The organism is Streptomyces sp. NPDC001889, assembly GCF_053594535.1.
On record NZ_JBSFER010000008.1, the window covers coordinates 1 to 57,671 of the forward strand.

Consider the following 57,671-nt stretch of genomic DNA (forward strand, 5'->3'; position numbering starts at 1 on the left):
AGCCGATTCACCCGCGCATTCACCACCCCATAAGACACACCAACCCCAGCACACTCCACAGCCACAGCCCCCGGCACCAACCCCACCACGGACTCGAACATGATCGGAAGAACTGCCGGTTCGGCCACCGGAATCGTCGAATGCATGAGCGCGCTGCTTCCTTTCGGACGGGCCTGCGTTCCACAAAGTCCAGGCAGCCGTGCCTGGAGTCCTCGGCGTGTATCGCCGTCCAGCCGGTCGGTATGTGCACGGCCTGATGACAGAACGATCGCTCTTCGCCGCCATTCACCGGAAGCGGGCACCAGCGGGCACGACGGAAGCGTCGGAGACGGCGAAGAGGGTCGCCATTCAATTAATCCTTCAATCGACCCGACCGATACATATGAGCCATGCACGCAGGGCGGTCACTCCCGCTTCCCGAATGCGGGCCGGGCGATGAAGGGGGGCGGTCAGCCCCAGGCCGAGTCGTACCGCGCGCCGGTGTGACCGGCCGGCGCGGCGCATGACCCGGCTGAGGCTCTGAAGACGGCCATGACCTGCTGGTACGCGGTCGATGCGGAGAGGGGAAGAAGGGCATAGGCGGGGTAGACGATCCGAGACATTTTCGACACCTCATCGATGTGACTGGTTTCGCGTTTAGCAGTCCCACTTCCACACATGGCAATGCCCGGTCCCGACTTCAACATCGATCACGACCGAGAAAGTATTGCAAGTAATCGTCCCGTCGCCTGCCTAGCGACTCGTCAATCCTGCGCGGATCACGACAGTGATACGAGTCCACCTGGCATCATGATTACGAAACGCGAAAACATGAAAGGGGCGCAAATGTGCCAAGAGACCGACATAGCTTCATATTTCGGGGTACACCTGTGCAATCAGGGACTAGAGCAGTACCATGAGGCGCTCAGAGCGGGCGCAATATCCGGCGAGGTCCTCGATTGCCTGCTCATCTGCGGGCTTCTCCGCCCCCTTCCGGGAACAGCGAATTCCTATGTACCCATCCCGCCGGAAATTGCCCAGTCAGAACTCGCCCGCCCGGTGGAACGCAACATAGAGCGCCACCAGAACACACTCGCGGCGCTGCGTTCCTCCTTTCTGGCTGCGGAGGGTGTCTATCGGAAAGTCCGGCAGCAGGTGGAACTGCCGATCGAGTCCTTAATGGGCGTGGACGTGATCAGCGAGGCGCTACGACTGGCCGTCGGGGCGTGCAAGGAGGAATTACTCACGGCCCAGCCCGGGGGTGGCCGCTCCCCCGATCTGCTGGCCGAGGCCCTGCCTCGGGATCTCGCCCTGGTGCGCAGGGGCGTCCAGCAGCGCACTCTCTACCAGCACAGCGTGCGCTCGCACAGCCCGACACTGGCGTACATCGAACGGGTCCTGGCCGAGGGCGCTCAGGTCAGCACCCTGGACGAGGTGTTCGAGCGGGTCATCATCTGTGACCGCTCCATCGCCTTCATCCCCGGCATCCCGGAACGGAAGACCACGGCCCTCGCCATCCGCCACCCCGGCGCCATCGCCTTTCTCTCCAAGGCCTTCGACCACATGTGGGAGCGGGCGATACCCGTCTCCATCGCCATCGGCCAGCACCGGCCCGATCTGCTCACCAACGCGGTGCGCCGGACCATGCTCCGGATGGTGGTCACCGGCCACACGGACGAGTCCATCGCGGCCCGGCTGGGGGTGAGTTCCCGCACCGTCTCCACCCATATCAAGAAGGTCTCGGAGGCCCTGGGCAGCCGCAGCCGGGCGGAGCTCGGCTATCTCATCTCCCAGCAGCGGCTCCTCGAACCGAAGGAGACCCTCTCCAACTGAGACCATCCCCACCAGCACGGCCCCCACCCCGCCCGCACCACACCGCCAACGCCCGGGACACCCGGCCTCCCCGACCGCACTCCCCGCACGGAGAACCCCGCCGGCCGGCCCCCTCTCACCACCCTGGACATGGAGAGACCCCCTGACCTCGGTGAACCGAGGTCAGGGGGTCTCTCGCGCGTGGAGCCTAGGGGAGTCGAACCCCTGACATCTGCCATGCAAAGACAGCGCTCTACCAACTGAGCTAAGGCCCCATACGGGTGACAGAGTCGAGTACACCGAGCGCCTCGTCCCCGCCGCAGACCAGAGTACCGGGTGCACCCGGTGATCCTGCAAAACGATGGGGGCTGACGATACGCAACCACTCTCCGTAAGATGCTCGTCGTGGTTCGCAGCAGCGAAGCCCGCTTGGGGAAGCGATGGGGAGACGCGCATGGACGCCGCTCAGCAGGAGACAACCGCCAGAGCCAGGGAGCTCCAGCGGAGCTGGTACGGGGAGCCCCTGGGGGCGCTCTTCCGGCGGCTGATAGATGACCTCGGGCTGAACCAGGCGCGGCTCGCCGCTGTGCTCGGTCTGTCGGCCCCCATGCTCTCCCAGCTCATGAGCGGCCAGCGCGCGAAGATCGGCAACCCCGCCGTGGTCCAGCGGGTCCAGGCGCTCCAGGAGCTGGCCGGGCTGGTCTCCGACGGCAGTGTCAGCGCCGCCGAGGCGACCGACCGGATGGAAGAGATCAAGAAGTCCCAGGGGGGCTCCGTGCTGACCGCCGCCAGCCAGACCACCAACAGCTCGGGCGCGCCGACGGTACGCCGGGTGGTGCGGGAGATCCAGTCGCTGCTGCGCTCCGTGGCCGCCGCGGGCGACATCATCGACGCCGCCGACTCGCTCGCCCCCACCCATCCCGAACTGGCAGAGTTCCTCCGGGTGTACGGGGCCGGGCGCACCGCGGACGCCGTCGCGCACTACGAGTCCCACCAGAGCTGACCACCGAGGCCGGGCGGGAACGGATCACGGCCTCACGAGGGAACGGGGAGCGGACGCAGCGCCATGGGTGAGGTCTTCGCCGGCCGGTATGAGCTCGTCGACCCGATCGGGCGCGGCGGGGTGGGCGCCGTCTGGCGCGCCTGGGACCATCGGCGCCGCCGCTATGTGGCGGCGAAGGTGCTCCAGCAGAGCGACGCGCACACCCTGCTCAGATTCGTGCGGGAACAGGCGCTGCGGATCGATCACCCCCATGTCCTCGCCCCGGCCAGCTGGGCCGCGGACGACGACCAGGTGCTCTTCACGATGGACCTGGTGAGCGGCGGCTCCCTCGCCCATGTGATCGGCGACTACGGCCCGTTGCCGGCCCGCTATGTGTGCACCCTGCTCGATCAGCTGCTCTCCGGGCTGGCCGCGGTGCACGCGGAGGGAGTCGTGCACCGGGACATCAAACCGGCCAACGTCCTGCTGGAGGCCACCGGCACCGGCCGCCCCCATCTGCGGCTGTCCGACTTCGGGATCTCCATGCGCAAGGGCGAACCGAGGCTGACCGAGACCAACTACGTCGTGGGGACACCCGGCTACTTCGCGCCCGAGCAAATGGAGGGCGCCGAGCCGGACTTCACGGCCGATCTCTTCGCGGCCGGCCTGGTCGCGCTCTATCTGCTCGAAGGCCAGAAACCCGACTCCAGGGCCCTGGTGGAGTACTTCACCAGCCAGGGGACCCCGGGCGCGCCCCAGGGCGTCCCGGAGCCGCTGTGGCAGGTACTGGCCGGTCTGCTCCAGCCCGACCCGGAGTCCCGCTTCCGCTCGGCCACCGGGGCGCGCAAGGCGCTCGCCGCGGCCGTGGAGGTCCTTCCGGAGGCCGGCCCCGACGACGAACCGGTGGAGATCTTCGACCAACTGGGTCCGCTGCCACCGGGGTTCGGACCCGAGGGCCCGGAGAGCCCGCGCGACCCCGAGCGCCCGGGGCCTCCGCCCGCGGACGCCCCCGGCCGCGCCACCGGACCCACCGGACCCACCGACGCCGCCACCGGCTCCCCGACGCCCGCCACCGCGCCCGCGCCCTCTCCCGTCCCCGTGCCGGGCAGCCCCGGCGCCGTGCGCACCTCCGCCGGACCCTTCGCACCGCCGCCGCACCCGCCGGCACCGACGGGCCGCTTCGCGGTCCCCGTCCCGCCGCCACCGCGGCAGCCGCCCACCCCGCCGCCGCATCCGGCCCAGCCGGCCACCCCGCCGCCGCTGCCCCCGGGCCCGGCGGCCGGGCCCCGGCCGGCCGTCACCGCCGCGTACACCGCCCGGAGCCCCGCCGCGAGCCCCGCCGGGACGCCGGCCCGGCCCGCGCGGCGGTCGCACCGGCGGCGGGGTCCCGGCCCGAAGATCGTGGTCCCGGTGCTGGTGCTGGCGCTGATCTGCTTCACGGTCGGCTTCTGGGCCCTCTCCCAGAACTGACGGGGCCGCCCGCACCGAGCCGGGGCACCGGATTCGCAGACGCGATCATCCGATTCGCAGAAGAGAAGAGCCGGGGAGAAGCCCCGGCGGAGGCGGACAGCACGAAGCCCCGGCCGCTCAGACGGCCGGGGCTTCGCTCAAGACTGCTGCGTCTCACACACCCGAACCTGCGGGCACGGAGTCGGTCGCCTCCGTCCACAGATCCTGCTCGGCGCGATCCGCCTGGATCTGGCGGTACACGAGGAGCCCGCCGATGGCAGCCAGTGCGACCAGGAGAAGCTTCTTCACCGCGCGACCTCGTCTTTCCTTGACGTATGAGGACTTCTGCCGCCCGACTATACACACCGACCGATACCGATCGGTGACCTGAGCCCCCCTCCGCCACGGCCGGCCCGGACGAGTGCGCACCCGAATGCGAACGGCCCGTACGAAGAACTCCGTACGGGCCGATTCACTGCTGTGGGGCTAACAGGATTTGAACCTGTGGCCTCATCCTTATCAGGGATGCGCTCTAACCAACTGAGCTATAGCCCCGCCGCGCTCTGCGCTGACCTCTGAAGATTAGCGCACCTCTGGCGCAGCTCCCAAATCCGTTCCCCGGCGGAGCCGGGAGACGGCTATTCGTCCTCGGCCAGCGTGAGCTCGACACCGCCCACGAAACCGGCGGACAGGTTGTAGATGAACGCCCCGAGCGTCGCCAGCGCGGTGGCGAGCACCACATCGATGACGGCCACGACCGAGGTGAAGATCAGCACGCGCGGCAGCGACAGGAACGACTGGAGGTCGAACCCATTGCTCTCCGTCGAGCCGGTGGCCTCGCTGATCGTCCCGCCGACCGTGGAGAAGACGCCCATGGCGTCCATGACCATCCACAGCACCGCGGCGGCGATCACCGTGCAGATGCCCAGCGCGATCGAGAGCAGGAAACTGACCTTCATGACCGACCACGGGTCGGCCTTCGCGACCCGCAGCCGGGCCTTGCGGGTGCGCGGGGTCGTCCGCGCCCCGGTGCGGGGCAGGCGCATGCCCGACTCGGTCCCATCGGCGCCCTGGGGCGTCTGATAGGCCTGGGGCGGGCGGTAGGGCTGAGCGGCCTTCTTACGGGCCGGCTGCTCGCCGCCGAACATCTCGTACGGGGGGTTGGACCCCCGGCTCTCCGTCACCGTATCCCCCTGGGAGTCCGCGGCAGAGCCACGGGCACCGCTCGATTTGGCAGTATCAGCCGCTCCAGCGGCCGAACCGGCGCCCGTGGCTCCACTCACGCTCTACTCCTCGTGCTCCCCGGCCGAGGGCTCCGTGCCCTCGACTGCCGTCTCGGCCACACCGGTGTCGGCCTCGTCGGTCCCTGCGGCCTCGTCGGTCCCTTCGACCTCTTCGGCCTCACGCCCTGCCTCGGCATTGCGGGCGATGCCGACCACGGCATCCCGCTTGCCCAGGTTGATCAGTTGAACGCCCATGGTGTCACGGCCCGTCTCCCTGACTTCATTGACTCGCGTACGAATCACACCGCCGCCGAGGGTGATGGCGAGAATCTCGTCCGTCTCCTCGACCACCAGGGCACCCACGAGCGTTCCGCGGTCCTCCACGATCTTGGCAGCCTTGATGCCGAGGCCGCCACGACCCTGGACCCGGTACTCGTCCACACCGGTGCGCTTGGCGTACCCACCGTCGGTAGCAGTGAACACGAACGTACCGGGCCGGACGACATTCATCGACAGGAGCTCGTCCCCTTCGCGGAAACTCATCCCCTTGACCCCGGATGTCGCACGCCCCATCGGGCGCAGCGCGTCGTCCGTAGCGGTGAATCGGATCGATTGGGCCTTCTTGCTGATGAGCAGCAGATCGTCCTCGGCCGACACCAGCTCGGCGCCGATCAGCTCGTCGTCGCGGCCGTCCTCGGTCTCCCGGAGATTGATCGCGATGACACCGCCCGACCGCGGCGAGTCGTAGTCCTTCAGCGAGGTCTTCTTGACCAGACCGCCCTTGGTGGCGAGCACCAGATACGGCGCGGCCTCGTAGTCGCGGATGGCGAGGATCTCGGCGATCTGCTCATCCGGCTGGAAGGCCAGCAGATTGGCCACATGCTGTCCGCGCGCGTCCCGCCCGGCGTCCGGCAGCTCGTACGCCTTGGCCCGGTAGACCCGGCCCTTGTTGGTGAAGAAGAGCAGCCAGTGGTGGGTGGTGGAGACGAAGAAGTGGTCGACGATGTCGTCTTCCTTGAGCTTGGTGCCCCGGACGCCCTTGCCGCCGCGCTTCTGCGAGCGGTAGTCGTCCGTCTTCGTGCGCTTCACATAGCCGCCGCGCGAGATGGTGACGACGATGTCCTCCTCGGCGATCAGGTCCTCGATGGACATGTCACCGTCGAAGGGCACCAGCATGGAGCGCCGGTCGTCGCCGAACTTCTCCACGATCACGGCCAGCTCTTCGCTGACGATCGCGCGCTGCTTCTCCGGGGAGGCGAGGATCGCGTTGTACTCGTTGATCTTCGCCTGGAGCTCGTCGTGCTCCGCGACGATCTTCTGCCGCTCCAGGGCGGCCAGCCGGCGGAGCTGCATCTCCAGGATGGCGTTGGCCTGGATCTCGTCGATGGAGAGCAGCTCCATCAGGCCGCCGCGGGCGATCTCGACGGTGTCGCTGCGCCGGATCAGCGCGATGACGTCGTCGATGGAGTCCAGCGCCTTGAGGAGACCGCGCAGGATGTGCGCCCGCTCCTCCGCCTTGCGCAGCCGGAACTTGGTGCGCCGGACGATGACCTCGATCTGGTGGTGCACCCAGTGGCGGATGAAGGCGTCCAGCGACAGGGTGCGCGGCACTCCGTCGACCAGCGCCAGCATGTTCGCGCCGAAGTTCGTCTGGAGGTCGGTGTGCTTGTAGAGGTTGTTCAGCACCACCTTCGCGACCGCGTCCCGCTTGAGGACGATGACCAGGCGCTGGCCGGTCCGCGACGAGGTCTCGTCGCGGACGTCGGCGATCCCGCCGATCTTGCCGTCCTTCACCAGGTCGGCGATCTTCTGCGCGAGGTTGTCGGGGTTGACCTGGTACGGAAGCTCCGTGACCACCAGGCACTGGCGGTTCTGGATCTCCTCGACCTCGACGACGGCGCGCATGGTGATGGAGCCGCGGCCGGTGCGGTACGCCTCCTCGATGCCCTTGCGGCCCACGACCAGCGCGCCGGTCGGGAAGTCGGGGCCCTTGATGCGCTCGATCAGCGCGTCGAGCAGCTCCTCGTGGCTCGCCTCGGGGTGCTCCAGCGCCCACTGGGCGCCGGCCGCGACCTCGCGCAGATTGTGCGGCGGGATATTGGTCGCCATGCCGACCGCGATTCCCGCCGAGCCGTTCACCAGCAGGTTCGGGATACGGGCCGGGAGGACCGTCGGCTCCTGGTTGCGGCCGTCGTAGTTGTCCTGGAAGTCGACGGTCTCCTCGTCGATGTCCCGGAGCATCTCCATCGACAGCGGCTTGAGCTTGCACTCGGTGTACCGCATCGCGGCGGCCGGGTCATTGCCCGGGGAGCCGAAGTTTCCGTTGGAGTCCACCAGCGGCAGACGCATCGACCACGGCTGGGCGAGCCGCACCAGGGCGTCGTAGATCGAGGAGTCGCCGTGCGGGTGGTACGTACCCATGACGTCACCGACGACGCGGGCGCACTTGTAGAAGCCCTTCTCGGGCCGGTAGCCGCCGTCGTACATCGCGTAGAGCACCCGGCGGTGGACGGGCTTGAGACCGTCCCGCACGTCGGGGAGCGCGCGCGAGACGATCACGGACATCGCGTAGTCGAGGTACGAGCGCTGCATCTCGGTTTCGAGCCCGACGGGCTCGATCCGCATCGCGAACGCGGCTTCGGCGGAGGCAGGGGTGGGTGTCTCGTCGGCCATTGCTGGTCTTCAGTCCTTTCGTGCGGTCAGCTGAGACCGACTCAGATGTCGAGGAAGCGGACGTCCTTGGCATTGCGCTGGATGAAGGAACGCCGGGCCTCGACGTCCTCACCCATCAGCACCGAGAACAGGTCGTCGGCCTGGGCCGCGTCGTCCAGGGTGACCTGGCCGAGGACGCGGTGCTCCTGGTCCATGGTGGTGATGCGCAGCTCCTCGGCGTTCATCTCGCCCAGACCCTTGAAGCGCTGGATCGAGTCCTCGCGGGTGCGCTTGCCCGACTGCTTGCCCAGCTCCACCAGGGCGTCGCGCTCACGGTCCGAGTACGCGTACTCGAAGTCGTCCCGACCCCACTTGATCTTGTACAGCGGCGGGCGGGAGAGGAAGACATGGCCGGCCTCGACCAGGGGCCGCATGAAGCGGAAGAGGAAGGTCAGCAGCAGGGTGTTGATGTGCTGGCCGTCGACATCGGCGTCCGCCATCAGGATGATCTTGTGATAGCGGAGCTTCTCGATGTCGAAGTCCTCGTGGACCCCGGTGCCGAAGGCCGAGATCAGCGCCTGGACCTCGGTGTTCTGGAGGATCTTGTCGATCCGGGCCTTCTCGACGTTCAGGATCTTGCCGCGGATGGGCAGGATGGCCTGGTACATCGGGTTGCGGCCGGACTTCGCCGAACCGCCGGCGGAGTCACCCTCGACGATGAAGATCTCGCACTTGGTGGGGTCGTTCGACTGGCAGTCGCTGAGCTTGCCGGGCAGGGAGGCCGACTCCAGCAGCCCCTTGCGGCGGGTCAGATCACGGGCCTTGCGGGCGGCGACACGCGCCGTCTGCGCCTGGATCGACTTGCGGATGATGTCCGCCGCCTCGTTGGGGTTGCGGTCGAACCAGTCGGTGAGGTGCTCGTGCACGACCTTCTGGACGAAGGTCTTCGCCTCCGTGTTGCCCAGCTTGGTCTTGGTCTGGCCCTCGAACTGCGGCTCGCCCAGCTTGACGGAGATGATCGCCGTCAGACCCTCGCGGATATCCTCGCCGGAGAGGTTGTCGTCCTTCTCGCGGAGGAGCTTCTTGTCGCGGGCGTAGCGGTTGACGAGGCCGGTGAGCGCGGCGCGGAACCCTTCCTCATGCGTACCCCCCTCATGCGTGTGGATGGTGTTCGCAAAGGAGTAAACGCCCTCGGTGTACTGAGAGTTCCACTGCATCGCGATCTCGACGGAGAGCTGCCGCTCCCGGTCCTCCGCCTCGATGTCGATCACCGTGGGGTGGATCAGCTCGCCCTTGCGCGAGTTGAGGTACTTCACGAAGTCGACGATGCCGCCCTCGTAGTGGTACGTGACCGTGCGGACCTGCTCCCGCTCCGCCTCCTCGGCGATGTCGGCGCCCGCGGTGGCCTTGGCCGACTCGCGCTCGTCGGTCAGCTTCAGGGTGAGGCCCTTGTTGAGGAAGGCCATCTCCTGGAAGCGGCGCGACAGCGTCTCGAAGGAGTACTCCGTCGTCTCGAAGACGTCGCCGTCGGCCCAGAAGGTGACGGTGGTGCCGCTCTCGTCGGTCTCCTCGTTCCGCGCGAGGGGCGCGGTCGGGACACCGAGCTTGTAGTCCTGGGTCCAGCGGTAGCCGTCCCGCTTGACCTCGACGGAGACCTTGGAGGAGAGGGCGTTCACCACGGAGACGCCGACGCCGTGCAGACCGCCGGAGACGGAGTAGCCGCCGCCGCCGAACTTGCCGCCGGCGTGCAGCACCGTGAGGACGACCTCGACGGCGGGCTTGTTCTCGGACGGGACGATGCCCACCGGGATGCCGCGGCCGTTGTCGACGACGCGCACGCCGCCGTCGGCCAGGATCGTCACGTCGATGGAGTCCGCGTGCCCGGCCATGGCCTCGTCGACGGAGTTGTCGACGACCTCTTGGACCAGGTGATGAAGCCCACGCTCACCGGTCGAGCCGATGTACATGCCGGGGCGCTTGCGGACCGCGTCCAGCCCTTCGAGGACGGTGATCGCGCTGGCGTCGTACGAGGCGGTGACCTCGCCGTGCCCGCCGGCGGGGGTGGACGGGATGTTCTCGTTGGGGTTGCCGGAATCGGCCACGAAGCGCCCTTTCTGGCACAGCACAAGCCGTTCTCCGGGCAAGCGGGAGCGGCTGCGTCGTTCGACATGTTCCGCGAGGTGGCGGGATTGTTGTTCAGTCTACCGGTACGGCCGACGGTCATGGGGGTTTGGCGGTAGCTGAGTCCGCATGTGCCGCCCTGAACACGGTCGGTCCGACTCCCCATATGCGGGAAGGGGCTCCAAGAGGCTCACACCGGCATTGAGCGCTTCGGCCTGTCAATGGCCGGATACGGTGAGGGAGGGGGTCGGCCGAGGGGTCCGGCACCCCGCCGGGACCAACCGGAAACCACCATTCCGCAGGGCGAAAGCCAATAAAACGGACCAGGCCCCCGGGGGCTCAGCCGTAGGTGTCCCCGGGGCCCACGCTCCCGGGCGCCCGCAGGGGTCCGTACCCCTTGCGCGGACCGCCCGGCCCCAGCACCTTGATCACTCTGACGGTGCCGTGCCCGAGGTCCTCGTTCAGCCGGGCCACCAGCCTCGGCGCCAGCAGCCGGAGCTGTGTCGCCCAGGCCGTCGAGTCGCACTGCACGGTGAGCACTCGCTCGCCGGGGTCCTCGTCGTACCGCAGCGGGACGCAGTGGTTCGCCAGGTCGTCGCCCACGATCTGCGGCCAGCGGCCCATCACCCCGCCCACCGCGGCCGGGGTCTCCCAGCCGCGCTCGGTGATCAGACGGTTGATCGCGGCCCCCAGCGCCAGCGGGTCACGGCCATCCGCACGCGCCCCGGAGCGCAGTCCTCCGCCCCGCCTGGCCTGCCGCTTCTCCTGTGCGGCGGCGCCCCGGGCGCGGGCCTGCTCCTTGGCCGCGCGCAGGGCGACCCGGGCGAGGTCCACCCCCGAGGGCTCGGGCACCGCGGGCGGCACCGGCACGGAGGGCGTGCCCGCGCCCGGCGCTCCGGCGGAGGGCGTGGGCCGCGGCGCGCCACCGGCGGCTCCCGCCGCACCCGCGCCGAACAGATCGTTCATACCCGTGCCACCTCTCCACCGGCCACGGCGTACCTCGCCCCGGCCAGCACCCCCGGAACGTCGTCGTCCACGGCGGCGGTCACCAGCACCTGCTCGCCCGGGGCCACCAGCTCCGCGAGCCGTTCGCGGCGCCGGGCGTCCAGCTCGGCGAAGACGTCGTCCAGGACGAGAACGGGCTCGGCCCCCTCCGCCCGCAGCAGGTCGTACGAGGCGAGCCGCAGCGCGAGCGCGTACGACCAGGACTCGCCATGGCTCGCGTACCCCTTCGCGGGCAGCCGGCCCAGCCGCAGCACCAGGTCGTCGCGGTGCGGTCCCACCAGGGTCACACCCCGCTCGATCTCCTGTTTGCGCACTCCGCCGAGCGCGGCCATCATCCGGGCGTACAGCTCCTCGCGGCCGTGCCCGCCCGGCTCGGCGCCGGTCTCCGGGCCGGTCTCCGCACCGGGCCCGCTCGTTCCACCCGCCCCGGCCGCCTCGGCAGCCGATGAGCGGTACTCCAGGACAACCGGTCCGCCGCCGGGGGCCAGCGACTCGTACGCCTTGTCGGCCAGCGGCTGAAGCGCCCCGATCAGCTCCATCCGCCGCGCCAGCAGCTCCGCGCCCGCGCGCGCCAGATGCTGGTCCCACACATCCAGGGTGGACAGATCCGCCCCCGACCTCGACCCGCCGTGGCGCCGGGCCAGCGCGGCCGACTTCAGCAGGGTGTTCCGCTGCTTGAGCACCCGCTCGTAGTCGGAGCGCACCCCGGCCATGCGCGGCGAGCGCGCGGTGACCAGCTCGTCCAGAAAGCGCCGCCGGTCGCCCGGGTCGCCCTTCACCAGCGCCAGATCCTCCGGCGCGAACAGCACGGTACGGACGATCCCCAGCACATCACGCGGTCTGACCTGCGACGATCGATTGATACGGGCCCGGTTCGCCTTCCCCGGGTTGAGTTCGAGCTCGACCAGTTGGGAGCGGTCGCCCTGGGTGACGGCGGCCCGTATCACCGCGCGCTCGGCGCCGGCCCGGACCAGCGGGGCGTCCGAGGAGACCCGGTGGCTGGCGAGGGTGGCCAGATAGCCGACCGCCTCGACGAGGTTGGTCTTCCCCTGGCCGTTCGGCCCCACGAAAGCGGTGATGCCCGGGTCGAGCGGGACCTCGACCCGGGCGTACGAGCGGAAGTCGGCCAACGACAGATGCGTGACGTGCATGGATATGGGCCGACCTCCCCCGGCTCAGGGACTACTTCTTGTTCTCCACCGCGTGGCCGCCGAACTGGTTGCGCAGTGCGGCGATCATCTTCATCTGCGGGGAGTCGTCCTGGCGGGAGGCGAAGCGCGCGAAGAGCGAGGCGGTGATCGCCGGCAGCGGCACGGCGTTGTCGATGGCGGCCTCGACCGTCCACCGGCCCTCGCCGCTGTCCTGTGCGAAGCCGCGCAGCCGGTCCAGGTGCTCGTCCTCGTCCAGGGCGTTGACGGCCAGGTCGAGCAGCCAGGAGCGGATCACGGTCCCCTCCTGCCAGGAGCGGAAGACCTCACGGACATCGGTGACCGAGTCGACCTTCTCCAGCAGCTCCCAGCCCTCGGCGTAGGCCTGCATCATGGCGTACTCGATGCCGTTGTGGACCATCTTGGCGAAGTGGCCGGCGCCGACCTTGCCCGCGTGGACCGAACCGAACTCGCCCGCGGGCTTGAGCGCGTCGAAGATGGGCTGCACCCGGGCGACGTGGTCGGCGTGGCCGCCGTACATCAGCGCGTAGCCGTTCTCCAGGCCCCAGACGCCGCCGGAGACTCCGCAGTCGACGAAGCCGATGCCCTTGATGCCCAGCTCGACGGCGTGGCGCTCGTCGTCGGTCCAGCGGGAGTTGCCGCCGTCGACGACGACATCGCCGGGGGAGAGCAGCTCCGCCAGCTCGTCGATGGTGGACTGGGTCGCGGCGCCGGCCGGGACCATCACCCACACCACGCGCGGGCCCTCCAGCCCGTCCACAAGCTCCTTGAGGCTGTGGACATCGGCGAGGTCCGGGTTGCGGTCGTAACCGATGACGGTGTGGCCCGCGCGGCGGATGCGCTCGCGCATGTTGCCGCCCATTTTGCCGAGGCCGACGAGGCCGAGCTGCATCTCAGTGTCCTTAAGCGTCGAAAGTGCCGGTGCGGAAACCGCGTAATCCGGTTCCGAGCCTACGCCGGAGCGCGGCGCACAGCCCGACGGGCCTGCCCGGGCGGCGAGCAGGCCCGTCGTGAGCCGGGCGGCCGGGCTCAGCCCGAGAGCCGTACGGGCATGATCAGGTACTTGTAGGCCTCGTCCGCCTCGGCGTCCAGGGCGGGCTTGCCACTGAGCAGCGCGGGCTTGGTGGAGGTGGTGAACGAGAGCTGGGCGACCGGGGAGTCGATCGCGCTCAGCCCGTCGAGCAGGAAGGTCGGGTTGAAGGCGATCGAGATGTCGTCGCCCTCCAGCTGGGCGTCGACGCGCTCCACAGCCTGTGCGTCGTCGCTGGAGCCGGCCTCCAGGATCAGCACGCCCTGCTCGAAGCTCAGCCGGACCGGAGTGTTCCGCTCGGCGACGAGGGCGACGCGCTTGACGGCCTCGACGAACGGCGCGGTCTCGATCACGGCCACCGAGTTGAACTCGGTCGGGAAGAGCGTCCGGTACTTCGGCAGATCGCCTTCGAGCAGCCGGGTGGTGGTCCGGCGCCCGGCACCCTCGAAGCCGATCAGGCCCTCGCCCTTGCCGGAGCCGGAGAGCGCGAGAGTGACCGTGTCACCGCTGGTCAGCGCCTTGGCGGTGTCCAGGAGCGTCTTGGCGGGCACCAGCGCGACGGCGGAGGCGTCGGCGTTCTCCGGCTTCCACAGGAACTCGCGGACCGCGAAGCGGTAGCGGTCGGTGGAGGCCAGGGTGACCGTCTCGCCCTCGATCTCGATGCGCACACCGGTGAGGACGGGGAGGGTGTCGTCGCGGCCCGCGGCGATGGCGACCTGGGCGGCGGCGGAGGCGAAGATCTCGCCGGGCACCGTGCCGGTCGCGGTCGGCATCTCGGGCAGCGCGGGGTACTCCTCCACCGGAAGGGTGTGGAGGGTGAAGCGGGAGGAGCCGCAGACCACGGTCGCCCGTACACCGTCTGTGGAGATCTCCACGGGGCGGTTGGGGAGGGCCCGGCAGATGTCGGCGAGGAGCCGGCCGGAGACGAGAACCGTGCCGTCCTCGTCGACCTCGGCCTCGACGGAGACCTTCGCCGAGACCTCGTAGTCGAAGCTGGAGAAGCTGAGCGCCCCGTCCTCGGCCTTCAGCAGGAGGCCAGCGAGCACGGGCGCCGGCGGACGGGCCGGGAGGCTCCGGGCCACCCACGCCACCGCCTCCGCGAGTACATCGCGCTCAACCCGGATCTTCACCGGAACCGCCTCCTGCTGTTGCTGGCTCGCCTTGCTGGCCTTCGTCGTCGGCTGTGTCGCCGGGGACCAGTCTGACGCACCGCACTGACAGTCGGCGCTGCTCGGGGTCAAGTCGTGATCGGGGGTGTCGCGGCCGACCGGGCCGAGTTGTGCACAGCCCCCGCTTCCAAGCGATTTCCCCGGTAACTCTAGGTGGGAGTAGTAGTAGGGCCTGTGGAAACGGTGGATAACCCCGTTTTCGCAGGTCAGGCCCTGTTTTTTATCCACCGCGCCTGTGGGTGGCGCCGGTGGATAACCGGGTGCTTCTGTGGACACCGAAAAGTTCTGCACAGGCCATGCACAGGGCATGGGGAGTTCTCCCCAGCCCTGTCCCCAGCTTTACCCAGGTTCCCCACAGCCCAATCCGGCTCTCTGGTGTGACGGCTTTCACTCGACACGGTGAGAGCGGCCCGGATGTTGCCGAACAGTGGACAGCGGTGTGGACAAGCTGTGGGCAACCCCGCGCTGCCTGTGGGCGGCCCGTGGACAACTTTGATCACAGCCTGTGGACGGATTCTCTGTCCACAGGCTGTGGATGAAGGTTTGCCACAATTCCACAGGGAGCTGACCTGCTGGGATGATCTTCGGACGGCTCGGGCTGTGGACACAGTCTGGACAACTTCCCAGTCCCCAGGCTGTGGATGGAGGATTCTGCCTCAGCCTGTGGAGAAGCCGCTCCCGCGGGCCCGTATTCGAACAGCGCCGGCGGGGCCGATGCGCCGGGAACGGGCGCGCGGACGTGCCGCGAGGCGCCGGAAGAGCCTTCGGGGCGGCTCCGGGGCGGCTCCGGAGAAGGGTCGAGGGGTGTCCACAGCGGGGTTGGGGGCGGCCCGGAGCGGTCCTGGGCCGGGCCCGGGGCGGTCCAGGGCGGTCCTGGACCCGGGCCCGGGACCGGGGAGGGTTCGGAGAGCGGCGCGGCGCCTGCTCAGCCGGCTGTGCGCCGTGCTCAGGGGTGGCCCCGCTCCGGACCCGGGACAGCGGAAAGCGCCCCGGAGCCTGGGCCCGGGGCGCTTGACGGGGGCGGCGGGCCGCGGCCGTCTCAGCCGTTCTTGATGCGGTTGGTGAGTTCGGTCACCTGGTTGTAGATCGAGCGCCGCTCGGCCATCAGGGCCCGGATCTTCCGGTCCGCGTGCATCACCGTCGTGTGGTCGCGCCCGCCGAACTGCGCACCGATCTTCGGCAGCGACAGATCGGTCAGCTCACGGCAGAGGTACATCGCGATCTGCCGGGCCGTGACCAGCACCCGGCTGCGCGAGGAGCCGCAGAGGTCCTCCACCGTCAGCCCGAAGTAGTCCGCCGTCGCCGCCATGATCGCGCTCGCGGTGATCTCCGGCGCCGAGTCCTCGCCACCGGGGATCAGGTCCTTCAGCACGATCTCGGTGAGCCCGAGATCCACCGGCTGCCGGTTGAGCGAGGCGAACGCCGTCACCCGGATCAGCGCCCCCTCCAGCTCACGGATGTTCCGCGAGATGCGCGACGCGATGAACTCCAGCACCTCCGGCGGGGCGTTCAGCTGCTCCTGCACCGCCTTCTTGCGCAGGATCGCGATCCGGGTCTCCAGCTCCGGCGGCTGGACATCGGTGGTCAGCCCCCACTCGAAGCGGTTGCGGAGCCGGTCCTCCAGCGTCATCAGCTGCTTGGGCGGCCGGTCGGAGGAGAGCACGATCTGCTTGTTGGCGTTGTGGAGCGTGTTGAAGGTGTGGAAGAACTCCTCCTGCGTCGACTCCTTGCTCGCCAGGAACTGGATGTCGTCGACCAGCAGGATGTCGACATCGCGGTAGCGCTTGCGGAAGGTGTCGCCCTTGCCGTCACGGATCGAGTTGATGAACTCGTTGGTGAACTCCTCGGAGCTGACGTACCGCACCCGGGTACCCGGGTAGAGGCTGCGCGCGTAGTGCCCGATGGCGTGGAGCAGATGGGTCTTGCCGAGCCCCGACTCCCCGTAGATGAAGAGCGGGTTGTACGCCTTCGCCGGGGCCTCGGCGACCGCCACGGCTGCCGCGTGCGCGAACCGGTTGGAGGCGCCGATCACAAAGGTGTCGAAGAGGTACTTGGGGTTCAGCCGGGCGTGCGGCTCCCCCGGCCCCGGGGCCGGGGAGGGCTGCGCTCCCAGCGGCCCGGGCGCGCCGCTGGGCACACCGCGGTGCGGAGCGGAGGAGTCGGGCAGCTCCCGGCGGTCCGGGCGCTGCTCGTAGCCCTGGCGGTCGGGCGGCTGCGGGGAGCGGTAGTCGTGCTGCGGCTGGTGGGGTCTGGTGCCGGCGTAGGGGTCCCGGTCCTGGAACCCGTCGCGGTCCTGGAACCCGTCGCGGTCCTGGAATCCGCCGAGGCGCGGCTGCTGCCAGGAGAGGTCCTCCTGGCCGCGCGGCCACGCGCCGGGCTCGGGCCGCTGCTGCTGGTACTCGGGGTACGAGGGGCGGATCTCCGGGAGCCCGTCGTCCGGGGCGCGGTGCCCGTATCTCCCGTAGGGGTCCTCCCGCTGGTAGCCCGGGGGCTCGTCGTGCTGGTGGCCCGGATACGGCGACTGCTGCTGCCGGTCCGGGGACTGCGGCGCCGGGGGCTCGCCCGCGGAGTCGTCGACGGTGATCGCGATCCGGATCGGGCGACCGCACTCACGGCTGAGGGTGTCGCTGATCAGCGGGGCGAGCCGGCCTTCGAGGACCCGCTTCCCCCACTCGTTCGGGACGGCCAGCAGCGCGGTGTCCGCGACCAGCGCCAGGGGCTGACAGCGCTCGATCCACTGCTTGTCCTTGGGCTCGATGCCCGGCTGGCCCTCGGCGAGGAGCTGTTCCAGCACTCGTGGCCACACTGCGGCAAGATCGGCAGGTACGTCAGCCACAAGGCACGCTCTCTCGCAGGTCCCACGAATGTGTGGTTCTCGGGACGGGGACGGGACGGAAGGACAGGCAAGGACAGAAAGGAAAAGTTCCGGAGTTCAGCCAAGGTAGTCAGGGCGACCCGCGTGGTTCAAGTTGTTGTCCACAGCCTGTGCACAGCGGGCCCGGCAGTCACCCTGGTTTGACCGGATGGCGTAGCCGCGCGTACCGTAAACAGGTCGAGTTGTCGATGGCTGCTGCCGCCTGCCTCCGATGGGCAAAGATCACGATCTGTGATCGTGAAGCGGTGCACTCGAGCGTAAACGCGAGCTTCTCGTGGGCGCACGGTGACAGCCAGGCGATGTCCCGCCATCTACGAGTCATTTCTGGAGCCCCCGAGTGAGCAAGCGCACCTTCCAGCCGAACAACCGTCGTCGCGCGAAGACCCACGGTTTCCGTCTGCGCATGCGCACCCGTGCCGGCCGCGCGATTCTCGCGTCTCGCCGTGGCAAGGGTCGCGCCCGCCTGTCCGCCTGACCGCGCACAGGTCATGACGTGCTGCCTACCGAGAATCGGCTGAGGCGGCGCGAAGACTTCGCGACCGCGGTACGACGAGGGCGGCGGGCAGGACGCCCGCTCCTCGTCGTCCATCTACGCAGCGGTTCACCGGACCCGCACGCGCCTGGGGAGAGCGCTTCCCCGACGTGTGCGGGTTTCGTCGTGAGCAAGGCAGTGGGCGGAGCGGTCGTACGCAACAAGGTCAAGCGCCGTCTGCGCCATCTGATACGAGACCGGCTCGCCGGGCTGCCCCCCGGTAGCCTGGTGGTGGTACGGGCGCTGCCCGGCGCGGGTGACGCCGATCCTGCACAGCTGGCCCGAGACCTGGATGCCGCCCTTCAGCGGCTGCTGGGAGGGGGCGCGCGATGAAGTACCCGCTGCTGGCTCTGATCAAGCTGTATCAGTGGACCATCAGTCCCCTGCTGGGGCCCGTCTGCAGGTACTACCCATCGTGTTCCCACTACGGGTACACGGCCATCGACCGGCACGGTGCGGTCAAGGGCACGGTGCTCACCGCCTGGCGGATTCTGCGGTGCAATCCGTGGTCTCCGGGCGGTGTGGACCATGTGCCGGCCCGTAAGCGTCCGCGATGGCACGAAATGCTGCGTGCTGCCGTGCGCGGCAGCAAGGGCGGGAACTCCGCCGCCGATGTGCCTGCCCGGGAGTCGGTCACGACACCCCCGGGTACGGCCGCAGAGACCCCGCCCCATGCTCAAGGAGCCTGATTAGTGGACACGATTGCCAGTCTCTTCAGCTTTATCACCACACCTGTTTCGTGGATCATCGTCCAGTTCCACAAGCTCTACGGGGCGATCTTCGGTCCCGATACGGGCTGGGCCTGGGGACTGTCGATCGTTTCGCTGGTGATCCTCATCCGCATCTGTCTGATCCCGCTCTTCGTGAAGCAGATCAAGTCGATGCGGAACATGCAGGCGCTCCAGCCGAAGATGAAGGCCATCCAGGAGCGCTACAAGAGCGACAAGCAGCGTCAGTCCGAAGAGATGATGAAGCTGTACAAGGAGACGGGCACCAACCCGCTCTCCTCGTGCCTGCCGATTCTGGCCCAGTCGCCGTTCTTCTTCGCGCTGTACTACGTGCTCTCCAACATCGCCTCGGGCAAGACCGTCGGCGTCATCAACGAGCAGCTGCTCGACAGCGCCCGCCAGGCCCATATCTTCGGCGCCCCGCTGGCCTCGAAGTTCATGGACAGCCCCGGCAAGGTCGAGGCGCTCAACGCCACGCTGCTCGATGTGCGCATCGTCACGGCGATCATGATCATCCTGATGTCGGCGTCGCAGTTCTACACGCAGCGCCAGCTGATGCAGAAGAACGTCGACCTCACGGTCAAGACGCCGTACATGCAGCAGCAGAAGATGATGATGTACATCTTCCCGGTGATCTTCGCCGTGATGGGCATCAACTTCCCCGTCGGCGTCCTCGTCTACTGGCTGACCACCAACGTGTGGACCATGGGCCAGCAGATGTACGTGATCAACCAGAACCCGACGCCCGGCAGCATGGCCCAGGACCAGTACCTCCAGCGTCTGCTGAAGTCCGTCGGCAACCGTGGTGGCGATGTCCGGTCCCGCCGGAAGCGCAATGTCATCCAGGCCATCGTCGCCAAGGGCCCGGACCGCAATGACAACGAGCGCAAGTTCATCAGCGGTCTGGCCAAGGCCGGCTTTGTCGCCCAGCCCGACGGCACCGTGATCCAGGGCGAGACGACCGCTGACGAGACCGAGGGCGGTTCCGCCCAGAAGCGTCAGCAGCCCAAGCGGCAGACCAAGGCGAAGCGGCAGACCGCGCCCCCGCAGAGCCAGAGCCCGGCCAAGCCCTCGCTGAAGAAGGACACGCCGCAGGACACGCAGCCGAAGACGGCCGGCAAGCCTGCCGCACGCCAGCAGCCCAAGGCGGGACAGCGCAAGGGCCAGCAGCGGCCCAAGCACCCGTCGTCCAAGAAGTAAGTACGAAGGAGTCCATCAGTGACGGAAGGCACCATCCCCGCCGCCGCCGAGGAAGCCGCTGTCGAGGAAGGCGACACCCTCACCCGCCTTGAGCAGGAGGGCGAGATCGCCGCCGACTACCTTGAGGGCCTGCTCGACATCGCCGATCTCGACGGTGACATCGACATGGACGTCGAGGCCGACCGGGCCGCTGTCTCGATCATCAGTGATGCCGGAGGCCGGGATCTCCAGAAGCTCGTCGGCCGGGACGGTGAGGTTCTGGAAGCCCTCCAGGAGCTGACCCGTCTCGCCGTGCACCGGGAGACCGGTGACCGCAGCAGGCTGATGCTGGACATCGCGGGTTTCCGTGCCAAGAAGCGCACGGAGCTCGCCCAGCTGGGCGCCAAGGCCGCCGACGAGGTGAAGAGCACCGGTGAGCCGGTGAAGCTGGACCCGATGACGCCCTTCGAGCGCAAGGTCGTCCACGACGCGGTTGCCGCCGCAGGTCTGCGCAGTGAGTCCGAGGGCGAGGAGCCGCAGCGCTTCGTCGTCGTGCTCCCCGCCTAGATCCTTCATCGTTTCGGCCCCGTCTGTTGCGCAGGCGGGGCCGATCTTTGTCAGCCTGATAGTTCAGCCACCAGGTCCCCTTTGCGACAGTGCGGTACGGAAGGACGGTCCCCCGTGACGGAGGCAGCAGAGCTTCCCCAGGCGCCCGACGCGGCGCGGACGGTATTCGGAGATTTCTATCCGGAGGCCGTGCGCTACGCGGAGCTGCTGGCTGATGCCGGAGTCAAGCGCGGCCTGATCGGGCCGCGCGAGGTTCCGAGGCTGTGGGAACGCCATATGCTCAACTGCGCTGTGCTCTCCGAGGTGGTGCCGGAGAGTGTCTCGGTCTGCGATGTGGGTTCCGGGGCGGGTCTGCCGGGCATCCCGCTGGCACTGGTGCGTCCCGACCTGAAGATCACGCTCCTGGAGCCCCTGCTGCGCCGCACCAACTTTCTCCAGGAAGTGGTGGAGCTGCTGGGCCTGGACCATGTGACCGTGGTGCGCGGCCGGGCCGAGGAGGTGCTCGGCACCCTTCCCCCGGTGCATGTGGTGACCGCCCGTGCCGTGGCTCCGCTGGACCGGCTCGCCGGCTGGGGAGTTCCGCTGCTCCGTCCGTACGGGGAGATGCTCGCCCTCAAGGGCGATACGGCCGAGGAGGAGCTGAAGGGCGCCCGTGCCGCGCTCAGCAAGCTCGGTGTGGTGGAGACCTCGGTGCTGCATGTGGGCGAGGGGCTGGTCGACCCGCTCTCCACGGTGGTCCGGGTCGAGGTCGGCGAGAGCCCCGGGGGAGTGCGGTTCGCCGCGAAGCGGGCCAAGGCGGCCCGGACCAGCCGCTCCCGCCGCCGTCGCTGACCCGGTCCGCGGGCAATGCTCCATACAAGCTGGCATACGTACCCGACGCGGAGTGTCGTGCGGATGTAGTCCTGCGGCCCGTGCATCGTGTTTCACGTGAAACGACGCTCACTGCTGCAAGGAATCATCAGCCGCGGGCGTGCTGCCGCCCCGATTCGGAGCAGGAAGCCCCTCGCGCGGGCGGTGGAGTTGTCCACAGAGGTGGATTCCTCCACAGAAGCACGGGCCTCGCTGGTTCATGACCCCGAAAGCATGGCAGGCTCTGTTCATCGCGAGCCTGAAGTCGAGGAAGGTGAATCCTTGCGGTCCGACGCCAACATCGCGGGACCGATGACCGATCCGGTCCCCGGCCCCCGTACCGAGTCGCCGGGAGAGGATGTTTCACGTGAAACACCGCCCCCGATGGACGACACCCCCATTGGCCGAGCTGCTCAGCTCGCCGTGGAGGCATTGGGGCGTGCCGGTGAGGGTCTGCCCCGACCCGACCAGACCCGTGTCATGGTGGTCGCCAACCAGAAGGGTGGCGTGGGCAAGACCACCAGCACGGTGAATCTGGCGGCCTCACTGGCACTCCACGGTGCGCGGGTTCTGGTGGTAGATCTGGACCCACAGGGCAATGCCTCCACGGCGCTGGGAATCGACCACCACGCCGAAGTCCCCTCTGTCTATGACGTCCTGGTGGAGAGCAGACCGCTCTCCGAGGTGGTCCAGCCGGTCCCGGACGTCGAAGGTCTCTTCTGCGCCCCCGCCACGATCGATCTCGCCGGTGCGGAGATCGAGTTGGTGTCGCTGGTGGCGCGGGAGAGCCGACTTCAGCGGGCCATTCAGGCCTATGAGCAGCCTCTGGATTACATCCTCATCGACTGTCCGCCCTCGCTCGGTCTGCTGACCGTCAATGCGATGGTGGCCGGCGCGGAGGTGCTCATCCCGATTCAGTGCGAGTACTACGCACTGGAGGGCCTCGGCCAGCTGTTGCGCAATGTGGACCTGGTCCGCGGGCATCTCAACCCCGCCCTGCATGTCTCCACGATCCTGCTCACCATGTACGACGGCCGTACCCGGCTCGCCTCACAGGTGGCGGAGGAGGTGCGGAGTCACTTCGGTGAGGAAGTGCTGCGGACCAGCATCCCCCGCTCCGTCCGTATCTCGGAGGCTCCGAGCTATGGCCAGACGGTGCTGACCTACGATCCGGGCTCCAGCGGTGCCCTGTCGTATCTTGAGGCGGCCCGTGAGATCGCCCTGCGGGGAGTCGGCGTTCAGTACGACCCGCAGCCTGCCCATATGGGCGCCCAGAACAGTCAGCGGAACATCTCGGAGGGGATTCAGTGAGCGAGCGACGTAGAGGGTTGGGGCGTGGGCTCGGTGCCCTGATCCCTGCGGCTCCCCAGGAGAAGCAGACATCTCCCGGCGGGGCCGTGGGCTCTTCCGGGACGGTGCCCGTGCTGACCACGGAGCGCGGTGTGGCGGCTGCCAAGGTGACCGCACTGCCCTCGGGGGGTGCTCCCCTTGAGCCCACGCTGCCGGCACCGGCTCAGGAGCCCGTGCCGCAGCACCTGGAGCCGTCCGGGGCGCACTTCGCCGAGGTGCCGATCGATGCGATCACTCCCAACCCGCGCCAGCCCCGGGAGGTGTTCGACGAGGACGCCCTGGCCGAGCTGGTCACCTCCATCAAGGAAGTGGGACTTCTTCAGCCGGTGGTCGTCCGGCAGCTGGGGCCCGAGCGGTATGAGCTCATCATGGGTGAGCGCCGCTGGAGGGCCTGCCGTGAGGCCGGCCTGGAGCGGATTCCCTCGATCGTCCGGGACACCGAGGACGAGAAGCTGCTGCTGGACGCGCTGCTGGAGAACCTGCACCGCGCCCAGCTCAATCCGCTGGAGGAGGCGGCCGCCTATGACCAGCTCCTCAGGGATTTCAAGTGCACTCATGACCAGTTGGCGGACCGTATCGGGCGCTCGCGTCCGCAGGTCTCCAACACACTGCGGCTGCTGAGGCTCTCCCCTCCGGTGCAGCGCAGGGTCGCGGCAGGTGTGCTCTCGGCCGGTCATGCCCGGGCTCTGCTCTCGGTGGAGGACTCGGACGAGCAGGACCGGCTGGCGCACCGGATCGTCGCCGAGGGGCTCTCGGTGCGCGCGGTCGAGGAGATCGTGACGCTGATCAACTCCGAGGCGAAGAGCACCGCCAAGCCGAAGGGCCCGCGCGCCGGTGCGCGGGTCTCTCCCGCGCTCTCCGATCTCGCCTCGCGGCTCTCCGACCGGTTCGAGACACGGGTGAAGGTCGACCTCGGCCAGAAGAAGGGCAAGATCGTCGTCGAGTTCGCCTCGATGGACGATCTGGAGCGCATCCTCGGCACGCTCGCTCCGGGCGAGGGGCGAGTCCTGGAGCAGGGCCTCGGTCATGAAGAGGGCGCTGAGGACGGTAGGAGCTGAGTCTCTTCCGGCGGTTTCCACGGGGAACGCCGAGTGAGGGCGGGCTGTGTCCGGTCGATCGACCGGACACAGCCCGCCCTTTGCGCTGACGAGGTACCCGCCCCCGGAGCAGATCGATACGATCGTTGTGGTGTGCGCGCTCATCACCGTGAGCAGAGCGCGTCGGCGTGACGTGTACGCGGCCCGGGAAGGAAGCGAGGAACACCCTTCATGGGGCGTCGGCTTGTACCCCTGACACGGGACAACCTCTCCGATCTGCCCAGGCGCTGCCGCTCGTGTGTTTTCTGGGAGCTGGACCAGGTCAGCGGAGAGGCGGCGGTCAAGGCGGGACGGCAGGCACGGGAGAAGGAAGCGTGGATCTCCGCCGTGCTGCTGGAGTGGGGGTCCTGCGGCCGGGTGGTCCGGATCGACGATGTGCCGGTCGGGTTCGTTCTCTATGCTCCACCCGCCTATGTGCCACGGTCCCTGGCCTTTCCGACCAGTCCCGTATCGGTGGACGCCGTGCAGTTGATGACTGCCTGGATCAATCCGGCCCACCAGGGGCAGGGGCTCGGCCGGGTCCTGGTGCAGGCCGTGGCGAAGGATCTGCTGCGGAGAGGCTTCCGTGCGATCGAGGCGTTCGGCGACGCCCGGTGGAAGGAGCCCGCCTGTGTGCTGCCGGCCGATCATCTGCTCGCGGTGGGCTTCAGGACCGTACGGCCCCACCCCGCCTTTCCCCGGCTGAGGCTGGAGCTGCGGACCGCGCTCTCCTGGAAGGAAGATGTGGAGCAGGCCCTGGACCGGCTGCTCGGAGCGGTCCAGAAGGAGCCGGCGCTCCGACCGCTCTGAGGACGCCATGCACAAGGGCCCATCCCCCGGGAGGGATGGGCCCTTCATGTTTCACGTGAAACATGCCGCGTGAAACAGCGGCGCTCTGACTACTTGCCGACCGTGTCGCCGATGAAGGGCTCAAGGTCACGGACGATCGCGGCCTTGGGCTTGGCGCCGACGATGGTCTTGGCGACCTCACCGTTCTGGTAGACGTTCAGCGTCGGGATCGACATGACGCCGTACTTGGCAGCGGTGGCCGGGTTCTGGTCGATGTTGAGCTTGACGATCTCGATCTTGTCGCCGTGCTCGGCCGCGATGGCCTCAAGGGACGGCGCGATCTGACGGCACGGGCCGCACCACTCGGCCCAGAAGTCCACCAGGACGGGCTTGTCGCTCTTGAGGACATCCTCTTCAAAGCTGCTGTCGGTAACGGTCTTCAGCGCGCCCATGGCGGGCCTCCTTGCTTCGGGGGGTGAGAGGGGGGAAGTGAGGTCAGACCGCGGGGGTCTTCTCCGGCTCGGCGACCTGCTCGCTGTCGGCGAGCGCGGCGAGGAAGCGCTCGGCGTCGAGAGCGGCGGAGCAGCCGGTGCCGGCCGCCGTGATCGCCTGGCGGTAGGTGTGGTCGACCACATCGCCCGCGGCGAAGACACCCGTGAGATTGGTGCGCGTCGAGGGCGCGGCCACCTGGAGATAGCCCTCGTCGTCCAGGTCCAGCTGCCCCTTGAACAGCTCGGTCCGGGGGTCATGGCCGACGGCGATGAACAGACCGGTGACCGCCAGCTCGGAGGTCTCGCCGGACTTGGTGTTCCGCAGGGTCAGGCCGCTGAGCTTCTGATCGCCATGGATCTCGGCGACCTCGCTGTCCCAGGCGAAGGAGATCTTCGGGTCGGCGAAGGCGCGGTCCTGCATCGCCTTCGAGGCACGGAGCGTGTCCCGGCGGTGGACGATGGTCACCGACTTGGCGAAGCGGGAGAGGAAGGTCGCCTCCTCCATCGCCGTGTCACCGCCGCCGATCACGGCGATGTCCTGGTCCTTGAAGAAGAAGCCATCGCAGGTGGCGCACCAGGAGACACCCCGGCCGGAGAGCGCGTCCTCATTGGGCAGCCCGAGCTTGCGGTGCTGCGATCCGGTCGTGACGATGACAGCCTTGGCGCGGTGAACCGTGCCCGCCGTGTCGGTGACGGTCTTGATCTCGCCGGTGAGGTCGACGGAGACAACATCGTCCGGGATCAGCTCGGCACCGAAGCGCTCGGCCTGGGCCCGCATGTTGTCCATGAGGTCCGGACCCATGATGCCGTCGCGGAACCCGGGGAAGTTCTCCACATCGGTGGTGTTCATCAGCGCGCCACCGGCGGTGACGGCTCCCTCGAACACCAGCGGCTGCAGCGAGGCGCGCGCGGTGTAGAGCGCCGCCGTGTAGCCGGCCGGCCCGGAGCCGATGATGATCACGTTACGGACGTCGCTCACGGGTTGATTCCTCGTCTCTGAAGACTGCGCTGCTGTCTACTGGGCCGGGTCAATGACTCTCACCCCACCCAACGGATACTAAGGGGCGTGCATTCCCGTTATGGCCGCACAGCGCGCTGTAGCGCGTCAGGAGCGCGCGTAGGAGTCCTTCAGCAGGAGTTTTCCGGGGGATGTGGTCGCGGATTCCACACAGGTCGCGTCGATGACATAGGCCAGTACCCGCTGACGGTCCGCAGGGTCGGCGAAGACCACGAGATAGGCGCTCTCGCCCCGGTACTGCCCTTGCTCGACCTCGATGGGCGTGTCCGATTGGCCCGTGCCCCGCTGAATGCAGGGCGGTGCGGTCCGCGCGCTCTTGAGCCGGGGGGCGGGGCCGCTCTCCCTGGTCCCGAAGGTCTTGTCGCTCTCCGTCGCCCCGTGCTGCTGCTCGCTGGTGTCGCCGGAGAGGAGCGCTCGCACATGCTCGTCCAGCCCCGGTGAGGAGAAGTCACCGCTGTAGGCGCCCGCCTCCGCGTGGGCGCTCCCATCACGTGCGGTGTTCTGCTGATCCCCGCCGGTCAGGTCCAGCGTCTGGAAGAGCAGCACTCCGAGAGCGGCCAGGGCGGCCACTCCTCCCACGATGCTCAGCCGGCGCCGGCCTCGGCCGCTGCGACCGGGGCCTGTCGTCCCCCGGGCATGTCCGGCGGGCCGGGAAGCCGGCTTCGGCTCCTGGCGCGGCACGACAGGCGCTGTTTCACGTGAAACATCCGCACGGTCATCGGGCGCGGTGGAGTCCAGCAGCGCCTCGGCGGCCAGGGCGGCGTCGATGCGTTCCGCGATGTCCACCGGCATCCGGGTACTCCCGGGCAGGGTGCCGAGCAGCCCGCGGATCTCCTCCAGGGAGGCCAGCACATCGGCGCAGAGGGCGCACCCGTCCAGATGCCGGCGGAGATCCGCACTGCGGGAGGGGGAGAGCAGTCCCTCGGTGAGATCGGAGATCTCCGAGACATCCGGGTGCTGAGTCATATCGGCCGTGGATGTCATGTGCGCCCACCTCCGCCCTTCACCGCGGTGGGACCGTTCGGCCCCGTGTCCCTGTGTCCCGGTGGGACGGAATCCCCCGGCGTCCGGTTCCTTCCCCCGGAGGGTTCGCCGCTACCCCCGGCGTCACCGCGCAGATGGGTGAGCATGGGCAACAGCCGTGCCCGCCCCCGGGCGCACCGGCTCTTGATGGTTCCGGTCGGCACATCGAGCACCCGGGCCGCCTCCGCCACCGGGTAGCCCTGCATGTCCACGAGGACCAGTGCGGCCCGTTGATCGGGTGGGAGGGTGGCCAGTGCCGCCAGCAGTTCACGGTGCAGATCCCGGCGCTCGGCCGGGGCCTCGGCCGACTCGTGCGGTTCGAGGAGCTGCTCCATGCGTTCGGTGTCGTCGACCGGGGAGGTCTTCCGGGTGGCGGCCTTGCGGGCCCGGTCCAGGCAGGCGTTCACCGTGATGCGGTGCAGCCAGGTGGTGACGGCGGACTGTCCGCGGAAGGTGTGAGCGGCCCGGAAGGCGGAGACCAGGGCGTCCTGGACCGCGTCGGCGGCCTCCTCCCGGTCTCCCAGGGTACGCAGCGCGACCGCCCAGAGCCGGTCCCGGTGCCGGCGCACCAGCTCGCCGAAGGCGTGGGGGTCCCCCGAGACATGGCGACCCAGCAGATCCTGATCGCTGGTGTCGCTGAGCGTCGCGTCGTCCAATGGTCGCCCCCCTCCCCGGCCGCCGTCAGCTGGTGATCTTGATCTCCGCGACCTTGCCTTCGAACCGCCCCGGGGTGGACGGCGGAAGATCGGTCAGCCAGACCAGAACGTACCGCGACTGAAGAGGTTTGCCGGGCTTGAGGGCGACATTCGTTCCGGAAGCCTCGGCGACCTTGGTGAAGCCCTCATAGGACATCGGCGCCACGGCGGCATCCTTGGGTGCCGCCCGCAACTCCACCGCGGTGCTGCCGAGGAACGACACCTCGACGGTGCCGACCTGCTGCACCTTGCCGAGATCCAGAATGACGCCGAGACCCGGCTTGAGCCGGCCGAAGTCCGAGCTGCGGTACCAGTTGGTGGCCCAGAAGGTGCCGGGGTCGCCGTCGTGGGTGTTCCCTATCGCGGCGGGCTTCTCGGACGGGTCCTCGCCCAGTGGGTCGAAATCACGGGCGGAGAGGATGGGCACCGGCTTCCCGGAAGCGGCGGCGGGGTCCTTGGCCTCGTTCTTCTTGTCGTCCACCTGGGAGACGCCGGGGTCGTTCACCCCGTCGTTCTCCTTGCCGATCAGCTCGTCGGCGACCTGCCAGCTCCCCAGACCGAGGGCCGCGATCAGCAGGGCCGCCACCCCCCACTTCAGGACCCTGCCGGTCCGGCTCTGGAGCGGCGCCGGAGGGATGGGGACCGGCTGGGTGGCCGGAGGGCCCGGCCGGCCGGGCGTCCGGCCGTAGGTGCCCTGCTGGTAGGTGGTCCGCTGGTAGTCGGGCGGCGGAGTGAACGCGGGCTCCGGAGGCCGGATGCGCGGCATGGCCGCGATGGCCTTCGCCAGCTCGTCCGGGGTGGTGCAGGGCGGCTCCTGCCGGGAGGCGGTGGCGCCGTCGTTGACCAGGGCGCGCATGGCCAGCTCCGAGAGCCCTCGGTGGACCCCCGCCCTGACCTGGTCCGGAGGGAGGAGACCGATGCTCTTGGGGAGCCCGGAGAGGCCGTGCGCGGCGTTCTCGTACGGCCAGCGCTGGGTCAGGGCGGCATACAGCAGCGCGCCGATCGCCTCGGTGTCACTGCGCTGGGGGCGCTCGGCGGTGATTCCGCGCAGGGCCGCGCTCACCGCGAGCCCGCGGATTCGGTACTGGCCGGTGGAGGTCCGCAGCACGGCGCCGGGGGTGAGCCGGAGGTGGGCCAGCCCTTCGCGGTGCGCCGCGGCCATGGCCTGGGAGAGCTGGTCGACGAGCTGATAGGCGGCGTGCGGCTCCATCGGGCCCATGGCGAGCAGCGTGGTCAGCTCGGTGGCGTCCGGCAGCCACTCATGGACGACATAGACGAGATCGTTCTCCTCGACGGCGTCCAGCACCTGCACGAAGCGGGGGTCGCCGAGGAGAGCGGCGGAGCGTGCCGCCGCCAGTACGGAGCGCGCCCGCGGATGGTCGGCGGGGAGGAGATGGACGCCCACGGCGCGGCGCAGCTTCTCGTCCACGGCACGCCAGCTGCTGAAACCGTCCAGACGGGTGATGCACTCCTCAAGGCGGTAGCGCCTGGCAAGCTTGTGCCCGCTGTGCAGCTCGGGCGTGGCGATGGAGGGCTCGGCGCTCTTGCGCTCGCTGCCCTTGTCCGGCGAGGTCTTCTCCGCCGCGTCCTCAGATTGAGCCGCCCCGTCGGTCGTGGCCTTGCCCGCCTGCGCGGTCAGCGGTTCGTCTCCGCTGTTGTCGGCCACGTCGACGGCAGCCGTGCTACGTTCCGCCACCGTCGTTCCTGCCTCCCCATCCGTTGCGCATAACCAACAGCCAAGCCAATTGTGCCCACAGTCCACTGCTATGCACGACACACGGCGGGGGACGATGGTTGTGCGGAGGGTCGCGCCTAACGGCCGAGGCGCCCCCGCACCATGCCGACGATGGAGTTCAGCTCCGCGATGCGCATCCGCTTCGCGGCGACGAAGAAGACGCCCAGCAGGACGATCCCGCCACCGATGAGCGCGGCCAGCGAGCCGAGCGCGCCGCTGCCGAGGGCCTGCATGATGGCGTAGGCGGCGCCACCGCCGAGCGCCGCGGCGGGGAGCGAGGCGATACAGAGCCTGGCGTAGGTGCGCATGATGTGGGCGCCGTCCAGGTCACCGTCCAGCCGGCCCTTCAGCCTGCGCCAGGCGACTCCCACGCCGACCATGTAGGCGAGGCCGTATCCGGCGGCCATGCCGACGACGGCCCAGCGGGCCGGGAGCACCATGAAGCTGACGACGGAGGCCACCGCGTTGACCACGGCGACGATGACGGTGTTGTAGAACGGGGTCCGGGTGTCCTCGTAGGCGTAGAAGCCCCGGAGCACGACGTACTGCACCGAGTACGGGATCAGTCCCAGGCCGAAGGCCATCAGAGTGAATCCGATGCCCCGCGCGCCGTCTCCGGAGCTGGCGTAGAGCAGGGTCGCCATGGGCAGACCGAGCGCGAGGAAGGCGAAGGCGCAGGGCACGATCGCCACGGCCGAGGTGCGGAGCCCGTACGAGATGTCGTCGCGGACCGCGGCGGGGTCCCCGTCATGGGCGGCGCGGGAGATCCGCGGCAGCACGGCGGTCATCACCGAGACCGTGATGATGGCCTGGGGCATCTGCCAGAGGAGCAGCGCGTAGTTGTACGCGGTGATACCGGCGCCCTCGATGCCGTCCTTGGCGGCCTCGGAGCCGGCCCAGGTGGCGAACTGGGTGACGACGATCATGCCGAGCTGGTTGGCGAGCACGAAGAAGAAGGTCCATTTCGCGAGCCCCAGGGCCTTGCCGAGGCCCTGGCCCTTCCAGTCGAACCGCAGCCGCATCGTGAAGCCCGCGTCCCGCAGATACGGGATCATGGCCAGCGCCTGGACCACCAGACCGAGCAGGGTGCCGATGGCGAGCAGCCGGACACCCTCCGGCGTGATCGTGGACTCCGACACCCCGGACTCGGTGAAGCCGCCGAAGGCCCAGATGAAGGCGCCGAAGGTCGCGATGGTCACGACGTTGTTGAGGACCGGGGTCCACATCATCGCGCCGAACCGGCCGCGGGCGTTGAGGATCTGCCCGAGCACCACATGGACACCCATGAAGAACAGCGTCGGGATGCAGTAGCGGGCGAAGGTGACGGCCACCTCCATCCGCTGCGGGTCGGAGGCGATCGGGTCCGACAGCATCCGGATGAGCAGCGGGGCCGCCAGCACACAGAGGGTGGTGACGCCGCCGAGCACCACGATCACGAGCGTCAGCAGACGGTTGGCATACCCCTCGCCGCCGTCCTCGTCGTTCTTCATGGCCCGGACGAGCTGGGGGATGAAGACCGCGTTCAGGGCGCCGCCACCGGCCAGCACATAGATCATCGTGGGCAGGACATTGGCGACCTGGTAGGAGTCGTTCAGGGTGCCGACGCCGATGGCCGCGGCCATCACCAGCGTCCGCAGGAAGCCCGTGATCCGCGAGACCATCGTGCCCGCCGCCATCAGGGCGCTGGACTTCAGCACGCTGGACGCCTTGCCGCCGCCCGTGCTCTTCGGCGGGGGAGGCGGCGGAACGGGTTCCGTGGCGGGGGCGGGAACGGTCTGGGTGACGCTCTGCTGCTGGTCCCGGAAGAGATGGGCGAAGGCGTCCGGCTCCTGCTCCGGCTCCCCGGCCCGGCTCACCAGTTCGTCGACGCCCGTGTACTGGGTGGTCCTGGCGTCGTCGCCGTACGGCAGATGGCGCGAGGGCCCGGCCGGCTCGGGCGGCGGGGTCTGCGCCCAGACCCGGGGGTCCGGGGCGTACTGCGACGCCGGGGGCTGCTGGTACAGCGGCGGTGGCTGCTGATAGGTCCCCGGGGGCGGCGGCGGATGAGCGGCACGGTCGTAGAGCGCCTCGGCCACCGGGTCCTGGGCGGAGAGGTCCTGCGCCCGGTACGGGTCCTGGGCGTAGGCGTCCTGGAGGTACGGGTCCTGGGGGTACTGCTCCTGGCCCCCGGGGAGCTGCCCGTGCGGGTCCTGGGCCGGCTGCCGGCCCTGGTGCTGCTGGGCCTGCGGGTCCTGGACGTAGAGATTCTGGGTGTGCGAATCCTGCGCGTACGGGTCCTGCGGGTAGGCGGCGTCCTGCGGATACGGGTCCTGCACCCGCTGGTCCTGGGTGTAGGGGTCCTGGGCGTACGGATGATCCTGTGCGGCGGGATCGGGGGCGGGCTGGGGCGGAACCTGGTCTGCCGGGTCCGTGCCCGCGCCCTGACCGCGGTCACCGTCGTACGGCGCGTTCATTGCTACCCCACCTCATCGTCCCCGGCCGGCCGGCCACGACATCGCTCAACGGTCCACTTTCTCACTCGGGCCCGACGGGTTGCCGCTTTCCGGTCCGGTGTCCGGTGTCGGGTCACTCGCCTGCCCGCGATCCGGGCTCTCGGTGTCCCCATCGGAGCCCTGTGTGACCTGCTCCGGTCCGTCCGCCCGCTCCGCCGCGCCGGCCCGCTTGCGCTGGGTGTACATCCGCACACCGGCCAGGACGAGCAGCAGGACACCGCCCGCGATGACGAGCATCACGGTCGGGGTGATCTCGGAGACCTTCACCGTGAACTGCATCTTCTCGCCGTACGGCTCGCCGTCCACGGTGTAGAGCTGGGCCGTCATCCGCACCTGGCCGTTGACATGCGCCAGCGCGTCGAACTTCACGGACTGGCTGTGGCCGCCCTTGACCTCGATGGGCTGCTCGGCGACGGCGTTGCCGTCCTCCAGGCTGAGGCGGGCCCCGTTGTCCGATCGCAGCTTCAGGACCAGATGGTCGACTTCCTGCATCAGCCGGTTCTGGACGGTGACCGGAATGGTGGCACTCCGGCCCGACAGGGTGATCTGCGACTTCTGGATCAGCTGGACTTCTTGGGTGAGGACCTGGAGGTTCTCCCGCACTCCCGTGCGGTACTGCTGGGCCTCGGCGGCCCTCCCCCGCCAGGACGTGGACATCTCCCGGTCGATGGCCCGGCCGAAGGGCGTCTCCACCCGGTCCATCTGGGTCAGGATGACCGTGAACCGGTCCAGGGCGTTCTGGGTCGTGCGGATGTCCTGGAACGCCCGGACCGGCAGCTCCTGCTTGCGCAGCTGAGCCGGATAGCGCGAGGCCGGCGGCACCTTGGTGGTCGCGCCCGCGTCGGGCTTGAACGCCGAGGCCGCGATGAGATCCATCGACTGGGTCCAGCGCTCCGGCTTCAGGGCCTCCAGGGCCCGGGCCATCGACTGAGCCTGGGAGACCGTCGGGGTCCGCTGGGGGGCGACGACCAGGCTCCGCTGCTCATCGGTGTCCTGGAGCGTCACCGCCAGGGTCTGCGCGAGGAACTTCTGCACCGCGAGCGTCGAGCTGCCGGTGCTCAGCATGTCGCCCTGGAACGCGGTGGAGAGCCGGGCGTCGGAGACCACGGCCGTGGTTCCGCCGCCGATCGGGCGGGCGGCGCTGGCCGTGTAGTTCAGATCATCCCGCAGGCTGTCGCTCCGGGCGATCACCTTGTCGGCGCCGGCCGAGGTGGCGACATCCACGATCGAGGAGTCGATCGCACCCTCCACCGGCCAGGCGAAGTCGGTGGACGGCTTCTCGTGGATGATCGTTTCCACGGTCGACTCGGCGACCTCGGTCGCCTGCTGAAGATGGCTGAGCGATCCGGAGACGTTCTTCCCCCGGTGGGCCAGCGACGCCAGATCGGGGTCGGCGAACGGCAGCGCCACCACCTTGCGGCCCTTGACCGCCGACTGCAGGTTGTTCAGCCACGCCTTGGCGACGTCCTGGTTCTTCCCCTTGACGGTGTCCTCGCCCTGCCGGACCTCGTAGTCCACGGTCATGGCCTCGACCGTGGAGAGCAGATCGGGGTCGATCACCCAGGTGACGGGCAGATCGCGGCCGAGGGAGACCAGCTGCCCGAGCCGGCCCTCCGGCGCCAGCTCCTTGGCCAGGGACTCGTCCTCGAACACCGGGGTCTGCTGCTCGTCGGACCTGGTCTCCGAGCTGAGATGGGTCGACGAGATCAACGGCCAGAGATAGGTCAGCCGGGTCCGCTTCTCCAGGGCCTCCGGCTGCCAGGGCAGGAAGGTCCGCTCGAAGCCCAGGACGTGCTCGTACCGCTCGCTCGGCGTCTGGCCCGACAGGGCCACACCGAGCTGATAGACACCGTCCTCGCCGAGCTCCAGCTCGGAGACCGGAACCGTGAGCGAGAAGTCCTGGCTTATGCCGGAGGCGAGCTTCGGCAGTTTCACGGTGAACTTGTCATCGATGGGCGAGCCGTCGGGCCCGGGGCTGTAGCCGGTCCGCTGAGCGGCCCGGTCGATCCCCGTCCTGCCGATCAGCCGCTCGCCCACCCGCAGACCGATCTCGGCGCCGCTGACGGTCTGCCTGCCCTCATTGACCACCGTGCCGGTGATCGTGAGCGAGTCGCCCTTGACCGGCGCGGCCGGCGCGACGGTGTTGAGCGACACATCCACCGTGCGCGACCCCGAGGCCGCCTGGGGAGCCGTCTGCGGGGCTGCCTGTGCCGCCGGCGCGGCCGGGCCGCCCAGCAGCCCCGCCACGAGCGGCGCGCCGACGATCACGGAGGCTGTGCGGCGCAGCCACCGGCGGGCAGGAGAGGTGGGTGTCTCCTGGAAAACTGCCGCCTCGGCCACGCGCACGTCCGTCCCTCGTCGTCTGATGCCGTTGGTCGCTGTCGCTTATTGCGTCCACGCATGGTAACGAGGTGCGGCGGGCCGAAGTGCCGCGGACCGCCCCGCAAGATCGCCAGGGCCCTCCGGCCTCCTCGTGATCCGGCCGGTGGCACCCGTCCGGAGAGCGCCCGGAGCGGCTGGTAAAGGGGAACGCCGGTGGCCGCGGGCCACGTACCCTCTTCTGTTGTGCCGAACGCCAACGAAGACAGCCCCACCGCACTGAGCCAGGTGCAACGCCGTGCGGTTGCGGAACTACTCCGAGTAGCGCCCGTAGCCGATGATCTCGCACGCCGCTTCCAGCAGGCCGGGTTCAGCCTCGCCCTGGTCGGCGGCTCGGTCCGCGATGCCCTGCTCGGCCGGCTCGGCAACGATCTGGACTTCACGACGGATGCCCGCCCCGAGGATGTTTTGAAGATCATCCGCCCGTGGGCGGACTCGGTGTGGGATGTGGGCATCGCCTTCGGCACGGTCGGAGCGCAGAAGAGCGGCTATCAGATCGAGGTCACCACCTACCGCTCCGAGGCGTACGACAGAACCTCGCGCAAGCCCGAGGTGTCCTACGGCGATTCCATCGAGCAGGACCTCGTCCGCCGCGACTTCACGGTGAACGCGATGGCTGTCGCGCTGCCGGAGAAGGAGTTCATCGACCCGCACCAGGGTCTGGAGGACCTCGCCGCCCGGGTGCTGCGGACACCCGGCACCCCCGAGGAGTCCTTCTCCGACGATCCCCTGCGCATGATGCGGGCCGCCCGTTTCGCTGCCCAGCTCGATTTCGAAGTGGCCCCCGAGGTGGTCGCTGCCATGAAGGACATGGCGGAGCGCATCGAGATCGTCTCCGCCGAGCGGGTGCGCGAGGAGCTGAACAAGCTGATCCTCTCCTCCCACCCCCGCAAGGGGCTCGCCCTGCTGGTCGACTCCGGCCTCGCCGCTCATGTGCTGCCGGAGCTGCCGGAGCTGCGCCTGGAGAGCGATGAACACCACCGGCACAAGGATGTGTACGACCACTCCCTGATCGTCCTGGAGCAGGCCATCGATCTGGAGGAGGACGGTCCCGACCTGGTGCTGCGGCTCGCCGCGCTCCTCCATGACATCGGCAAGCCGAGGACGCGCCGGTTCGAGAAGGACGGCCGGGTCTCCTTCCACCACCACGAGGTGGTGGGGGCGAAGATGACCAAGAAGCGGATGACCGCCCTCAAGTACTCCAATGAGATCGTCAGGGATGTGTCCCGGCTGGTGGAGCTGCATCTGCGGTTCCACGGCTACGGGACCGGGGAGTGGACCGACTCGGCGGTGCGGCGCTATGTCCGCGACGCGGGCCCGCTGCTGAGCAGGCTCCACAAGCTGACCCGCTCGGACTGCACCACCCGCAACAAGCGCAAGGCGACCGCGCTGTCCCGCGCCTATGACGGGCTGGAGGAGCGGATCGAGCAGTTGAAGAGCCAGGAGGAGCTGGACGCCATCCGTCCCGATCTCAATGGCAACCAGATCCAGGAGATTCTGGAGGTGGGGCCCGGCCCGGTGATCGGCAGGGCCTATGCCTTCCTGCTGGAGCTGCGTCTGGAGAACGGCCCCATGGAGCGGGAGGCCGCTGTCGTGGCCCTCAAGGAGTGGTGGGCGGCGCAGAACGCCGAGTGAGCCCCCGGTGTGCGGCTCCGCCATGTTTCACGTGAAACATGGAGCGGTGCCGATGCCCGTGAGGGTGAGGCCTGGAAGAGTGAAGGGCGATGTTTCACGTGAAACATCGCCCTTCACTCTTCACCGCGTCACGCTGGTCCGTCGCCACTGCGCCATGGTGACGGCGATCCCCGCGTAGATCAGCGCCACCAGAACGACCAGTGAGGCCGACCGCCCGTCGGTGGGCAGGATCAGTGCCGCCACCCCCGCCGCACCCACGAACGCCACATTGAAGAGGACGTCGTAGAGGGAGAAGATCCGTCCCCGGTAGGCGTCGTCCACCGAGGTCTGGACGACGGTATCGGTGGTGATCTTGGACCCCTGGGTGATGAACCCCAGGATGAAGGCGGCCGCCAGCATCGGTCCGGGAGCGAACAGCAGCCCCAGGGCCGGCTCCAGAACGGCTGCCGCCGCCGCGCAGATCACCAGCCAGCCGTACCGGCCGAACCTTCCGATGGCCCAGGGAGTCGCCACGGCCGCCGCGAAGAACCCGGCTCCCGAGACGCCCAGGGCCAGCCCGAGCATGGCCAGCCCGTCCTGCTCGTTCTCGTACCAGGCGTAGCGGCAGAGCATCAGGACCATCACCGTCAGCGCCCCGTAGTTGAACCGCATCAGCGTCATCGCGACCAGCACCCGGGCGGCGGCCGGCCGCTCGGCGAGATGGCGCAGTCCGCTCACCATGCCGCGCGCGGTGGAGGCGATGGCGGCGGTGATCCGGGGCTGGGCGGGGGCGCTGTCGGGTCCGAGGAGATGGCGTCCCATGCGCAGGGAGGCCAGTGCCGAGCAGAGATAGAGCGAGGCGCCGAGCAGTACGACCGCCGCGTCGGAGTTCTCCGACACCAGCCGGACCACGAAGGCGAGTCCGCCGCCGGCGGTGGCGGCCAGGGTGCCCGCCGTCGGGGAGAGCGAGTTGGCCATCACCAGCCGCTCCTGGTCGACCACCCTCGGCAGCGCGGCCGAGAGTCCCGCCAGCACAAAGCGGTTGACCGCCGTCACACAGAGGGCCGAGGCGTAGAAGAGCCAGTCGGGCACGGAGGCGATGATCAGCAGGGCGGTGCCGCACGCGAGAAGGGCCCGCAGCAGATTCCCGTACAGAAAGACCTGCCGCCGCTGCCACCGGTCCAGCAGTACGCCGGCGAACGGTCCGACCAGGGAGTAGGGCAGCAGCAGCACGGCCATGGCCGAGGCGATGGCGGCGGGCGAGGTCTGTTTCTCCGGGGAGAACACCACATAGGTGGCGAGCGCGACCTGATAGACGCCATCGGCCGACTGGGAGAGCAGCCGGACCGTCAGCAGTCGGCGGAAGTCGGTCAGGCGCAGGAGTATGCGCAGATCACCTACGACGGGCATGTGATCAAGCGTCACACACGAGGAGGGTCCCCGGGCGCGCGACCCGGGGACCCTCAGCGCTGTACGGCCGTACAGAGGGTGAGCGCTTAGCGCTCGACCTCACCCGCGATGAACTTCTCGACCTGGTTGCGCGCCTCGTCGTCGAAGTACTGCACCGGCGGGGACTTCATGAAGTACGAGGACGCGGAGAGGATCGGGCCACCGATACCGCGGTCCTTGGCGATCTTCGCGGCGCGGACCGCGTCGATGATGACACCGGCGGAGTTCGGGGAGTCCCAGACCTCCAGCTTGTACTCCAGGTTCAGCGGGACATCACCGAAGGCGCGGCCCTCAAGGCGGACGTACGCCCACTTGCGGTCGTCCAGCCACGCCACATAGTCGGACGGGCCGATGTGGACGTTCTTCTCGCCCAGCTCGCGGTCGGGGATCTGCGAGGTGACGGCCTGCGTCTTGGAGATCTTCTTCGACTCCAGGCGCTCCCGCTCCAGCATGTTCTTGAAGTCCATGTTGCCGCCGACGTTCAGCTGCATCGTGCGGTCCAGGATGACGCCCCGGTCCTCGAAGAGCTTCGCCATCACACGGTGCGTGATCGTCGCGCCGACCTGCGACTTGATGTCGTCACCGACGATCGGGACGCCCGCCTCGGTGAACTTGTCCGCCCACTCCTTGGTGCCGGCGATGAAGACCGGGAGAGCGTTGACGAACGCGACCTTGGCGTCGATGGCGCACTGCGCGTAGAACTTCGCGGCGGCCTCGGAGCCGACCGGCAGGTAGCAGACCAGAACGTCGACCTGCTGGTCCTTGAGGACCTGGACGATGTCCACCGGGGCCTCGGGGGACTCCTCGATGGTCTCGCGGTAGTACTTGCCGAGACCGTCGAGCGTGTGACCGCGCTGCACGGTGACACCGCTGTTCGGCACATCGCAGATCTTGATGGTGTTGTTCTCGCTGGCGCCGATGGCGTCCGCCAGGTCGAGGCCGACCTTCTTGGCGTCGACGTCGAAGGCCGCCACGAACTCGACGTCCCGGACGTGGTACTCGCCGAACTGGACGTGCATGAGACCCGGCACCTTGCCGTCCGGGTCGGCGTCCTTGTAGTACTCGACGCCCTGCACCAGTGAGGCGGCGCAGTTGCCCACGCCGACGATGGCTACGCGAACCGAACCCATTCGGTTGCTCCCTGTGTGATCTTGGATGAAACCCTGCGGACCGCGGGGATTCAGTTGGCGGTGTCGTCGGACGAATCCGGCGGGGCGGCGCCCCGCGGGGTGTTACCCCCGGCGGGACCGTCACCACTGTGCCGGGGCAGGCCGCCCGACGACCCAGATGTGTTGTCCTGCTGAGCCGAGCCTCCGGTGGCGGGGTTTCGCTGGTCCCGCCCGGCTCGCTCGCTCTCGATGAGCTCGGTCAGCCAGCGCACTTCGCGCTCCACGGACTCCATGCCGTGCCGCTGAAGCTCAAGGGTGTAGTCGTCGAGGCGCTCCCGGGTGCGGGCCAGGGAGGCGCGCATCTTCTCCAGACGCTCCTCCAGCCGGCTGCGCCGGCCTTCCAGCACCCGCATCCTCACCTCGCGCTCCGTCTGTCCGAAGAAGGCGAAGCGAGCCGCGAAGTGCTCGTCCTCCCAACTGTCCGGACCGGTGTGCGAGAGCAGCTCCTCGAAGTGCTCTTTCCCTTCCGCCGTCAACCGGTAGACGATCTTGGCGCGCCGTCCCGCGAGCGAGGCGGCGAGGGCATCTTCGGGAGCGCTTCCCGGCTCCTCGATCAACCGGCCGTTGGCGACCAGCGTCTTGAGGCAGGGGTAGAGAGTCCCGTAGCTGAAGGCCCGGAAGATCCCCAGCGAGGTATTGAGCCGTTTCCGCAGCTCATAGCCGTGCATCGGGGCCTCACGGAGCAGGCCGAGCACAGCGAACTCAAGGATGCCGGAGCGTCTGCTCACCATCGCCCTCCTTCGCCGTCCCAGCCGTCTATGCCGTGCTGATGTATCGACTCGATACATCAGCACGATAGGCCCGTGTTCCTGCTGCGACAAGGGGGGCCATCGTGAACGGCGTCACATCATCAAATCGTTGAGCGCAACTTGCCTGATTTGGGGTGAACTTCGGTCCTAGGGGAGTTTTGACCGTGCGTAGTCTGTGCGGATGCAGTCCGCCGGGAACCATGTGACGTCTGAAGACGTCATCGTCGTGGATGCACAGCGGGCAAGCCTTTCGCCGGGCCGGCCCGAATCCATTTCGGGGGGACCGGAACTCACCTGCCGCTTCCAGGCGTCTCGCCTGCCCGAGGAGTAGTCGTTCGATGAGCGAGCACCGTCGCAAACCGCCACAGCCGCAAGGCGGCGGGCGTGCGGCTGCCAGACGCACCGCCCAGCAGTCTTCCCCCGGCCGGCGCGCCGCACAGCCCAGAGAGACCACGGGTTCCGCCTCCGTGTCGCACAGTGAGGAGCGGCCCTACGGCGGGCGGGCCGAGGCGCGCCGTGCCGCGCAGCGCGGTGGCCGACGGCGCACCGAAGGAGGCGCGGGCGCCGGCCACGGCGGCCGGGGCGGTGGCCGCCGGGGCGGTGGCGGCGGTGGGCACCACGAGGGCCGGGGGGGACGCCCCGGCAAGAAGCGGCTGATCGACTACCCCCGCCACGACAAGTACGGATGGCGCCGCTGGATGCCGTCGTGGAAGCTGGTGACCGGGCTCTGCCTGGCCTTCCTCGGCAGCCTGATGACCGCCGCGACCATCGCCTACGCCATGGTCGGGGTGCCCGACCCGGCCAAGATCGCCGAGGCGGAGAACAACGTCTACTACTGGGACGACGGCACCCAGATGGCCGCCACCGGTGGTGAGATCAACCGGCAGAACATCGGGCTCGACCAGATCCCGAAGGACATGCAGAACGCCGTGATCTCGGCGGAGAACAAGACCTTCTGGGACGACGAGGGCATCGACCCGATGGGCATCAGCCGTGCCCTGGTGAACATGGCCAAGGGCCAGGACACCCAGGGCGGCTCCACCATCACCCAGCAGTATGTGAAGAACGCGCGCCTCGACGACCAGTCGCAGACCTTGAGCCGCAAGTTCAAGGAGCTGTTCATCTCCATCAAGATCGACAGCAATGTCACCAAGCGCGAGATCATGGCGGGCTACCTGAACACCTCGTACTACGGCCGGGGCGCGTACGGCATACAGGCCGCGTCCCGTACGTACTACGGGAAGGACGCCCAGAAGCTGAACGCCAGCGAGTGCGCCGTCCTCGCCTCGCTGCTGAAGGGCGCGACCTGGTACGACCCTGCGGGAGCGACCGACCTCAACCCCGCCGCGACCAAGGAGAAGAACAGCGCCCGCGCGAAGGACCGCTGGCAGTGGATTCTCCACGAGATGGTCAAGGACAAGCACCTGGACGCCGCCGAACGAGACAAGTTCCTCCAGGACGGCTTCCCGATGCCGGACCCGGTGCGCAAGGGCGCGAAGCTCGGCGGGCAGATCGGCTATCTGGTCGACCTCGCCAAGGCGAACTTCCTCTCCAACAACGAGAGGGGCATAGAGGCCCGCGACCTGGCACAGGGCGGCTACGAGATTCACACGACCTTCAACAAGGAGAAGGTCATGAAGCTCGAAGCGGCGGTCAACAAGGTCCGCAAGGAGAACATCGACCCCAAGAAGCGCCCGAAGAAGGACACCCATGTCCAGTTCGGTGGCGCCTCGGTCGAGCCGGAGACCGGGAAGATCGTCGCGATCTACGGCGGTGAGGACGCCACCAAGCACTTCACCAACAACGCCGACACCACGGGTGCCCAGGTCGGATCGACCTTCAAGCCGTATGTGCTCGCCGCCGCGATGCGCGACGGTGTGCGCGATCCCCGGCTCGGGCCGGAGCAGTCGCTGGAGCAGCGCACGCTGATCAACCCCGACAAGACGATCTACAACGGCAAGAACAAGCTCAGGATCAAGAAGTACAACGGCGAGGTCTGGCGGAACGAGAAGGGCGAGGAGCTCTTCCAGGTCAATGACGGCGATGAGGACTACATCGACATCAACCTGCGGGAAGCCATGATCGTCTCCGCCAACTCGCCCTTCGTGCAGCTGGGCATGGACATCGGCATCCCGCAGGTGCGGCAGGCCGCCGAGGACGCGGGGCTGCTCCCGGAGTCGCTCGACAAGGCCAACGTCCCCTCGTTCTCGATCGGCATCTCCAGCCCGAGCGCCATCCGGATGGCCAGCTCGTACGGCACCTTCGCCGCCGACGGCGAGCGGCGGGACCCGTACAGCGTCGACCACGTCAAGAAGCGCGGCGCGACCATCTACCAGCACGAGGACGAGCCCGTCGGGGCCTTCACCGAGAACATCGCCCGCAATGTGACCGATGTCCTCAGGGATGTCGTCGAGGACGAGGACGGCACCGGCAACAACGCCCGTCTCCCGGGCCGCCAGGTCGCCGGCAAGACCGGTACGACCGATGGCAACAAGTCCGCCTGGTTCGTCGGCTACACCCCGCAGCTGTCGACCGCGATCGACATGTACCGCCTCGACGACAACGAGAAGAACGCCAACCGCGGCTTCCTGGAGATGTTCGGCACAGGCGGCAGGGACAAGATCCACGGTTCGTCGTTCCCGTCGGAGATCTGGCAGCGGTACATGTCGGACGCGCTCAAGGGCGAGCCCGTGAAGAAGTTCCCGAAGCCGCAGCCGATCGGTGAGGGCTTCTGGGGCGGCGGCGCCACCAGCCCGTCCCCGACCCCGTCGCAGACGCCGTCCCAGACCCCGTCGCAGACGCCGTCCCAGACCCCGTCGCAGACCCCCTCCCAGACCCCGTCCAAGACGCCGTCGCAGACCCCGTCCGAGTCGTGCAACCCGTGGGAGGACTGGGCCTGCGGTGATCCGGGCGGTGCCAACGGCGGCCAGCCGGGAGGCTCGGGCAACGGAGGCAACGACAACAGCGGAACGTCCGGGGAGCCCGGGGAACCCGGCAATCCGGGCGAGCCGGGAGAGCCGGGCGACCCCGGAGGGAACGGCGAGCCGGGAGAGCCGGGCGACCCCGGAGGGAACGGGGAGCCCGGGGAACCCGGCAATCCGGGCGAGCCGGGAGAGTCGGGAGACAACATCTTCGGAGGCCCCTGGGGGTAGGACCCCCGAGCCGCGCACCCCACCCGGTTTCCGCCGGTGACGAGGGCCGCCGCACCCGACGCCCACCGACCGTGCCCCGTGCACGGCCCGTGGACCCGGGGCGGCGGCCCTCGCCGCACCCCCGGCCCCGTACGGCAGGATGAGCACCATGCCCAGCGCAGAAGAGACGAGCGTGTACCAGGACCGGCCGGACGTACGGCCCACGCGGCGGGACTCCGTCGCCGCCTCCGGCAGCGAGCTGATCGGCGGCCCGGCCGGCCGCTACGCCCTGCGCTCCCCGGCCGGCTACCTCAACCCCGTTCGGGTCGTGGCCCTGGTGGCCATCGGCATGTACGCGCTGGGCATGGTGCAGAAGATGCCCTGCTACAACTGGGCCTGGTTCCGCGGGGTGAACTCGCAGTACACGCACGCCTGCTACTCCGACATCCCGCACCTCTATGTGGGGCGCGGCTTCTCGGAGGGGCTGCTCCCGTACTTCGACCGGCTCCCCGGGGACATGGCGTACCTGGAGTACCCCGTGCTGACGGGGCTGTTCATGCAGGTCGCCTCCTGGCTCGATCTCGCCGGCGGCTCCGTGCAGAACCAGCAGCAGGTGTACTGGCTGATCAACGCGGCCATGCTGATGGTCTGCACCGCGGTCCTCGCCGTCTGTGTCGCCCGCACCCACCGCCGCCGCCCCTGGGACGCGCTCCTGGTGGCGCTGGCGCCCGCGCTCGCCCTCACCGCCACCATCAACTGGGACCTGCTGGCCGTGGCGCTCACCGCCGCCGCCATGCTGATGTGGTCCCGGGGCAGGGCCCTGGCCTTCGGTGTCCTCATCGGCCTGGCCACCGCCGCCAAGCTCTATCCGGCGCTCCTCCTCGCCCCGCTCTTCCTGCTGTGCTGGCGGGCCGGCCGGTGGCGCGAGTTCGCCACGGCCACCTTCGGCGCTGCGGGCGTCTGGCTGCTGGTGAATCTGCCGGTGATGCTGCTGGCCCCCGAGGGGTGGAAGAAGTTCTACACCTTCAGCCAGGAACGACAGGTCGACTTCGGCTCACTGTGGCTGATCATCAAGCAGCGCACGGACATGGTGATCGAGCCGGAGACGGCGAACAACTACGCGATGCTGCTGATGGTGCTGATCTTCGCGGGCATGGGCGTGCTCACCGTGTACGCCCCCCGCAGGCCGCGGTTCGCCCAGCTCGCCTTCCTGATCGTCGCCGCGTTCATCCTCACCAACAAGGTCTACTCGCCGCAGTACGTCCTGTGGCTGATCCCGCTCGCCGCGCTGGCCAGGCCCCGCTGGCGGGACTTCCTGATCTGGCAGGTCTGCGAGGTCATGTACTTCCTGGGGATCTGGCTGTACCTCGCCTACACCACGGGCGAGAAGCACCAGGGGCTCCCCGCCGAGGGCTACCACGTGGCGGTCGCCCTGCATCTGCTGGGAACGCTGTATCTGTGCGCCGTGGTGGTCCGCGACATTCTCCTGCCGGAGCACGACGGCGTACGGCAGGACGGCTCGGACGACCCGTCGGGCGGGGTGCTCGACGGGGCCGAGGACGTCTTCGTACGAGGGCGGGCCGCCGCTCACCGGGAGCAGCCGCCCGAGGGCCCGAGGACCCAGTGGGGCACCGTGCCCCGGGAGACCGCCGGGGGCCCGCCGACGGGCCCCACCGAGCGGTAGGGCCCCGGGGCCGGCCGTCGTCCTAGCGGTCGACCAGCCGGTCGAACTGGGTCGTGGTGTGGCGCAGATGCGCCACCAGCTCGTCGCCGACCCTCGGCTCCTGGGCGTCCGAGGGGACGAAGAGGATCGACACCTGCATGTGCGGGGGCTCGGCGAACCAGCGCTGCTTGCCCGCCCACACGAACGGCGAGAGATTCCGGTTGACCGTCGCCAGACCGGCGCGGGCGACGCCCTTGGCCCGCGGCATCACCCCGTGCAGCGCCTTCGGCGCCTCCAGGCCCACCCCGTGCGAGGTGCCGCCGGCGACGACGACCAGCCAGCCGTCGGACGCGGCCTTCTGCTGGCGGTAGCCGAACCGGTCCCCCTTGGAGACCTGGGTGACATCGAGCACCGCGCCGCGGTACTCGGTCGAGTCGTGGTCGCCGAGCCACAGCCGGGTGCCGATACGGGCCCGGAAGCGGGTCTGCGGGAACTGCTGCTGGAGCCTCGCCTGCTCCTCGGCGCGCAGATGGCTGACGAACATGGTGTGGAGCGGCAGCCGGGCGTTCCGCAGCCGGTCCATCCAGCCGATGACCTCCTCGACCGCGTCGGACCCGTCCGTGCGGTCCAGCGGCAGATGGATGGCGAAGCCCTCCAGCCGCACATCGTCGATGGCGCCCGTCAGCTGGTGCAGATCCTGCTCGGAGACGCCGTGGCGCTTCATCGAGCTCATGCACTCGATGACGACCCGGGCGCCGACCAGGGCGTGCACCCCGTCGACCGAGGAGACCGAGCGCACCACGCGATCGGGCAGCGGAACCGGCTCCTCGCCCCGGCGGAACGGGGTGAGGACGAGCAGATCGCCGCTGAACCAGTCCTTGATCCGTGCCGCCTCGTAGGTGGTGCCCACGGCCAGCATGTCGGAGCCGAAGCGGGACGCCTCCTCGGAGAGCCGCTCGTGGCCGAAGCCGTAGCCGTTCCCCTTGCAGACCGGCACCAGGCCGGGGAACTGGTCGATCACGGATTTCTGGTGCGCCCGCCAGCGCGTGGTGTCGACGTACAGGGAGAGCGCCATGGGCCGGCCCGGAACCTTTCTGGTGGCTGCGGTGGTGTCGGAGGTGTACGGAATCTACGAGGTTACGGCGTGGGCGCGGGCGGCGTCAGCAGCGGAGCAGCCGCCCCGGCCCGTCGCGTCAGCGGCGCGACATATACATGTCGAGCGCCTTGTGCAGAAGCTTGTTGAGCGGGAAGTCCCACTCGCCGACGTACTCGACGGCCTCGCCGCCCGTTCCGACCTTGAACTGGATGAGACCGAAGAGGTGGTCCGTCTCGTCGAGGGAGTCGCTGATGCCGCGCAGGTCGTAGACGGTGGCGCCCATGGCGTACGCGTCCCGCAGCATCCGCCACTGCATCGCGTTCGACGGCCGGACCTCGCGCCCGATGTTGTCGGAGGCGCCGTACGAGTACCAGACGTGCCCTCCGACGACCAGCATCGTCGCGGCGGAGAGGTTCACCCCGTTGTGGCGCGCGAAGTACAGCCGCATCCGGTTGGGGTCCTCGGTGTTCAGGACCGACCACATCCGCTGGAAGTACGACAGCGGGCGCGGCCGGAAGCGGTCGCGCACCGCGGTGATCTCGTACAGCCGCTGCCACTCCTCCAGGTCGTGGTAGCCGCCCTGCACGACCTCGACACCGGCCTTCTCGGCCTTCTTGATGTTGCGCCGCCAGAGCTGGTTGAAGCCCTTGAGGACATCGTCGAGCGAGCGGTTGGCCAGTGGCACCTGGTAGACGTACCGGGGCTGCACGTCGCCGAAGCCGGCGCCGCCGTCCTCGGCCTGCTGCCAGCCCATCTTCCGGAGCCGGTCGGCCACTTCGAAGGCGCGGGGCTCGATGTGCGTCGCCTCGACGTCCTTCAGGCGCTTCACATCCGGGTCCTGGATGCCCGACTTGATCGCGGGGGCGTCCCAGCGCCGGATGACCACCGGCGGACCCATCTTCACGGAGAAGGCGCCCTGCTGCTTGAGATGGGCGAGCATCGGCTGGAGCCAGTCGTCCAGGTTGGGCGCGTACCAGTTGATGACCGGGCCCTCGGGCAGATAGGCGAGATACCGCTTGATCTTGGGCAACTGGCGGTAGAGCACCAGGCCGACTCCGACGAGCCGGCCCGTCTTGTCGAACCAGCCCAGATTCTCCGAGCGCCATTCCGTCTTCACATCAGCCCACGCCGGGACCTGGCAGTGACTGGCCGATGGCAGGGACTGGATGTACGCCAGATGCTGCTCTCGGCTGATGGTCCTCAGGGTCAGGCTCATGCGGGGCGCTCCTCGGCAGGTGTGTCCCCATGGGTCAGGGGCTCCGGCTCTCGCGCCGAAGCCTACTGGGCTCGGGATCACCCCAAATGGCCGCAGGGTCCACAGCGGCCGCGCGGGTGTGCGCCGCCGCCGAGGACCCGGGACTCCGGAGGGCCGGTCAGAAGACCCCGCCGAAGAGACCGCCGTGGGCCATCCCGAGGAAGAACCCGAAAGCGGAGGCACCGAGGCCGATGATCAGCGCGGTGCGCTCGCGGGTCGTCACCGAGATGAACTGGCCGTAGCCGCCCGTGAGGATTCCCACCAGCCCGGCCCAGGAGCTGAGCAGGTGGAGGTGGTGGAACAACGACGTGATGAAGGCGAGAACGCCCAGCACCAGCGTCACCGCGACCAGAGTGTCCTGGAGGGGGTGGGGCTTGCCGTCCGTGGCGAAGAGGGAGGTCTGACGTCGCACTGCCTGTGCCATGTGGCACCTCCTGGCGTTGCCGGCGCGCCGCGCACCGTAGCGCTGCGCACACCCGATGTGTACAGATTGCGGCCCCCTCCCTCTGGATTTCAACCGGAAGCACCTCTCCGGGTACTCTGTACGGTCTGCACTGGTGTCTGTCCTGGCCACAGGCCGATCTTCCGCCGCTGTCAGTGGCGGCTGGTTGAATCAGACACCTTTGCTACGCATCACGACCCTCCTGCCACGGAACGACCGTGGCCGCTGAGTCCAAAGGAGGTGGGTTCCACATGCGTCACTACGAGGTGATGGTCATCCTCGACCCCGATCTGGAGGAGCGCGCTGTCTCTCCCCTGATCGAGAACTTCCTCTCCGTCGTCCGTGAGGGCAACGGAAAGGTGGAGAAGGTCGACACCTGGGGCCGTCGTCGTCTCTCTTACGAGATCAAGAAGAAGCCCGAGGGCATCTACTCGGTCATCGACCTTCAGGCCGAGCCTGCGGTCGTCAAGGAGCTCGACCGCCAGATGAACCTGAACGAGTCGGTCCTCCGGACCAAGGTCCTCCGTCCCGAGACCCACTGAGCGTCTAGCTCAGCGGATATCGGGTTCGAGTAGCAGCAAGCAGCCAGAAGCAATCCCCGCCGAGAGGTTCCCCCATGGCAGGCGAGACCGTCATCACGGTCGTCGGCAATCTTGTCGACGACCCCGAGCTGCGCTTCACCCCGTCCGGTGCGGCGGTCGCGAAGTTCCGCGTCGCGTCCACTCCCCGCACCTTCGACCGTCAGACCAATGAGTGGAAGGACGGCGAAAGCCTCTTCCTGACCTGCTCGGTCTGGCGTCAGGCGGCGGAGAACGTCGCCGAGTCGCTCCAGCGCGGCATGCGCGTCGTTGTGCAGGGCCGGCTCAAGCAGCGGTCCTACGACGACCGCGAGGGCGTCAAGCGCACGGTCTACGAGCTGGACGTCGAGGAAGTCGGCCCCAGTCTCAAGAACGCCACGGCCAAGGTCACCAAGACCACCGGCCGCGGCGGTCAGGGTGGGTACGGCGGCGGCGGTCAGCAGCAGGGCGGCGGAAACAGCTGGGGCGGCGGCCCCGGTGGCGGCCAGCAGAGCGGCGGCGGTGCACCCGCCGACGACCCGTGGGCCACCAGCGCGCCGTCCGGCGGTCAGCAGCAGGGCGGCGGAGGCAGCTGGGGCGGAAGCTCCGGCGGCGCCTCCGGCGGTTCCGGCGGCGGCTACTCGGACGAGCCCCCCTTCTAAGGGATCACTCCCAGGGGCGCTCGTACCCCCACTTCTTGATCACACAGGAGAAACACCATGGCGAAGCCGCCTGTGCGCAAGCCAAAGAAAAAGGTCTGCGCGTTCTGCAAGGACAAGACCGTGTACGTGGACTACAAGGACACGAACATGCTGCGGAAGTTCATTTCCGACCGCGGCAAGATCCGTGCCCGCCGCGTCACCGGCAACTGCACGCAGCACCAGCGTGACGTCGCCACGGCAGTCAAGAACAGCCGTGAGATGGCGCTGCTGCCCTACACGTCCACCGCGCGCTAAGGGAGGGTGACCGAATCATGAAGATCATCCTCACTCACGAGGTCTCCGGCCTCGGTGCGGCCGGCGACGTCGTCGACGTCAAGGACGGCTACGCTCGCAACTACCTGGTCCCGCGTGGTTTCGCGATCCGCTGGACCAAGGGTGGCGAGAAGGACGTGGCGCAGATCCGCCGCGCCCGCAAGATCCACGAGATTGCGACCATCGAGCAGGCCAACGAGGTCAAGGCCAAGCTCGAGGCCGTGAAGGTGCGTCTGGCTGTTCGCTCCGGCGACGCCGGCCGTCTCTTCGGCTCCGTCACCCCGGCTGACATCGCCACGGCGATCAAGTCCGCCGGTGGCCCGGAGGTCGACAAGCGTCGTGTCGAGCTCGGTTCGCCGATCAAGACCCTGGGCTCGCACCAGGTGTCCGTGCGTCTGCACCCCGAGGTCGCCGCGAAGCTCGGCGTCGAGGTCATCGCCGCCTGAGTGCCGCGTATGACTGAGCTGTAGAAGGGGCCGCACCCATCGGGTGCGGCCCCTTCGTCTTTCGGAACCTCCGGAGCACGGCTTCGGGAGCCGCGTGTGTTTCACGTGAAACAGTGCGCTCGCGTCGGGCGGTACTGGGCGGCCGGATGGCCGGGTGCCGGGTGCCGTGCCGTGCTGGCGTGGCGTGCTGTGCCGTGGCGTGCGGTGGCGTGGCGTGCGGTGCGGCGCCCGCTCAGCGCGTGGCGCCGGTGACGATCCAGCGGCCGGACCGGGTCCGCAGCCACAGGGTCGCCATCCGGACGGTCATCATCAGGGTCATGGCCCACCAGACCTCCGTCAGTCCGCCACCGAGGACCGGGACGAGCAGCGCCACGGGTGCGAAGACCGCCAGGGTCACCAGCATCGCCCGGGCGAGGTAGGGGCCGTCTCCGGCGCCCATCAGAACACCGTCGAGGATGAAGACCACCCCGGCGACGGGCTGGCAGACGGCGATCACCAGCAGCGCGGGGAGCAGACTGTCGTGGACGGCCGGGTCGCTGGTGAACAGGGGCACGAAGAGCGGCCGGGCGACGACCAGGAGCAGCCCCAGCGCCACTCCGGAGGCGATACCCCACTGGACCATCCGGCGGCAGACCTGACGGGCGCCGTCGGCGTCGCCGGCTCCCAGATAGCGGCCGATGATGGCCTGTCCGGCGATGGCGATGGCGTCGAGGGCGAAGGCCATCAGGCTCCACAGGGAGAGAATGATCTGATGGGCGGCGACCTCGGCGTCCCCCAGCCGGGCCGCGACTCCGGTGGCGATCATCAGGACGGCGCGCAGGGAGAGGGTGCGGACCAGCAGCGGGACACCGGCCTGGGCGCTGGCCCGTATGCCCGCGGCGTCGGGGCGGAGCGAGGCGTGGTGCCGGCGGGCCCCGCGTACGACGACAATGAGATAGGCGGCGGCCATGCCGCACTGGGCGATCACCGTGCCCCAGGCGGAACCCGCGATGCCGAGGCCGGCGCCGTAGACCAGCCCCGCGTTGAGGACCGCGTTGGCGGTGAAGCCGCCGATGGCGACATAGAGCGGTGTCCGGGTGTCCTGGAGGCCGCGCAGAACGCCGGTCGCGGCGAGGACGATCAGCATCGCGGGGATGCCGAGGATCGAGATCCGCAGATAGGTGATGGCGTAGGGGGTGGCGGTGTCGGAGGCTCCGAAGAGATCGACGAGCCAGGGTGCCGATGGAAGGGTGATGGCGACGACGGCCACGCCCAGGATGATCGCCAGCCAGATGCCGTCCATGCCCTGGCGGATGGCGGCGGGGAGGTCTCCGGCGCCGACGCGCCGGGCGACGGCGGCGGTGGTGGCGTAGGCGAGGAAGACAAAGACACTGACCCCGGTCATCAGCAGGGCCGCGGCGATGGCGAGCCCGGCGAGTTGGGGCGTGCCGAGGTGCCCGACGATGGCGCTGTCGACCATCAGGAACAGCGGCTCGGCGACAAGGGCCGCGAAGGCGGGGACGGCGAGTGCGATGATCTCTCGGTCATGGCGTCGCCGTAGAGCCTTGGGGAGCGCGGGGGCCTGTGTCATGCGCTCAATGTAATCTTCCACAGGTAAGAGATGCAATTGACTACTGACGCTTACATTCAGTCGCGGTGGCGGCTGGGGTGTGCGCCGTTTGTTCTGATCTTGGCCCGGTCGGGAAAGTTTTTCTCCCCCACAGCCAGTGGATGGAAAACATGCAGGTCAGAGATGGTCTCCTGAGCGCGACATGATTTTGTCCACAGTGCTGTCCCCCGGTCCGTGCACAGGTTCTGCCAGGTTCTCCACAGCATTGGGTCACTCGTCCACATGGCCTGTGGATAACCAGATTGGCTGACGGTGCCCGGGGGCCTACCGTGGACCGTCGCCCGACGCGCCGGAAGCGGAGTTGGGCCACTCGTTTTGTCAGTGCCGTGCCGTAGAAAGAGGGGCACGGCTAGGTCCGCTGAGCGGACGGAGGAGGTGGCCCGGTTGAGCATTTCCGAGCCCTTGGACGACCCGTGGGCGGCCGACGGCGGCCCCAGTGATCGTCTGCCCGTCTCCCGCCAGCGCCGCAACGACCAGCGCGGTGGCCGTGACGACCAGCACGAGCGCGGCAGCGACAGCGGCGGCTGGGACGGGGGCTCCCCCGGCTTCGAGCGGGTTCCGCCCCAGGACCTGGACGCCGAGCAGTCCGTTCTGGGCGGCATGCTCCTCTCCAAGGACGCCATCGCCGATGTCGTGGAGATCATCAAGGGCCATGACTTCTACCGGCCCGCCCACGAGACGGTCTACACGGCCATCCTCGACCTCTACGCCAAGGGCGAGCCGGCCGACCCGATCACCGTCGCCGCCGAACTGGTCAAGCGCGGTGAGATCACCCGGGTCGGTGGAGCGCCCTATCTCCACACCCTGGTCCAGTCCGTGCCGACCGCGGCCAACGCCTCGTACTACGCGGAGATCGTCCACGAGCGGGCGGTGCTCCGGCGGCTGGTGGAGGCCGGCACCAAGATCACGCAGATGGGATACGCGGCGGACGGCGATGTCGACGAGATCGTCAACTCCGCCCAGGCCGAGATCTACGCCGTCACCGAGCAGCGCACCAGCGAGGACTATCTGCCGCTCGGCGAGATCATGGAGGGCGCGCTCGACGAGATCGAGGCGATCGGCTCCCGCAGCGGAGAGATGACCGGGGTGCCCACCGGCTTCACGGACTTCGACTCCCTGACGAACGGTCTCCACCCGGGCCAGATGATCGTTATCGCGGCCCGCCCCGCGATGGGAAAGTCCACCCTCGCGCTGGACTTCGCCCGCGCCTGCTCCATCAAGAACAACCTCCCCAGCGTGATCTTCTCCCTCGAAATGGGGCGCAACGAGATCGCGATGCGTCTGCTGTCCGCCGAGGCCCGGGTGGCGCTGCACCATATGCGCTCCGGCACGATGACCGACGAGGACTGGACCCGGCTCGCCCGGCGGATGCCGGATGTCTCCCAGGCGCCGCTCTACATCGACGACTCCCCGAATCTGTCGATGATGGAGATCCGCGCGAAGTGCCGGCGGCTGAAGCAGCGCAACAACCTGAAGCTGGTCGTCATCGACTATCTCCAGCTGATGCAGTCCGGCGGCTCCAAGCGCGCCGAGAGCCGCCAGCAGGAGGTTTCCGACATGTCGCGAAACCTCAAGCTGCTGGCGAAGGAGCTGGAGCTGCCGGTGATCGCGCTCTCCCAGCTGAACCGTGGTCCCGAGCAGCGCACCGACAAGAAGCCGATGGTCTCCGACCTCCGCGAGTCCGGCTCCATCGAGCAGGACGCCGACATGGTGATCCTGCTCCACCGCGAGGACGCGTACGAGAAGGAGTCCCCGCGCGCCGGCGAGGCGGACCTGATCGTCGCCAAGCACCGTAACGGCCCCACGGCCACCATCACCGTGGCGTTCCAGGGGCACTACTCCCGCTTTGTGGACATGGCACAGACGTGATCCTGTCCTCCGGACCGGCCGCGGGTGCCGGTGTCCGGCTGCCGGGGCGCGGTTCGCCGCCGCAGGGTCCCGTCGGTCTCCCGCCCATAGGCCCATAGGGAGTATGTCCGGTGCTGTGGCGCCGGTCGCCCTCCCCTCGGGGCTCCGGAGTCGACTCCGCCCGGTGATTTAGGTAGACCTGCCCCATGACTTCACCCTTGACGGCGCTGCTCCCCACGACGGAGCGGGCCCTTCTGCACCGTGTCGCCACCGCCCAGTCGGAGGGGCGTGCGCCTTCTCTCGTCGCCGGAGTGGCCAGGGAGGGGCGGTTGGTGTGGACCGAGGCCCGCCCCTCGGCCGAGGGGGACCGGTCCGTCGACACCCAGTACCGGATCGGCTCGCTCACCAAGACCTTCACCGCCGTGCTGGTGATGAGGCTCCGGGACGAGGGGCTGCTCGATCTCGGTGACCCCCTGGAGAAGCACCTCCCGGGCACCGGCGTGGGCGAGGTGACCATCGCCCAACTGCTCGGCCACACCGCCGGCCTGGGCGCCGAGTCGCCCGCGCCCTGGTGGGAGCGGACCCCGGGGGCGCTCCGGCCCCGGCTCGCCGATGTGCTCGGGGAGGAGCCGGTTCCGCACCCTCCCGGCCGCCGGCACCACTACTCCAATACGGGCTACACCCTGCTGGGTTCGCTGGTCGAAGCCGTACGCGGTGCCTCCTGGGAGAGCGTTCTGCGGGGCGAGATCCTCGAACCCCTGGGCCTGACGCGTACGAGCGTCCAGCCGCAGAGCCCCTGTGCGGAGGGGTGGGCGGTCCACCCCTGGGCCGATGTGCTGCTGCCCGAGCCCGCCGAGGACCTCGGGCTGATGGCCCCGGCGGGACAGCTCTGGTCGACGGTCGCTGATCTCTGCCGGTTCGCGGTCTTCCTCACGGAGGGCGACGACCGGGTCCTCCGGGCCTCCTCGGTGGCGGAGATGCGCACCCCGTCCGCCCCCGCCGAGGCCGGCGACTGGGACAGCACCTATGGGCTGGGTGTGCAGATCGTACGGAGAGATGGACGGACCCTCGTGGGCCACACCGGTTCGCTCCCCGGCTTTGTCGCCTGCCTCTGGGTGAGCACGGAGGACGCGGTCGCCGCGGTGGTGCTCGCCAATGCCACCTCAGGGCCTCTCCCCGGCGCTGTGGCCGCCGATCTTGTGCGGTTGGTGGCGGAGGCCGAACCGCGCATTCCGGAGCCGTGGCGGCCCCTTCCGGAGGTCGACCAGGGGCTCCTGGGCCTGACCGGCCCCTGGTACTGGGGAGCCCATCCGTTCGGGCTGCGGCTTCTCGACGGCGGGGGACTGGAGATCCAGCCGCTGAGAGGTGGAGGCCGGGGCTCGCGCCTCATCCCGGCCGGGGACGGGACCTGGGTCGGCCAGGACGGCTACTACGCGGGCGAGACCCTGCGGGTGGTGCGCCGGGAGGACGGCTCGGTCCGCCATCTCGACCTCGCGTCCTTTGTGTTCACCCGGGAGCCCTATGAGGCCGGCGCGGGGGTGCCCGGTGGTGTTGACCCCGAGGGGTGGCGCGGGACCCGGTCATGACCGGGCCGGGCAGGCGGAGCCGGGCGGTGTTTCACGTGAAACACCGCCGGTCCCGGCCGAGTGAGGCAGGCGGCACCGGTCAGAGGGGGAGCTTGAATCCGATGTGGGACGGTTCGAAGCCCAGACGCTCATAGAAGCGGTGGGCGTCCGTGCGGGTGGCGTCCGAGGTGAGTTGCACCAGCCGGCAGTCCGGACGGCTGCGGGATTCCTCGATCGCCCACTCGATGAGCCGGGTGCCCAGACCGCTGCCGCGCTCTCCGGCGTGGATGCGCACACCCTCGATGATCGAACGGGTGGCGCCGAGCCGGGAGAGCCCGGAGACAAAGGTGAGCTGGAGAGTGCCGATGACCCGGCCGGCCCGGACAGCGACGATCAACCGCTGATTCGGGTCCGCGGTCAGCCGCTCGAAGGCGGCGGTGTACGGCGTGAGGTCGTCGGCGGATTCCCGCTGAGCGCCCAGCGGGTCATCCCTGAGCATCGCCACAATCGCCGGGATGTCTTCGGCCGTTGCTGCTCTGATCACCGGTTCGCTCATGATCCAGAAGACTACGCGGGTGCTTGGAGCGCTTTCACGGTCTTGACCAGGGGAGCGAGGGCAGGGTCCCCGGCCGCTTCGTCGAAGGCCTCGCGCAGCGCGGTGTCATGGGTGGGCCTGGCCTCGGCGAGCAGAGCCTGCCCGGACCCGGTCACATCGGTGTAGATGCCCCGCCGGTCGGTGTCGCAGAGATAGCGCCGCAGCAGCCCCCGGTCCTCAAGCCGGGTGACCAGCCTCGTGGTGGCGCTCTGGCTCAGCACCACGGCCTCGGCGACCTGCTTCATCTGGAGATGCCCGCCGGCGCCGGTGTGCTGACGGCTGAGGACATCGAGCAGGGAGAACTCGCGCACGCTCAGGCCGTGGTTGCTCTCCAGGGCCTTCTCGACGCGGGCCTCGATCTTCCCGTGGAGCAGGGAGAGGGTGCACCAGCTCTGGGAGAGTGCGGTGAGCGCGGGGTCGGTCGCGGTCATCTGGGGGTCCTCCTCCGGACCGGGGCGGCGTCCTGCCAGGGTAGACGAAATCCGCAATATGCCGCGCGTGCAAGTACCGGTCGGGTCGGGCCCCGTCGGGCCGGTCGGCCGGGCCCCGCCGGCGGAAGGCTCAGCCGAGCGCCACCGACAGCGGGGCGAAGCGACGGGTCCAGTCGCCCGGGACCTCGCTGATGCCATGGGTCATCACGGTGTTGGAGGAGACCGTCTCCAGACCGTTCTCCTTCAGCCAGCCGAGGAGGTCCCGGTGGCGCACATCGACATCGGTCCGGAAGGGGCGATCCGTGGCCGGGGCCAGGGACACGATCAGCGACTGCGCCGTCTCGGTGCTGTCGGCGATCAAAGGGCCGATGACATGGGTGTCCATGTTCGGCCAGGCCGCCGCGTACCCCGTCAGCACCCCGTCCCTCTCCGCCACCCTGATCTGGTCGGCGAAGGCGGGCAACCGTGCGATGACCGGGGTGCGGTCCAGGCCGAAGACCTCGGTGTCCAGCCGGACGATCGCGGAGAGATCGTCGGCCGTGGCCGGGCGGGTGGTGGCCCGGCCACGGCCGCCGGGACCCGGAGCCAGGGCATCGGTGCGGAGCCGGCCCCGGACCATCTCGGCGCCACCGACGGCGGTGAAGCCCAGTTCCTCGTAGAGCGGCCGGCCCTGCGCGGTGGCGTGGAGGGCGAGCGGAGTCCCTCCGGCCTCGTTCAGCATCTGCCGCATCATGCGGCGCCCGATGCCCTGGCGGGCGTACTGCTGGGCGACGAGCACCATACCGATGGTCGAGAGCCCGGGACCGTAGGAGGTCACCACGCAGGCGGCGGCCAGCCCTTTGCCGGAAGGGTCGTCCATGCCGTACCCGGTCCCCGCCGAGAGAAGGAGGCCTCACTTGTGTTCCTCGCGCGGCCAGCCGCGGTCCTCGGAGAGATTCGCGCAGGAGACGAGATCGCTCCTGGTGAGGCGGCGCATGGGCAACGGTGGGAGCGGTGTCGGCATGGGGATCAGGCTGGCTGACGCAGTGATCGCTCGTCCAGTGTTTTCCCGGAAGTGATCTCACTCTTCGGCCACCGGCCCCGAGCGGGTGGCGGCGGCGCCCGGGGGCCGCCAACCGGGCAGGAGGGTTTCACGTGAAACACCGCGCCGTGTGAAACACCTCACCGTGCCGAGCGCCTCACCGTGCCGAGCACCCCACCCTGCGGAGGGCCCCATCCTGCGGAACCTCAGCCCAGGTCGGGGGCGTGCATCGCCCGAACACCCTCGATATTGCCGTCCAGATAGTGACGGAGGGAGAGCGGCACCAGATGGACACCGGCGATCCCCATCCTGCTGAAGGGCACCCGTACGATCTCGTACTCCCCGCAGGGGGCCTCGATCTCCGGGCCGTGCCGGCGCGCGGGGTCCATGGACTCCAGCCGGCAGACGAAGAAGTGCTGGACCTTCACCCCCGTCACCCCGCCCCCGGCGATGTGCTCGACGGTGTCCACGAAGCAGGGCACCACATCGGTGATCTTGGCGCCCAGCTCCTCGTCCACCTCGCGGTGAAGAGCGTCGACCACGGTGGTGTCCGAGGGTTCGACCCCGCCGCCCGGGGTCAGCCAGTACGGATCGACACCGGGTTTGGTGCGTTTGATCAGAATCAGATCGTCGCCATCGATCAGGATGGCGCGGGCGGTGCGCTTGACCACGGGACGTTCGGTCATGACTGAAAAATGGCCCGTATCGCCTGTTCTGAAACTCGACTGGACCGCCGTGTCACCAGTCGACGGCGGCGCGCAGCAGCCACTCATGCGCCCGGGCGATATGGGGGAGAGCCAGGGTGCCGGTCCGTACGACAAGGAAGTAGGTGCGCAGCGGAGGCACCGGAGGGTCGAGAAGCGCCACCAGCCGTCCCCGCTCCAGGGCCTCCTCGCACAGATAGCGCGGCAGCACGGCGAGCCCGGCTCCCGAGGCGGCGGTCTCCAGAACAGCCCGCAGGTCAGGCGCTATGACAGCACCCGCCGCAGCCGGCTTGGAGTCGAAGACGGCGGCCCAGTAGCGGGAGACCAGCGGCAGGGATTCATGGACCTCCACCACCGGGAGCTGCTCCAGCAGCACATGCCCCCCGCACAGCACGTCGGGCCCCAGCCGGGCGGCCCAGCGCGGGGAGGCGACCAGGACATGCTCCTCGTCGCAGAGCGGTGTGGAGGTGAGCAGACCGCCGCGCGGCCGTGCCGTGGTGATGGCCAGATCATGATGCCCGGCGGCCAGGCCCTCCAGCGTCTCCTCGGCGTTGCCGAAGGAGGCCCGCAGGGCCAGCCCCTGGGCGATCAGCGGGGTGAGGGCGGGCAGGGCGCGCAGTGAGGTGAACTCGGGCAGCCCCGCCAGGTGCAGGGTTCTGATGCCCGCCTCGTCGTCCAGACCCGCCTCGGCTATCTCGACCAGGGCGTCCAGATGGGGAGCGGCCCGGTGGGCGAGTTCGTCGCCGATGGTGGTCGGGGTGACGCCGCGCGCCTGGCGCAGGAAGAGCGGGCGCCCCAACTGTCTTTCCAGGGTGCGTATCTGGCCGGTGACGGCCGGCTGGGAGAGCCCGAGCAGTGCGGCCGCCCGGGTGAAGGAGCCCGCACGGTGCACGGTGACAAAGGTGCGCAACAGGGCCAGATCCATTCCGAGCCCTCCCGACCGGCTGTATCCCCGAACCGAACAACTATAAATAAGTCGATAGG

At 69.0% G+C, this 57,671-nt stretch carries 50 protein-coding genes, 2 tRNA genes and 1 pseudogene; 21 read left to right on the forward strand and 32 right to left on the reverse strand.

The annotated features are described in order from the left end of the window. Positions 1-19 precede the first annotated feature (19 nt). Both ACWCRA_RS10325 and ACWCRA_RS10330 read right to left on the reverse strand, forming a co-directional pair. Positions 20-289 (reverse strand): MbtH family NRPS accessory protein, encoded by a 270-nt coding sequence (locus tag ACWCRA_RS10325; RefSeq protein WP_351558623.1) that lies wholly within the window; start codon positions 287-289, stop codon positions 20-22. Positions 290-449: 160 nt separating this feature from the next. Further along, a complete protein-coding gene (locus ACWCRA_RS10330) occupies positions 450-602 on the reverse strand; it encodes a hypothetical protein (RefSeq protein ID WP_351558625.1) in 153 nt (50 codons plus the stop codon). 436 nt (positions 603-1,038) lie between these two features. On the opposite strand from ACWCRA_RS10330, the gene ACWCRA_RS10335 reads away from it, so the two are divergent. Continuing rightward, positions 1,039-1,812 carry a helix-turn-helix transcriptional regulator gene (locus ACWCRA_RS10335; protein ID WP_351558627.1) on the forward strand — a complete coding sequence of 258 codons (774 nt, stop codon included), beginning with the start codon at positions 1,039-1,041 and terminating at the stop codon, positions 1,810-1,812. A 181-nt stretch (positions 1,813-1,993) separates the two neighbouring features. Here ACWCRA_RS10335 and ACWCRA_RS10340 read toward each other — a convergent pair. Next, positions 1,994-2,066: transfer RNA gene (locus ACWCRA_RS10340), tRNA-Ala, on the reverse strand. Between the two features lie 179 nt (positions 2,067-2,245). Here ACWCRA_RS10340 and ACWCRA_RS10345 point away from each other — a divergent pair. Further along, positions 2,246-2,794, forward strand: coding sequence for a helix-turn-helix domain-containing protein (locus tag ACWCRA_RS10345; RefSeq protein ID WP_351558629.1), 549 nt, complete (start codon positions 2,246-2,248; stop codon positions 2,792-2,794). 63 nt (positions 2,795-2,857) lie between these two features. Then, on the forward strand, positions 2,858-4,243 hold the full coding sequence (locus ACWCRA_RS10350; RefSeq protein WP_451067233.1) for a serine/threonine-protein kinase: 1,386 nt from the start codon (positions 2,858-2,860) through the stop codon (positions 4,241-4,243). A gap of 153 nt (positions 4,244-4,396) precedes the next feature. Here ACWCRA_RS10350 and ACWCRA_RS10355 read toward each other — a convergent pair whose 3' ends face one another. From ACWCRA_RS10355 to dnaA, 10 genes are all read right to left on the reverse strand, one after another. Continuing rightward, positions 4,397-4,531, reverse strand: coding sequence for a DLW-39 family protein (locus tag ACWCRA_RS10355; protein ID WP_003958712.1), 135 nt, complete (start codon positions 4,529-4,531; stop codon positions 4,397-4,399). Positions 4,532-4,703: 172 nt separating this feature from the next. Next, positions 4,704-4,777: transfer RNA gene (locus ACWCRA_RS10360), tRNA-Ile, on the reverse strand. Between the two features lie 83 nt (positions 4,778-4,860). Then, positions 4,861-5,505, reverse strand: a complete 645-nt coding sequence (locus ACWCRA_RS10365; protein ID WP_351558632.1) for a DUF3566 domain-containing protein — start codon at positions 5,503-5,505, stop codon at positions 4,861-4,863. A gap of 3 nt (positions 5,506-5,508) precedes the next feature. Then, positions 5,509-8,118 (reverse strand): DNA gyrase subunit A, encoded by a 2,610-nt coding sequence (gene gyrA, locus ACWCRA_RS10370; RefSeq protein ID WP_451067234.1) that lies wholly within the window; start codon positions 8,116-8,118, stop codon positions 5,509-5,511. A 41-nt stretch (positions 8,119-8,159) separates the two neighbouring features. Further along, positions 8,160-10,223, reverse strand: a complete 2,064-nt coding sequence (gene gyrB, locus ACWCRA_RS10375) for a DNA topoisomerase (ATP-hydrolyzing) subunit B (protein WP_451067235.1) — start codon at positions 10,221-10,223, stop codon at positions 8,160-8,162. Positions 10,224-10,557: 334 nt separating this feature from the next. Continuing rightward, a complete protein-coding gene (locus tag ACWCRA_RS10380; protein WP_351558638.1) occupies positions 10,558-11,184 on the reverse strand; it encodes a DUF721 domain-containing protein in 627 nt (208 codons plus the stop codon). Continuing rightward, on the reverse strand, positions 11,181-12,374 hold the full coding sequence (gene recF, locus ACWCRA_RS10385) for a DNA replication/repair protein RecF (RefSeq protein ID WP_351558640.1): 1,194 nt from the start codon (positions 12,372-12,374) through the stop codon (positions 11,181-11,183). Before recF ends, ACWCRA_RS10380 begins: the two co-directional genes overlap by 4 nt. 31 nt (positions 12,375-12,405) lie before the next feature. After that, positions 12,406-13,284 carry a phosphogluconate dehydrogenase (NAD(+)-dependent, decarboxylating) gene (gene gnd / locus ACWCRA_RS10390; protein ID WP_351558642.1) on the reverse strand — a complete coding sequence of 293 codons (879 nt, stop codon included), beginning with the start codon at positions 13,282-13,284 and terminating at the stop codon, positions 12,406-12,408. Between the two features lie 137 nt (positions 13,285-13,421). Then, positions 13,422-14,552 carry a DNA polymerase III subunit beta gene (gene dnaN, locus ACWCRA_RS10395; protein WP_351558644.1) on the reverse strand — a complete coding sequence of 377 codons (1,131 nt, stop codon included), beginning with the start codon at positions 14,550-14,552 and terminating at the stop codon, positions 13,422-13,424. A 1,078-nt stretch (positions 14,553-15,630) separates the two neighbouring features. Next, positions 15,631-17,427 (reverse strand): chromosomal replication initiator protein DnaA, encoded by a 1,797-nt coding sequence (dnaA, locus tag ACWCRA_RS10400; protein ID WP_451067236.1) that lies wholly within the window; start codon positions 17,425-17,427, stop codon positions 15,631-15,633. 376 nt (positions 17,428-17,803) lie between these two features. Here dnaA and rpmH point away from each other — a divergent pair, with 376 nt between their 5' ends. The 9 genes from rpmH to ACWCRA_RS10445 all read left to right on the forward strand — a co-directional run bounded on the left by rpmH (position 17,804) and on the right by ACWCRA_RS10445 (position 24,557). Next, positions 17,804-17,941: a 50S ribosomal protein L34 gene (gene rpmH / locus ACWCRA_RS10405; RefSeq protein WP_003949374.1), complete on the forward strand. Its 138-nt coding sequence runs from the start codon at positions 17,804-17,806 to the stop codon at positions 17,939-17,941. Positions 17,942-17,959: 18 nt separating this feature from the next. Continuing rightward, positions 17,960-18,331, forward strand: coding sequence for a ribonuclease P protein component (rnpA, locus tag ACWCRA_RS10410; protein ID WP_351558648.1), 372 nt, complete (start codon positions 17,960-17,962; stop codon positions 18,329-18,331). Next, positions 18,328-18,687: a membrane protein insertion efficiency factor YidD gene (gene yidD, locus ACWCRA_RS10415; protein ID WP_351558650.1), complete on the forward strand. Its 360-nt coding sequence runs from the start codon at positions 18,328-18,330 to the stop codon at positions 18,685-18,687. Before rnpA ends, yidD begins: the two co-directional genes overlap by 4 nt. 3 nt (positions 18,688-18,690) lie before the next feature. Beyond that, entirely contained in the window at positions 18,691-19,926 is a 1,236-nt protein-coding gene (yidC, locus tag ACWCRA_RS10420; RefSeq protein ID WP_451067237.1) for a membrane protein insertase YidC, read from the forward strand. A gap of 18 nt (positions 19,927-19,944) precedes the next feature. Further along, positions 19,945-20,472 (forward strand): Jag family protein, encoded by a 528-nt coding sequence (locus ACWCRA_RS10425; protein ID WP_351558653.1) that lies wholly within the window; start codon positions 19,945-19,947, stop codon positions 20,470-20,472. A gap of 114 nt (positions 20,473-20,586) precedes the next feature. Then, on the forward strand, positions 20,587-21,303 hold the full coding sequence (rsmG, locus tag ACWCRA_RS10430) for a 16S rRNA (guanine(527)-N(7))-methyltransferase RsmG (protein ID WP_351558655.1): 717 nt from the start codon (positions 20,587-20,589) through the stop codon (positions 21,301-21,303). A gap of 252 nt (positions 21,304-21,555) precedes the next feature. Further along, a complete protein-coding gene (locus tag ACWCRA_RS10435) occupies positions 21,556-22,632 on the forward strand; it encodes a ParA family protein (RefSeq protein WP_351558657.1) in 1,077 nt (358 codons plus the stop codon). Beyond that, positions 22,629-23,729: a ParB/RepB/Spo0J family partition protein gene (locus ACWCRA_RS10440; RefSeq protein WP_451067238.1), complete on the forward strand. Its 1,101-nt coding sequence runs from the start codon at positions 22,629-22,631 to the stop codon at positions 23,727-23,729. Before ACWCRA_RS10435 ends, ACWCRA_RS10440 begins: the two co-directional genes overlap by 4 nt. 210 nt (positions 23,730-23,939) lie before the next feature. Continuing rightward, positions 23,940-24,557 carry a GNAT family N-acetyltransferase gene (locus ACWCRA_RS10445; protein ID WP_351545155.1) on the forward strand — a complete coding sequence of 206 codons (618 nt, stop codon included), beginning with the start codon at positions 23,940-23,942 and terminating at the stop codon, positions 24,555-24,557. 89 nt (positions 24,558-24,646) lie between these two features. Here ACWCRA_RS10445 and trxA read toward each other — a convergent pair whose 3' ends face one another. From trxA to ACWCRA_RS10480, 7 genes are all read right to left on the reverse strand, one after another. Further along, entirely contained in the window at positions 24,647-24,988 is a 342-nt protein-coding gene (gene trxA / locus ACWCRA_RS10450) for a thioredoxin (protein ID WP_351545153.1), read from the reverse strand. Positions 24,989-25,031: 43 nt separating this feature from the next. Next, positions 25,032-26,006 carry a thioredoxin-disulfide reductase gene (gene trxB, locus ACWCRA_RS10455; RefSeq protein ID WP_351545150.1) on the reverse strand — a complete coding sequence of 325 codons (975 nt, stop codon included), beginning with the start codon at positions 26,004-26,006 and terminating at the stop codon, positions 25,032-25,034. A 126-nt stretch (positions 26,007-26,132) separates the two neighbouring features. After that, positions 26,133-27,029: an anti-sigma factor family protein gene (locus tag ACWCRA_RS10460; RefSeq protein WP_451067239.1), complete on the reverse strand. Its 897-nt coding sequence runs from the start codon at positions 27,027-27,029 to the stop codon at positions 26,133-26,135. After that, positions 27,026-27,724, reverse strand: coding sequence for an RNA polymerase sigma factor SigM (sigM, locus tag ACWCRA_RS10465; RefSeq protein WP_351545144.1), 699 nt, complete (start codon positions 27,722-27,724; stop codon positions 27,026-27,028). Before sigM ends, ACWCRA_RS10460 begins: the two co-directional genes overlap by 4 nt. Positions 27,725-27,749: 25 nt before the next feature. Further along, positions 27,750-29,459: a protein kinase family protein gene (locus ACWCRA_RS10470; protein WP_351545141.1), complete on the reverse strand. Its 1,710-nt coding sequence runs from the start codon at positions 29,457-29,459 to the stop codon at positions 27,750-27,752. A 116-nt stretch (positions 29,460-29,575) separates the two neighbouring features. Next, positions 29,576-31,951: a murein biosynthesis integral membrane protein MurJ gene (gene murJ, locus ACWCRA_RS10475; RefSeq protein ID WP_351545138.1), complete on the reverse strand. Its 2,376-nt coding sequence runs from the start codon at positions 31,949-31,951 to the stop codon at positions 29,576-29,578. A 45-nt stretch (positions 31,952-31,996) separates the two neighbouring features. Next, positions 31,997-34,330 carry a DUF6049 family protein gene (locus tag ACWCRA_RS10480; protein ID WP_451067324.1) on the reverse strand — a complete coding sequence of 778 codons (2,334 nt, stop codon included), beginning with the start codon at positions 34,328-34,330 and terminating at the stop codon, positions 31,997-31,999. 225 nt (positions 34,331-34,555) lie between these two features. On the opposite strand from ACWCRA_RS10480, the gene ACWCRA_RS10485 reads away from it, so the two are divergent. Next, a complete protein-coding gene (locus ACWCRA_RS10485) occupies positions 34,556-36,004 on the forward strand; it encodes a CCA tRNA nucleotidyltransferase (RefSeq protein WP_351545135.1) in 1,449 nt (482 codons plus the stop codon). 120 nt (positions 36,005-36,124) lie between these two features. On the opposite strand, the gene ACWCRA_RS10490 is transcribed toward ACWCRA_RS10485, so the two are convergent. The 3 genes from ACWCRA_RS10490 to ACWCRA_RS10500 form a co-directional block, all read right to left on the reverse strand. Beyond that, the gene (locus ACWCRA_RS10490; protein WP_351545132.1) at positions 36,125-37,393 is read right to left on the reverse strand and encodes an MFS transporter; all 1,269 of its coding nucleotides are present in this window, start codon (positions 37,391-37,393) and stop codon (positions 36,125-36,127) included. A gap of 86 nt (positions 37,394-37,479) precedes the next feature. Continuing rightward, entirely contained in the window at positions 37,480-38,562 is a 1,083-nt protein-coding gene (locus ACWCRA_RS10495; RefSeq protein ID WP_351545129.1) for an inositol-3-phosphate synthase, read from the reverse strand. A 50-nt stretch (positions 38,563-38,612) separates the two neighbouring features. Next, entirely contained in the window at positions 38,613-39,329 is a 717-nt protein-coding gene (locus ACWCRA_RS10500; protein WP_451067325.1) for a helix-turn-helix transcriptional regulator, read from the reverse strand. A gap of 359 nt (positions 39,330-39,688) precedes the next feature. Here ACWCRA_RS10500 and ACWCRA_RS10505 point away from each other — a divergent pair, with 359 nt between their 5' ends. Together ACWCRA_RS10505 and ACWCRA_RS10510 are read left to right on the forward strand one after the other, a co-directional pair. After that, entirely contained in the window at positions 39,689-42,502 is a 2,814-nt protein-coding gene (locus ACWCRA_RS10505; protein ID WP_451067240.1) for a transglycosylase domain-containing protein, read from the forward strand. Positions 42,503-42,650: 148 nt separating this feature from the next. Beyond that, positions 42,651-44,165 carry a glycosyltransferase family 87 protein gene (locus ACWCRA_RS10510; RefSeq protein ID WP_351545124.1) on the forward strand — a complete coding sequence of 505 codons (1,515 nt, stop codon included), beginning with the start codon at positions 42,651-42,653 and terminating at the stop codon, positions 44,163-44,165. Positions 44,166-44,187: 22 nt separating this feature from the next. Here ACWCRA_RS10510 and ACWCRA_RS10515 read toward each other — a convergent pair whose 3' ends face one another. The 3 genes from ACWCRA_RS10515 to ACWCRA_RS10525 form a co-directional block, all read right to left on the reverse strand. Continuing rightward, a complete protein-coding gene (locus ACWCRA_RS10515; RefSeq protein WP_351545122.1) occupies positions 44,188-45,219 on the reverse strand; it encodes an alanine racemase in 1,032 nt (343 codons plus the stop codon). 118 nt (positions 45,220-45,337) lie between these two features. Beyond that, a complete protein-coding gene (locus ACWCRA_RS10520) occupies positions 45,338-46,456 on the reverse strand; it encodes a lipid II:glycine glycyltransferase FemX (protein WP_351545120.1) in 1,119 nt (372 codons plus the stop codon). A gap of 157 nt (positions 46,457-46,613) precedes the next feature. Then, entirely contained in the window at positions 46,614-46,919 is a 306-nt protein-coding gene (locus tag ACWCRA_RS10525) for a hypothetical protein (RefSeq protein ID WP_351545117.1), read from the reverse strand. Positions 46,920-47,188: 269 nt separating this feature from the next. Between ACWCRA_RS10525 and rpsF the strand changes: the two genes are divergently transcribed. The 4 genes from rpsF to rplI all read left to right on the forward strand — a co-directional run bounded on the left by rpsF (position 47,189) and on the right by rplI (position 48,914). Further along, positions 47,189-47,479, forward strand: coding sequence for a 30S ribosomal protein S6 (gene rpsF / locus ACWCRA_RS10530; RefSeq protein WP_006604399.1), 291 nt, complete (start codon positions 47,189-47,191; stop codon positions 47,477-47,479). A gap of 74 nt (positions 47,480-47,553) precedes the next feature. Next, positions 47,554-48,156: a single-stranded DNA-binding protein gene (locus ACWCRA_RS10535; protein ID WP_451067241.1), complete on the forward strand. Its 603-nt coding sequence runs from the start codon at positions 47,554-47,556 to the stop codon at positions 48,154-48,156. A gap of 57 nt (positions 48,157-48,213) precedes the next feature. Continuing rightward, the gene (rpsR, locus tag ACWCRA_RS10540; protein WP_003956534.1) at positions 48,214-48,450 is read left to right on the forward strand and encodes a 30S ribosomal protein S18; all 237 of its coding nucleotides are present in this window, start codon (positions 48,214-48,216) and stop codon (positions 48,448-48,450) included. A gap of 17 nt (positions 48,451-48,467) precedes the next feature. Beyond that, positions 48,468-48,914: a 50S ribosomal protein L9 gene (gene rplI / locus ACWCRA_RS10545; RefSeq protein WP_351545111.1), complete on the forward strand. Its 447-nt coding sequence runs from the start codon at positions 48,468-48,470 to the stop codon at positions 48,912-48,914. Between the two features lie 232 nt (positions 48,915-49,146). Here rplI and ACWCRA_RS10550 read toward each other — a convergent pair whose 3' ends face one another. Next, positions 49,147-50,484 carry an MATE family efflux transporter gene (locus ACWCRA_RS10550; protein ID WP_451067242.1) on the reverse strand — a complete coding sequence of 446 codons (1,338 nt, stop codon included), beginning with the start codon at positions 50,482-50,484 and terminating at the stop codon, positions 49,147-49,149. Between the two features lie 441 nt (positions 50,485-50,925). On the opposite strand from ACWCRA_RS10550, the gene dnaB reads away from it, so the two are divergent. Further along, positions 50,926-52,392, forward strand: coding sequence for a replicative DNA helicase (dnaB, locus tag ACWCRA_RS10555; RefSeq protein WP_351545173.1), 1,467 nt, complete (start codon positions 50,926-50,928; stop codon positions 52,390-52,392). 185 nt (positions 52,393-52,577) lie between these two features. Next, positions 52,578-53,957, forward strand: a complete 1,380-nt coding sequence (locus ACWCRA_RS10560; protein WP_451067243.1) for a serine hydrolase domain-containing protein — start codon at positions 52,578-52,580, stop codon at positions 53,955-53,957. A 79-nt stretch (positions 53,958-54,036) separates the two neighbouring features. On the opposite strand, the gene ACWCRA_RS10565 is transcribed toward ACWCRA_RS10560, so the two are convergent. From ACWCRA_RS10565 to ACWCRA_RS10585, 5 genes and pseudogenes are all read right to left on the reverse strand, one after another. Further along, positions 54,037-54,492: an N-acetyltransferase family protein gene (locus tag ACWCRA_RS10565; RefSeq protein WP_451067244.1), complete on the reverse strand. Its 456-nt coding sequence runs from the start codon at positions 54,490-54,492 to the stop codon at positions 54,037-54,039. 11 nt (positions 54,493-54,503) lie between these two features. Next, positions 54,504-54,962, reverse strand: coding sequence for a MarR family winged helix-turn-helix transcriptional regulator (locus ACWCRA_RS10570; RefSeq protein WP_351545101.1), 459 nt, complete (start codon positions 54,960-54,962; stop codon positions 54,504-54,506). A 130-nt stretch (positions 54,963-55,092) separates the two neighbouring features. Next, a pseudogene (locus tag ACWCRA_RS10575) lies at positions 55,093-55,965 on the reverse strand (GNAT family N-acetyltransferase). Between the two features lie 224 nt (positions 55,966-56,189). Then, positions 56,190-56,669, reverse strand: coding sequence for an NUDIX hydrolase (locus tag ACWCRA_RS10580; RefSeq protein ID WP_351545096.1), 480 nt, complete (start codon positions 56,667-56,669; stop codon positions 56,190-56,192). Between the two features lie 52 nt (positions 56,670-56,721). Further along, positions 56,722-57,612: a LysR family transcriptional regulator gene (locus tag ACWCRA_RS10585; protein ID WP_351545094.1), complete on the reverse strand. Its 891-nt coding sequence runs from the start codon at positions 57,610-57,612 to the stop codon at positions 56,722-56,724. Positions 57,613-57,671: the final 59 nt, after the last annotated feature.

Excerpts from the sequence above, each read along its gene's own strand:
- ACWCRA_RS10330 (WP_351558625.1), bottom strand. The coding sequence starts at position 602 with ATGTCTCGGATCGTCTACCCCGCCTATGCCCTTCTTCCCCTCTCCGCA.
- ACWCRA_RS10345 (WP_351558629.1), top strand. The coding sequence starts at position 2,246 with ATGGACGCCGCTCAGCAGGAGACAACCGCCAGAGCCAGGGAGCTCCAG.
- ACWCRA_RS10350 (WP_451067233.1), top strand. The coding sequence starts at position 2,858 with ATGGGTGAGGTCTTCGCCGGCCGGTATGAGCTCGTCGACCCGATCGGG.
- gyrA (WP_451067234.1), bottom strand. The coding sequence starts at position 8,118 with ATGGCCGACGAGACACCCACCCCTGCCTCCGCCGAAGCCGCGTTCGCG.
- ACWCRA_RS10380 (WP_351558638.1), bottom strand. The coding sequence starts at position 11,184 with ATGAACGATCTGTTCGGCGCGGGTGCGGCGGGAGCCGCCGGTGGCGCG.
- recF (WP_351558640.1), bottom strand. The coding sequence starts at position 12,374 with ATGCACGTCACGCATCTGTCGTTGGCCGACTTCCGCTCGTACGCCCGG.
- gnd (WP_351558642.1), bottom strand. The coding sequence starts at position 13,284 with ATGCAGCTCGGCCTCGTCGGCCTCGGCAAAATGGGCGGCAACATGCGC.
- yidD (WP_351558650.1), top strand. The coding sequence starts at position 18,328 with ATGAAGTACCCGCTGCTGGCTCTGATCAAGCTGTATCAGTGGACCATC.
- ACWCRA_RS10435 (WP_351558657.1), top strand. The coding sequence starts at position 21,556 with ATGGCAGGCTCTGTTCATCGCGAGCCTGAAGTCGAGGAAGGTGAATCC.
- ACWCRA_RS10445 (WP_351545155.1), top strand. The coding sequence starts at position 23,940 with ATGGGGCGTCGGCTTGTACCCCTGACACGGGACAACCTCTCCGATCTG.
- trxA (WP_351545153.1), bottom strand. The coding sequence starts at position 24,988 with ATGGGCGCGCTGAAGACCGTTACCGACAGCAGCTTTGAAGAGGATGTC.
- ACWCRA_RS10460 (WP_451067239.1), bottom strand. The coding sequence starts at position 27,029 with ATGACATCCACGGCCGATATGACTCAGCACCCGGATGTCTCGGAGATC.
- murJ (WP_351545138.1), bottom strand. The coding sequence starts at position 31,951 with ATGAACGCGCCGTACGACGGTGACCGCGGTCAGGGCGCGGGCACGGAC.
- ACWCRA_RS10490 (WP_351545132.1), bottom strand. The coding sequence starts at position 37,393 with ATGCCCGTCGTAGGTGATCTGCGCATACTCCTGCGCCTGACCGACTTC.
- ACWCRA_RS10495 (WP_351545129.1), bottom strand. The coding sequence starts at position 38,562 with ATGGGTTCGGTTCGCGTAGCCATCGTCGGCGTGGGCAACTGCGCCGCC.
- ACWCRA_RS10505 (WP_451067240.1), top strand. The coding sequence starts at position 39,689 with ATGAGCGAGCACCGTCGCAAACCGCCACAGCCGCAAGGCGGCGGGCGT.
- ACWCRA_RS10510 (WP_351545124.1), top strand. The coding sequence starts at position 42,651 with ATGCCCAGCGCAGAAGAGACGAGCGTGTACCAGGACCGGCCGGACGTA.
- ACWCRA_RS10515 (WP_351545122.1), bottom strand. The coding sequence starts at position 45,219 with ATGGCGCTCTCCCTGTACGTCGACACCACGCGCTGGCGGGCGCACCAG.
- ACWCRA_RS10520 (WP_351545120.1), bottom strand. The coding sequence starts at position 46,456 with ATGAGCCTGACCCTGAGGACCATCAGCCGAGAGCAGCATCTGGCGTAC.
- ACWCRA_RS10525 (WP_351545117.1), bottom strand. The coding sequence starts at position 46,919 with ATGGCACAGGCAGTGCGACGTCAGACCTCCCTCTTCGCCACGGACGGC.
- rpsF (WP_006604399.1), top strand. The coding sequence starts at position 47,189 with ATGCGTCACTACGAGGTGATGGTCATCCTCGACCCCGATCTGGAGGAG.
- ACWCRA_RS10535 (WP_451067241.1), top strand. The coding sequence starts at position 47,554 with ATGGCAGGCGAGACCGTCATCACGGTCGTCGGCAATCTTGTCGACGAC.
- rpsR (WP_003956534.1), top strand. The coding sequence starts at position 48,214 with ATGGCGAAGCCGCCTGTGCGCAAGCCAAAGAAAAAGGTCTGCGCGTTC.
- rplI (WP_351545111.1), top strand. The coding sequence starts at position 48,468 with ATGAAGATCATCCTCACTCACGAGGTCTCCGGCCTCGGTGCGGCCGGC.
- ACWCRA_RS10550 (WP_451067242.1), bottom strand. The coding sequence starts at position 50,484 with ATGACACAGGCCCCCGCGCTCCCCAAGGCTCTACGGCGACGCCATGAC.
- ACWCRA_RS10560 (WP_451067243.1), top strand. The coding sequence starts at position 52,578 with ATGACTTCACCCTTGACGGCGCTGCTCCCCACGACGGAGCGGGCCCTT.
- ACWCRA_RS10565 (WP_451067244.1), bottom strand. The coding sequence starts at position 54,492 with ATGAGCGAACCGGTGATCAGAGCAGCAACGGCCGAAGACATCCCGGCG.
- ACWCRA_RS10570 (WP_351545101.1), bottom strand. The coding sequence starts at position 54,962 with ATGACCGCGACCGACCCCGCGCTCACCGCACTCTCCCAGAGCTGGTGC.
- ACWCRA_RS10580 (WP_351545096.1), bottom strand. The coding sequence starts at position 56,669 with ATGACCGAACGTCCCGTGGTCAAGCGCACCGCCCGCGCCATCCTGATC.
- ACWCRA_RS10585 (WP_351545094.1), bottom strand. The coding sequence starts at position 57,612 with ATGGATCTGGCCCTGTTGCGCACCTTTGTCACCGTGCACCGTGCGGGC.